General features: G+C 42.2%; 35 protein-coding genes, 1 pseudogene and 1 CRISPR repeat array. Of the genes and pseudogenes, 19 read left to right on the top strand and 17 right to left on the bottom strand.

Annotation, left to right across the window (positions count from 1 at the left end; translation table 11 throughout):
• Positions 1 to 47 precede the first annotated feature (47 nt).
• The 4 genes from BUB08_RS19165 (at position 48) to cas2 (ending at position 2,460) form a co-directional block, all read left to right on the top strand.
• Complete coding sequence (locus BUB08_RS19165; protein ID WP_073003538.1) at positions 48 to 371, top strand: hypothetical protein; 324 nt, start codon at positions 48 to 50, stop codon at positions 369 to 371.
• A 10-nt stretch (positions 372 to 381) separates the two neighbouring features.
• Positions 382 to 1,074 (top strand): hypothetical protein, encoded by a 693-nt coding sequence (locus BUB08_RS19160; RefSeq protein WP_073003537.1) that lies wholly within the window; start codon positions 382 to 384, stop codon positions 1,072 to 1,074.
• Between the two features lie 98 nt (positions 1,075 to 1,172).
• The gene (gene cas1, locus BUB08_RS19155) at positions 1,173 to 2,063 is read left to right on the top strand and encodes a type II CRISPR-associated endonuclease Cas1 (protein WP_073003536.1); all 891 of its coding nucleotides are present in this window, start codon (positions 1,173 to 1,175) and stop codon (positions 2,061 to 2,063) included.
• A 58-nt stretch (positions 2,064 to 2,121) separates the two neighbouring features.
• A complete protein-coding gene (gene cas2, locus BUB08_RS19150) occupies positions 2,122 to 2,460 on the top strand; it encodes a CRISPR-associated endonuclease Cas2 (protein WP_073003535.1) in 339 nt (112 codons plus the stop codon).
• 222 nt (positions 2,461 to 2,682) lie between these two features.
• Positions 2,683 to 9,567: a CRISPR direct-repeat array (repeat unit 36 nt; unit sequence GTTGTGGTTTGATGCAAAATTGAGACGACATTCAAC).
• A gap of 140 nt (positions 9,568 to 9,707) precedes the next feature.
• On the opposite strand, the gene BUB08_RS19145 is transcribed toward cas2, so the two are convergent.
• Positions 9,708 to 10,814 carry a gamma-glutamyl-gamma-aminobutyrate hydrolase family protein gene (locus tag BUB08_RS19145; RefSeq protein ID WP_073003534.1) on the bottom strand — a complete coding sequence of 369 codons (1,107 nt, stop codon included), beginning with the start codon at positions 10,812 to 10,814 and terminating at the stop codon, positions 9,708 to 9,710.
• A 142-nt stretch (positions 10,815 to 10,956) separates the two neighbouring features.
• Here BUB08_RS19145 and BUB08_RS19140 point away from each other — a divergent pair, with 142 nt between their 5' ends.
• Both BUB08_RS19140 and BUB08_RS19135 read left to right on the top strand, forming a co-directional pair.
• Positions 10,957 to 11,775, top strand: coding sequence for a prohibitin family protein (locus tag BUB08_RS19140; RefSeq protein ID WP_073003533.1), 819 nt, complete (start codon positions 10,957 to 10,959; stop codon positions 11,773 to 11,775).
• Between the two features lie 81 nt (positions 11,776 to 11,856).
• Positions 11,857 to 12,342, top strand: a complete 486-nt coding sequence (locus BUB08_RS19135) for a PaaI family thioesterase (protein ID WP_073003532.1) — start codon at positions 11,857 to 11,859, stop codon at positions 12,340 to 12,342.
• Between the two features lie 80 nt (positions 12,343 to 12,422).
• Here the strand turns inward: BUB08_RS19135 and BUB08_RS19130 are convergent, their stop codons facing one another.
• On the bottom strand, positions 12,423 to 12,608 hold the full coding sequence (locus tag BUB08_RS19130; protein WP_073003531.1) for a hypothetical protein: 186 nt from the start codon (positions 12,606 to 12,608) through the stop codon (positions 12,423 to 12,425).
• A 169-nt stretch (positions 12,609 to 12,777) separates the two neighbouring features.
• Here BUB08_RS19130 and BUB08_RS19125 point away from each other — a divergent pair, with 169 nt between their 5' ends.
• Positions 12,778 to 14,697 carry an OmpA family protein gene (locus tag BUB08_RS19125; protein WP_073003544.1) on the top strand — a complete coding sequence of 640 codons (1,920 nt, stop codon included), beginning with the start codon at positions 12,778 to 12,780 and terminating at the stop codon, positions 14,695 to 14,697.
• 3 nt (positions 14,698 to 14,700) lie between these two features.
• On the opposite strand, the gene BUB08_RS19120 is transcribed toward BUB08_RS19125, so the two are convergent.
• Positions 14,701 to 15,162 (bottom strand): c-type cytochrome, encoded by a 462-nt coding sequence (locus BUB08_RS19120; protein WP_217651665.1) that lies wholly within the window; start codon positions 15,160 to 15,162, stop codon positions 14,701 to 14,703.
• 141 nt (positions 15,163 to 15,303) lie between these two features.
• On the opposite strand from BUB08_RS19120, the gene BUB08_RS19115 reads away from it, so the two are divergent.
• Complete coding sequence (locus BUB08_RS19115) at positions 15,304 to 16,317, top strand: GntR family transcriptional regulator (protein WP_073003530.1); 1,014 nt, start codon at positions 15,304 to 15,306, stop codon at positions 16,315 to 16,317.
• 46 nt (positions 16,318 to 16,363) lie between these two features.
• Complete coding sequence (locus BUB08_RS19110) at positions 16,364 to 17,230, top strand: alpha/beta hydrolase (protein ID WP_073003529.1); 867 nt, start codon at positions 16,364 to 16,366, stop codon at positions 17,228 to 17,230.
• A 129-nt stretch (positions 17,231 to 17,359) separates the two neighbouring features.
• Here BUB08_RS19110 and BUB08_RS19105 read toward each other — a convergent pair whose 3' ends face one another.
• The 3 genes from BUB08_RS19105 to BUB08_RS19095 form a co-directional block, all read right to left on the bottom strand.
• On the bottom strand, positions 17,360 to 19,252 hold the full coding sequence (locus tag BUB08_RS19105; protein ID WP_073003528.1) for a S9 family peptidase: 1,893 nt from the start codon (positions 19,250 to 19,252) through the stop codon (positions 17,360 to 17,362).
• A 266-nt stretch (positions 19,253 to 19,518) separates the two neighbouring features.
• On the bottom strand, positions 19,519 to 20,202 hold the full coding sequence (locus BUB08_RS19100; RefSeq protein ID WP_073003527.1) for a hypothetical protein: 684 nt from the start codon (positions 20,200 to 20,202) through the stop codon (positions 19,519 to 19,521).
• A gap of 22 nt (positions 20,203 to 20,224) precedes the next feature.
• Positions 20,225 to 21,040 carry a hypothetical protein gene (locus tag BUB08_RS19095; protein WP_073003526.1) on the bottom strand — a complete coding sequence of 272 codons (816 nt, stop codon included), beginning with the start codon at positions 21,038 to 21,040 and terminating at the stop codon, positions 20,225 to 20,227.
• Between the two features lie 338 nt (positions 21,041 to 21,378).
• On the opposite strand from BUB08_RS19095, the gene BUB08_RS19090 reads away from it, so the two are divergent.
• From BUB08_RS19090 to BUB08_RS19040, 10 genes are all read left to right on the top strand, one after another.
• Positions 21,379 to 22,755: a hypothetical protein gene (locus tag BUB08_RS19090; protein WP_073003525.1), complete on the top strand. Its 1,377-nt coding sequence runs from the start codon at positions 21,379 to 21,381 to the stop codon at positions 22,753 to 22,755.
• Between the two features lie 60 nt (positions 22,756 to 22,815).
• A complete protein-coding gene (locus tag BUB08_RS19085; protein ID WP_083570877.1) occupies positions 22,816 to 24,183 on the top strand; it encodes a serine hydrolase domain-containing protein in 1,368 nt (455 codons plus the stop codon).
• Between the two features lie 89 nt (positions 24,184 to 24,272).
• On the top strand, positions 24,273 to 24,500 hold the full coding sequence (locus BUB08_RS19080) for a DUF6132 family protein (protein ID WP_073003524.1): 228 nt from the start codon (positions 24,273 to 24,275) through the stop codon (positions 24,498 to 24,500).
• Between the two features lie 11 nt (positions 24,501 to 24,511).
• Positions 24,512 to 24,802 (top strand): thioredoxin, encoded by a 291-nt coding sequence (gene trxA / locus BUB08_RS19075; protein ID WP_217651664.1) that lies wholly within the window; start codon positions 24,512 to 24,514, stop codon positions 24,800 to 24,802.
• Between the two features lie 173 nt (positions 24,803 to 24,975).
• Positions 24,976 to 26,154 (top strand): alpha/beta hydrolase family protein, encoded by a 1,179-nt coding sequence (locus BUB08_RS19070; RefSeq protein WP_073003522.1) that lies wholly within the window; start codon positions 24,976 to 24,978, stop codon positions 26,152 to 26,154.
• 92 nt (positions 26,155 to 26,246) lie between these two features.
• Entirely contained in the window at positions 26,247 to 27,080 is an 834-nt protein-coding gene (locus tag BUB08_RS19065; protein WP_175550048.1) for an HAD-IIB family hydrolase, read from the top strand.
• 53 nt (positions 27,081 to 27,133) lie between these two features.
• Positions 27,134 to 29,935, top strand: coding sequence for a M16 family metallopeptidase (locus BUB08_RS19060; RefSeq protein WP_083570876.1), 2,802 nt, complete (start codon positions 27,134 to 27,136; stop codon positions 29,933 to 29,935).
• 30 nt (positions 29,936 to 29,965) lie between these two features.
• Complete coding sequence (locus BUB08_RS19055; RefSeq protein WP_073003520.1) at positions 29,966 to 30,577, top strand: hypothetical protein; 612 nt, start codon at positions 29,966 to 29,968, stop codon at positions 30,575 to 30,577.
• Positions 30,574 to 31,455, top strand: a complete 882-nt coding sequence (locus BUB08_RS19050) for a glycosyltransferase family protein (RefSeq protein ID WP_073003519.1) — start codon at positions 30,574 to 30,576, stop codon at positions 31,453 to 31,455. The genes BUB08_RS19055 and BUB08_RS19050 overlap by 4 nt, the downstream gene beginning before the upstream one ends.
• A gap of 180 nt (positions 31,456 to 31,635) precedes the next feature.
• Positions 31,636 to 32,526 carry a Fic family protein gene (locus BUB08_RS19040; protein ID WP_073003517.1) on the top strand — a complete coding sequence of 297 codons (891 nt, stop codon included), beginning with the start codon at positions 31,636 to 31,638 and terminating at the stop codon, positions 32,524 to 32,526.
• A gap of 167 nt (positions 32,527 to 32,693) precedes the next feature.
• On the opposite strand, the gene BUB08_RS19035 is transcribed toward BUB08_RS19040, so the two are convergent.
• From BUB08_RS19035 to BUB08_RS18990, 11 genes and pseudogenes are all read right to left on the bottom strand, one after another.
• Positions 32,694 to 34,415: an FAD-dependent oxidoreductase gene (locus BUB08_RS19035; protein ID WP_073003516.1), complete on the bottom strand. Its 1,722-nt coding sequence runs from the start codon at positions 34,413 to 34,415 to the stop codon at positions 32,694 to 32,696.
• Positions 34,416 to 34,417: 2 nt separating this feature from the next.
• The gene (locus tag BUB08_RS19030) at positions 34,418 to 35,554 is read right to left on the bottom strand and encodes an SGNH/GDSL hydrolase family protein (RefSeq protein ID WP_073003540.1); all 1,137 of its coding nucleotides are present in this window, start codon (positions 35,552 to 35,554) and stop codon (positions 34,418 to 34,420) included.
• Positions 35,551 to 36,738, bottom strand: a complete 1,188-nt coding sequence (locus BUB08_RS19025; RefSeq protein WP_073003515.1) for a n-acyl-d-glucosamine 2-epimerase — start codon at positions 36,736 to 36,738, stop codon at positions 35,551 to 35,553. Before BUB08_RS19025 ends, BUB08_RS19030 begins: the two co-directional genes overlap by 4 nt.
• A 5-nt stretch (positions 36,739 to 36,743) precedes the next feature.
• Positions 36,744 to 37,679, bottom strand: a complete 936-nt coding sequence (locus BUB08_RS19020) for a DUF4434 domain-containing protein (RefSeq protein ID WP_073003514.1) — start codon at positions 37,677 to 37,679, stop codon at positions 36,744 to 36,746.
• Between the two features lie 53 nt (positions 37,680 to 37,732).
• Positions 37,733 to 37,885: a hypothetical protein gene (locus BUB08_RS20535; RefSeq protein WP_217651663.1), complete on the bottom strand. Its 153-nt coding sequence runs from the start codon at positions 37,883 to 37,885 to the stop codon at positions 37,733 to 37,735.
• Positions 37,872 to 39,704 carry a sodium:solute symporter family protein gene (locus BUB08_RS19015; protein WP_073003513.1) on the bottom strand — a complete coding sequence of 611 codons (1,833 nt, stop codon included), beginning with the start codon at positions 39,702 to 39,704 and terminating at the stop codon, positions 37,872 to 37,874. Before BUB08_RS19015 ends, BUB08_RS20535 begins: the two co-directional genes overlap by 14 nt.
• 53 nt (positions 39,705 to 39,757) lie before the next feature.
• On the bottom strand, positions 39,758 to 41,200 hold the full coding sequence (locus tag BUB08_RS19010; RefSeq protein WP_073003512.1) for a calcineurin-like phosphoesterase C-terminal domain-containing protein: 1,443 nt from the start codon (positions 41,198 to 41,200) through the stop codon (positions 39,758 to 39,760).
• 21 nt (positions 41,201 to 41,221) lie between these two features.
• Positions 41,222 to 42,583 (bottom strand): alpha amylase family protein, encoded by a 1,362-nt coding sequence (locus BUB08_RS19005; protein WP_073003511.1) that lies wholly within the window; start codon positions 42,581 to 42,583, stop codon positions 41,222 to 41,224.
• A gap of 269 nt (positions 42,584 to 42,852) precedes the next feature.
• Complete coding sequence (locus tag BUB08_RS19000; protein ID WP_073003539.1) at positions 42,853 to 43,722, bottom strand: sugar phosphate isomerase/epimerase family protein; 870 nt, start codon at positions 43,720 to 43,722, stop codon at positions 42,853 to 42,855.
• Positions 43,723 to 43,729: 7 nt separating this feature from the next.
• Positions 43,730 to 44,530 carry a glycoside hydrolase family 16 protein gene (locus BUB08_RS18995; RefSeq protein WP_073003510.1) on the bottom strand — a complete coding sequence of 267 codons (801 nt, stop codon included), beginning with the start codon at positions 44,528 to 44,530 and terminating at the stop codon, positions 43,730 to 43,732.
• A 282-nt stretch (positions 44,531 to 44,812) separates the two neighbouring features.
• A pseudogene (locus tag BUB08_RS18990) lies at positions 44,813 to 45,592 on the bottom strand (gfo/Idh/MocA family oxidoreductase); the annotation flags it as partial.

The raw sequence follows: 45,592 nt of genomic DNA, 5'->3' as shown, positions 1-45,592 counted from the left end.
ACCCGAAAGCGTTTCCGAAAACATCGAACGTTTTTAAATGCAAATAAATGGGACCAGTATCACTCGAATACGGACAGTTTTATCATATCTATAACCGCGGAATCAATGGTTGTAACCTATTTCGGGAAAGTGAGAATTACGAGTATTTTCTTCATCTGTACGATAAATATGTTTCGCCAGTGGCCGATACATTTGCGTGGGTTTTGATGAGAAGTCATTTTCATTTCTTGGTAAGAATAAGAAAGGAGGAGGAAATATCTTTCATGGGAACTCAGACTCCCGAAGGTCGGAAAGACACTTCGGGGGCAGCGGCAAACCTTTCGGTGTCTTATATCCCCGAAAGCGTTTCCGAAAATCTCGAACGTTTTTAAATGCAAATAAATGGGACCAGTATCACTCGAATACGGACAGTTTTACCATATCTATAACCGGGGAATCAATGGTTGTAACCTATTTCGGGAAAATGAGAATTATGAATATTTTCTTCATCTGTACGATAAGTATGTTTCGCCAGTGGCCGATACATTTGCGTGGGTTTTGATGAGAAATCATTTTCATTTCTTGGTAAGAATAAGAAAGGAGGAGGAAATATCTTTCATGGGAACTCAGACTCCCGAAGGTCGGAAAGACACTTCGGGGTCAGCAACAAACCTTTCGGTGTCTTTTAGACCCGAAAGCGTTTCAAATACCCAAAACATTTCAAAAAGATATAACCCGACAAACCAATTTTCCCATTTATTTAATGCCTACACAAAAGCCATAAACAAACGCTTTCGCCGAACCGGCAGCCTGTTTGAACACCCATTCAGAAGAATAGAAATCCATTCGGAAATACACCTGAAGTACCTGGTTTATTACATTCATCATAACCCGATTCATCACGGTTTTTGCGAGCATTTCCTAGATTATCCGTGGAGTTCGTATTTGACTATGATTTCGCCGAAAACAACGAAGTTAAGTCGTGCCGAAGTAATGGAATGGTTCAACGATAAGAGTAACCTCGTTAAATATCATTCTGCAGAAAAGATTGAAAAGTATAACGAACTTAAAATTGATAGGGCGAATGATTCCTAGGAACAGAAACATCGAAGGTTAAAAAGACATTTCGGAATAAAATAATAGTTTTTCGGTGCCAGTAAAGCCCGAAAGTATTTCAAGAAAAACCAAAATCCATGCTAAAAAGAACCTTATTTATTTCCAGCCCCTGCCATTTATCGTTAAAGAACAAACAACTGGTGGCGTCAGAAAAATCCGGTGTTCCTTTAAAAACAGCCCCGGTTGAAGACCTCGGATTTATTGTGCTCGATCATCCCCAGATTTCATTTACCATGAAACTGGTGGAAGAGCTAGCAGAGTTTAATGTGGCCACTGTGCTTTGCGACAGTAAACATATGCCGTCGTCAATGCTGTTGCCGCTGGATGCACATCATATTCAAAGCGAACTGTTCAGGGCACAAATTGCGGCTTCAGAGCCACTTAAAAAGAACCTGTGGAAACAAACCATCGAGATGAAAATAAAAAACCAGGCACGCCTGCTCGAAAAGTTTGGGAAGCCGGCTTCGCAACTTAAAACCCTTGCCCGAGCCATTAAAAGTGGCGACAGTGACAACCGCGAAGGGTTTGCCTCGCGCATATACTGGACGGCTCTTTTTGGCAAAACGTTTATTCGCGACCGATATGGCGAACCGCCCAACCCGTTTCTTAACTACGGGTATATTCTGTTGCGGTCGGCTGTAGCCCGGGCGTTGTCCGGTTCGGGCCTCCTGGCTACCTTGGGTATCCACCACCGGAACCGGTACAATGCGTTTTGCCTGGCCGATGATATTATGGAACCTTATCGCCCCTGGGTTGATGAAATTGCTTTCAATCTGTACGAAAAATATCCTGATGCACTGATGCTCGAAAAGGAGCATAAAGCGGAACTGCTGCAGCTCATGGCCGCCGATGTATATATTGCCGAAAACAAAAGGCCATTAATGGTGGCGCTTTCGCAAACAACAGCATCGCTAAGCCGCTGCTATAGCGGGGAGACCCGTAAAATTATTTATCCTGAATTTGAATAGAAATCTTTTTCGAAATTTCAGACATTGGAAAGTTAGGAAAAGGTCTGATAAAAGAACTATGGAACTAACCCGTTTAAATGCTTACCATATTATGTGGCTGTTTGTGTTTTTCGACCTGCCGGTTACCACCAAAACCGAACGGCGGCAGGCCACCCGTTTCAGAAAAGACCTGATGAACGATGGTTTCAGTATGATGCAGTTTTCGGTGTACAACCGGCATTGTGCCAGTAAAGAGAGTGCAGAAGTACATATAAAAAGGGTGAAGGGATTTATTCCCCAGAAAGGGCAGGTGAGCATACTTGCGGTAACCGACAAGCAATATGGAAATATTGTAAATGTGTGGGGCAAAAAGTCATCGCCCTTGCCCGCCGGCCCCAAACAATTGGAAATGTTCTGAAGAGGGGAACACCAAGGAGTTTCAGCGCGTTAAAAACTTTGAGGATCTGTTAAAAATATCTACTTTTATGTTGTTCTTTGAAATACTGAAAAAAGAAAATTGATTTTGCCACTAGAAATAAAAAAATGGACGCATTAAACCACTTCTTTGTGCGGAAGCAGGAATTATTTGATTGTAAAATTGGAGAAAAAGCCAGTGTTTACAAGCTATTCCTCCCCCTTAGTTGTGGTTTGATGCAAAATTGAGACGACATTCAACCTCAGGGGTTTAACCGTGAAATTGAGATTGTTGTGGTTTGATGCAAAATTGAGACGACATTCAACACTCGCGGGTTTGTTAATGTCGGGCTAAGCGTTGTGGTTTGATGCAAAATTGAGACGACATTCAACCCTGTAATCGCGGGGGTTGACGAAAAAGAAGTTGTGGTTTGATGCAAAATTGAGACGACATTCAACCTCGTCCCCCTGGAGGGGGACAATTGAGGGTTGTGGTTTGATGCAAAATTGAGACGACATTCAACTCTTGAAATTTACAGGTTCATCCCTGTTATGTTGTGGTTTGATGCAAAATTGAGACGACATTCAACTAAAATTTGGAAGCAATGGAACGGATTGAAGTTGTGGTTTGATGCAAAATTGAGACGACATTCAACTGACAATGAATTTATACTACAAAAATTAGGGTTGTGGTTTGATGCAAAATTGAGACGACATTCAACACCAAAAATATTTTTATTTAGCGGGCAAAAGTTGTGGTTTGATGCAAAATTGAGACGACATTCAACTTGAAGCAGAAATACTAGATAAACAACTGGGTTGTGGTTTGATGCAAAATTGAGACGACATTCAACAACGGGCAAAGCATTGATTAATTGGATAAAGTTGTGGTTTGATGCAAAATTGAGACGACATTCAACATAGCCAAAGAGTTGGGCATGAGCGCCATGTTGTGGTTTGATGCAAAATTGAGACGACATTCAACAGGCGAGGTGTTGCCGTTGCCATCCGAGTGGTTGTGGTTTGATGCAAAATTGAGACGACATTCAACGAAGGGAAGCTTGCAAGTGTGGCCGGCCAAGTTGTGGTTTGATGCAAAATTGAGACGACATTCAACTTACAGGTAATACTTTAGAATTTACTCAGGGTTGTGGTTTGATGCAAAATTGAGACGACATTCAACGGTTAACCGTCCTTCCAGGCCTTCAGGGCGTTGTGGTTTGATGCAAAATTGAGACGACATTCAACAATAACGCACAACGTTCGCGAGCTATGTGGGTTGTGGTTTGATGCAAAATTGAGACGACATTCAACCGGGAAATGGATACACCTTCCCGTCGGTACGTTGTGGTTTGATGCAAAATTGAGACGACATTCAACTAATGAATTGTTCAGTCCATCGTCGTTAAAGTTGTGGTTTGATGCAAAATTGAGACGACATTCAACTAATTTTTTTTGTAAGTTGTCATGATATTAGTTGTGGTTTGATGCAAAATTGAGACGACATTCAACCGCAATTTATTGCAGAGTTGGACGACCTTTGTTGTGGTTTGATGCAAAATTGAGACGACATTCAACATCCCGCCAGATGGCTAACACGTGGCAAACGTTGTGGTTTGATGCAAAATTGAGACGACATTCAACTCGTATTTTCACAACGACAAAATAAAAAAAGTTGTGGTTTGATGCAAAATTGAGACGACATTCAACAGAACTAATGATTATTATGATTATCCTTGGGTTGTGGTTTGATGCAAAATTGAGACGACATTCAACCGGAACAATTACTATGCACAACTACCGGGAGTTGTGGTTTGATGCAAAATTGAGACGACATTCAACAACAACCATTACCGAAGACCACGGCAAACGGTTGTGGTTTGATGCAAAATTGAGACGACATTCAACGTTGATTTATTCAGCGAAGAAGAAAACAATGTTGTGGTTTGATGCAAAATTGAGACGACATTCAACAATGCCGGAAAGAAGCAACAACGAATTGCAGTTGTGGTTTGATGCAAAATTGAGACGACATTCAACAAAGCCGAATGGATTTCTACCTAGTTCTATGTTGTGGTTTGATGCAAAATTGAGACGACATTCAACAAACCTTGCATATTCCTACATGGTTGATAAAGTTGTGGTTTGATGCAAAATTGAGACGACATTCAACATTTTTCTGGAATTATATACCAAACTAGAAGTTGTGGTTTGATGCAAAATTGAGACGACATTCAACTTCGATCCGAATGTAAAACACCTGCCAGCGTTGTGGTTTGATGCAAAATTGAGACGACATTCAACCGGCTAACGAAACCACCGGAGACCAAACCGTTGTGGTTTGATGCAAAATTGAGACGACATTCAACGGTACTAGCCAACAAGCCAGACAAAAACGAGTTGTGGTTTGATGCAAAATTGAGACGACATTCAACAATCTGTTCACATGTATGTATCATATTTATGTTGTGGTTTGATGCAAAATTGAGACGACATTCAACTTGAATTGCACCCGTTACTACGTGCATTCCGTTGTGGTTTGATGCAAAATTGAGACGACATTCAACACAATGAGAAATTCTTCAAATGGTGTTTCGTTGTGGTTTGATGCAAAATTGAGACGACATTCAACCGCGAGGAGCGCGGAAGACTTAAGGAGTTAGTTGTGGTTTGATGCAAAATTGAGACGACATTCAACTCTTTTTGTGTGTTCGAACGGTTTCAATAGGTTGTGGTTTGATGCAAAATTGAGACGACATTCAACAGCACGCTTAAATCTGTAGGCAAGGTAGTGGTTGTGGTTTGATGCAAAATTGAGACGACATTCAACGCCCCAAATTTTTTATCTCCACCTTGCTAGTTGTGGTTTGATGCAAAATTGAGACGACATTCAACATAAAATCGGTTGACTCACATCTTTATCAAGTTGTGGTTTGATGCAAAATTGAGACGACATTCAACATTTGGCCGTGACATCACGTCGTGCGTCATGTTGTGGTTTGATGCAAAATTGAGACGACATTCAACAGCTTGTCATTCGAATCGAATCAAAAACTAGTTGTGGTTTGATGCAAAATTGAGACGACATTCAACCGGGTAACATAATTACAACCTGAAATCCCTGTTGTGGTTTGATGCAAAATTGAGACGACATTCAACGAAAAGTTCCTACAAGGGGGTTGCCGATAAGTTGTGGTTTGATGCAAAATTGAGACGACATTCAACTAAGAAAGTATTCAACGGCACAGGCGCACTGTTGTGGTTTGATGCAAAATTGAGACGACATTCAACGTAAATTATACCACCCAGCGCATAACAACAGTTGTGGTTTGATGCAAAATTGAGACGACATTCAACATCTGTTAATTTTTTACTCATGATCGTTAAGTTGTGGTTTGATGCAAAATTGAGACGACATTCAACCGCAGGACTTTCTATAACCTCATGGAGAAAGTTGTGGTTTGATGCAAAATTGAGACGACATTCAACATTATGAACTGCGTTTACTGTCAGGTGAAAGTTGTGGTTTGATGCAAAATTGAGACGACATTCAACTCGGCGATATTAGAGAGCTTACGAAGGGGAGTTGTGGTTTGATGCAAAATTGAGACGACATTCAACTAGCACAAACTTTCAATCGAAGTGCAATCGGTTGTGGTTTGATGCAAAATTGAGACGACATTCAACATCTGTTAATTTTTTACTCATGATCGTTAAGTTGTGGTTTGATGCAAAATTGAGACGACATTCAACCGCAGGACTTTCTATAACCTCATGGAGAAAGTTGTGGTTTGATGCAAAATTGAGACGACATTCAACTGTTGTGCTTTTATGGCAACTGACAGCATTGTTGTGGTTTGATGCAAAATTGAGACGACATTCAACTCATGTTCCTCGTCAACTTCATGCTCAACTGTTGTGGTTTGATGCAAAATTGAGACGACATTCAACAAGCAGAAGAGGCACTCAATGCCATGAGTGGTTGTGGTTTGATGCAAAATTGAGACGACATTCAACATTATGAACTGCGTTTACTGTCAGGTGAAAGTTGTGGTTTGATGCAAAATTGAGACGACATTCAACTCGGCGATATTAGAGAGCTTACGAAGGGGAGTTGTGGTTTGATGCAAAATTGAGACGACATTCAACTAGCACAAACTTTCAATCGAAGTGCAATCGGTTGTGGTTTGATGCAAAATTGAGACGACATTCAACTACCAGGGACTGGGTATTGCCCGTGGACTTGTTGTGGTTTGATGCAAAATTGAGACGACATTCAACTAGCACAAACTTTCAATCGAAGTGCAATCGGTTGTGGTTTGATGCAAAATTGAGACGACATTCAACTACCAGGGACTGGGTATTGCCCGTGGACTTGTTGTGGTTTGATGCAAAATTGAGACGACATTCAACTCTTTGCGCTGAAATTGAATTTCATTGGTGGTTGTGGTTTGATGCAAAATTGAGACGACATTCAACTCCTTTACCACATCTTTAGTGTCGTCAGGGTTGTGGTTTGATGCAAAATTGAGACGACATTCAACGTAAACACTTCCGTCTGTAGATTCCTGCCCGTTGTGGTTTGATGCAAAATTGAGACGACATTCAACTCAGGCAAAATTTTATACGCCGAATCTTCAGTTGTGGTTTGATGCAAAATTGAGACGACATTCAACTGAAAATATTTAATGGCAAAAAAACAAGGCGTTGTGGTTTGATGCAAAATTGAGACGACATTCAACTCCTCCCTGCTCTCTGCTCTCTGCCCTCCGGTTGTGGTTTGATGCAAAATTGAGACGACATTCAACAACAACGGCGTTAAAAGATGATAAATCCAGGTTGTGGTTTGATGCAAAATTGAGACGACATTCAACATTTCCAGACGGTCACATTGATATTATTAGTTGTGGTTTGATGCAAAATTGAGACGACATTCAACCGGCCTTATCCGCATCAAACCGCAGAAAGGTTGTGGTTTGATGCAAAATTGAGACGACATTCAACTAAATGTAGGCGAAGAAGTATACACTTTAGTTGTGGTTTGATGCAAAATTGAGACGACATTCAACAAACGTGGTATGAACGAGAGCGATTACCAGGTTGTGGTTTGATGCAAAATTGAGACGACATTCAACGCATCCATGGTGTATTTGCATCGCTACCCCGTTGTGGTTTGATGCAAAATTGAGACGACATTCAACACCTGTATAATTTCTTTGTCCTGCGCCAACGTTGTGGTTTGATGCAAAATTGAGACGACATTCAACATCCTGTTTGTACTTGTAGTTCCCGGAGTTGTTGTGGTTTGATGCAAAATTGAGACGACATTCAACTCGTAATCATGAAGTAAATAAGATTCCCAAGTTGTGGTTTGATGCAAAATTGAGACGACATTCAACTTTTTTGGATGGCTGGCGCCGATGTTTCTGAGTTGTGGTTTGATGCAAAATTGAGACGACATTCAACGTTGATACAGGCAGGAGCCCTCATAGCGTAGTTGTGGTTTGATGCAAAATTGAGACGACATTCAACTTTAGAAACAAAATATAAGAAGGGAGGGGGGTTGTGGTTTGATGCAAAATTGAGACGACATTCAACCGTGCAAGGGCAATGCCGCCTGCGGTGTAGTTGTGGTTTGATGCAAAATTGAGACGACATTCAACAAAACGATTTTTTATACAAATACGTTGAAGGTTGTGGTTTGATGCAAAATTGAGACGACATTCAACTGATCCCCTTCTTACCTGCTTTTAATACTGGTTGTGGTTTGATGCAAAATTGAGACGACATTCAACGTGACTATCAGCAGCTCGCGCTGCGACAGCGTTGTGGTTTGATGCAAAATTGAGACGACATTCAACCCCGCGTTTTATCAGGTCATCTGCCCGGTCGTTGTGGTTTGATGCAAAATTGAGACGACATTCAACTTCAAACAAATTTCCTTCGCCGTCCTGATAGTTGTGGTTTGATGCAAAATTGAGACGACATTTAACACCGTCATAATCACCCCATTCGACTGCCAAGTTGTGGTTTGATGCAAAATTGAGACGACATTCAACATGAGTTATTTGTGAAATAATATGCTGGTAGTTGTGGTTTGATGCAAAATTGAGACGACATTCAACAACTACGCAGAAAATTTAACCGTCCGCAAGTTGTGGTTTGATGCAAAATTGAGACGACATTCAACTTTTGGATAACAACTTCGATTGGCGACATGTTGTGGTTTGATGCAAAATTGAGACGACATTCAACCTCAAACAAATTCCCTTCTGAATCCTGATAGTTGTGGTTTGATGCAAAATTGAGACGACATTCAACAGAGTGTCCGAACAAATCTCTTATGTCCTTGTTGTGGTTTGATGCAAAATTGAGACGACATTCAACTCATACGAAATTGTTCCTGATATTCCCGAAGTTGTGGTTTGATGCAAAATTGAGACGACATTCAACGAAGTAAAAATAGGTTAATATGCTATTCTGGTTGTGGTTTGATGCAAAATTGAGACGACATTCAACTTAATGGAACTTTTTAAACCATTCATGTAAGTTGTGGTTTGATGCAAAATTGAGACGACATTCAACTGCTAAATTATGAAATAGACAGCTTAAAAAGTTGTGGTTTGATGCAAAATTGAGACGACATTCAACTAGTAATAGTCGAAGGGACACCACCCGAAAGTTGTGGTTTGATGCAAAATTGAGACGACATTCAACGCATCCAAAGCGGCATCCAATGCCCTGATAGTTGTGGTTTGATGCAAAATTGAGACGACATTCAACACTTACGAAGGTCAGGCCGGAAAGTTCGTTGTTGTGGTTTGATGCAAAATTGAGACGACATTCAACCATCTTACATTTCATAAAGTTATCGACGACGTTGTGGTTTGATGCAAAATTGAGACGACATTCAACCTTTTGAAATTCGACTTCGCTTATCATTTGGTTGTGGTTTGATGCAAAATTGAGACGACATTCAACCCTTTGCTATCAAGCTTTTCAATGGCTTTGTTGTGGTTTGATGCAAAATTGAGACGACATTCAACTAGCTTACATGAGCATCTTGGAGCGCGTAGTTGTGGTTAGATGCAAAATTGAGACGACATTCAACCTGATCTTCCTTGACAGTCTGATTTGTTCATGCTCTTGCACTTGTCAGCATGCGAAGTTCTTGACAACGTCACAAAAGAAGAATTTTATTAAAATACGAGGGAGAAATTTTTAATGTAAAACGCGATGCTAAAGGATGAATTATTTGCCTGCCTTCTTAAGTGCTTTTGAAATATACTTCCAGTATTTTTTATGGAATTTTAATCCCTTTTTACCGATGATTTGGTGGTAGGTTTGGGGCGCGTCGTCCGGGTGAAATTTTCTTTTTTCCTGGTTCTCATATAACGCCGGTACCTCGGGATGAAACTGTACAGCAAAAACATGCGGATAGGTGTCGTGGGCAAGGGCTTCTACAATTTTTCCATCGGACGACACCGCTGTTACTAACATACCTTTCCCCAATTTTTCTGCTGCTTGGTGGTGACTGCTTAAAACTAACGGGCTGCTGTCTTTTCCGGCTTTTACGCGTTTGGTGAAAAACGGGTGAGTAGTGAAACGTATCGGGTGAAAATTGATCCCCATAAGCTGGGTGTCATCAGAAATGTTTTGCCAGTAATTGCGGTGCAGGTTTTCTTTTGGGGTTTCCAAGGTAGCCTTGTCGGTTACAGCACCGTAAACTTCTGCCGGAATATCCTGGATGAGCGTGCCTCCGGTGGCAACATTCATGGTTTGCATCCCCAGGCAAAAACCGGTAATAAAGTAATCCGGGTTCTCTTGTAAAAAGGGAGTGAACTTTTCGTTGTGAAAGCTGCCTAGCAGGTGAAACAGAAAAGTGGTTTCGAAATAATGCCTCTCGGGATCGGTTACTACCGACAAGCTGTTTTTTTCGTTGTAAACTCCCGGCGGAATATCCGGCCCGCCAAAAAAGAAAATTCCCGCAGAATTTCGGAAGACATATTTTAGCTCTTCCGTTAAACTGTTGTTCGCAAACAATTTATTTTTGCTCAAATCTCCTCTGAATTCGTGCAGATCGAAGTGAGTGAGTTCTTGTTCGTGAATGTATTTTTTACTCTTCTTAAAATCATAATTCTGGTGTTCAAAATAAACGCCCACAAAATGGACCTTGCGCAGATCGACTTTTAACAAGCCTTGGTTTACAAGAAAGTTTATTGTTTCAATATTACCTGCAGTTGGGTTGGCCAACAGAATATATTTTTTGCCGTTGTCGAATTTTTCTCTGAAAAAATTTTGTGCCGGGAGCACTGTCGATAAGAACAGTAACAGGATTAGGTAACTGAGTTTCTTCATGATTGGCATTTTGATTTTCAATTCAAATATAGTGTTTATGCACCCGCTTATTGTGCCCTAAAAATGAAAAAAAAGAAAAAATAAGTAATTCTTACCAGACCCGCTAAACTTATTACATTTGTATAAACTTAAAATAATTGCGATGAAATTTAATCTGAAAACATCTTACATTGTTGCTATAGTGGTGGTTTTAATTGTTCTGCTTTTGTTTGGTGGCCGCATGTTTTTTATTGTGGAAGCCGGTGAACGCGGAATTATTTTTCGGCCATACACTTCAGGACTTGATACCGAAAACGTTTATGGAGAAGGCTTTCATGTTATTGCTCCCTGGAATGAATTGTACATATACAACGTAAGGGAACAACAACGCGAGGAAACAATGGACGTACTGGATAAGAATGGTCTATCTATCAATACCGACATTACAGTGCGTTTTAACCCGACTTTTAATTCAATCGGGCATCTTCATCAGCAATTTGGCAATAACTACATTAATGTATTGGTTATTCCCGAGGTTCGGTCAACTGTACGTCAGGTAGCCGGAAGGTATACTGCCGAAGAAATATACTCAACCAAAAGGGCAGAGGTAGAACAGACAATTAAGGATGAGACCCGTAGGATTTTGGGCGAAAATTATATTGAAATGAAAGCGCTTCTGATTCGGTCGATAAACCTGCCCGACCAAATAAAAGGTGCAATAGAAAGCAAATTGCAGCAGGAACAGGAAGCGTTGGCCTACGAGTTTAGGTTGCAGCGGGAAGAGTCGGAGGCCGAGCGCCGCAGAATTGAAGCCGAGGGGATTGCAAACTACAACCAAATTATTAGCGAGAGTTTGACAGACCGCATTTTGAAACAGCGCGGAATAGACGCTACAACCAGTTTAGCAGAATCTGCCAACAGCAAAGTTGTTGTAATTGGCAGTGGAAAAGACGGATTGCCGCTCATTTTAGGAGGAAATTAAACACTACTTTAATAGGAATTGAGGCTGGTAATTTTACCGGCCTTTTTCTTTTATAAATACTACCGAATAAAAAACAGAACGATGAGAAAAATTACTAATCCTTTTTCACACGCAGCAGATAACGGAGCCTACAACTGTTTTGGATGTTCTCCGGCAAACGAGCATGGTTTGCACTTGGAATTTTGGGAAGACGGTGACGAGCTGGTCGCCAAATGGCAGCCCCAAAACGAATATGAAGGCTGGATTGGTGTTTTGCATGGAGGAATTCAGGCAACACTAATGGATGAAGCCGCAGCCTGGTTGGTTTTTGTTAAAATGAAAACATCGGGCGTTACTTCGTTTCTGAATGTTTCTTACTCCAAACCGGTGCATATTTCAAAAGGAGAAATAACAATCAGAGCCAGGCTAATGGCAATAGAAAAACATATTGCCAGCATTGAATGCATTTTACAGGATGGCGATGGCAGAGCTTGTGCAAAAGCCGAAGCAGGTTATTTTTGCTTTCCCGAAAAAATTGCCAGGGCAAAATACAACTATCCCGGCGCAGATGCTTTTACGCCAGAGTAGTTAAAAAGATAACGTCCGGGTGTTTCGGACGGGGTTAATTACGAATATGTTAGTATGAATTTTTTCTTATAGTGCAGTGGTTAAAAATCATCACCTTCGTCCTCGTCAAAATTTGTTGAGTAATCAACGAGGTCTTCATCTTCGAATTCGTCATAAATGGTAAGTCTTCTTTTCGAGCTCCTGTCTTTTTTTCCAAGGTGCTTTTTTTGTTTCCGTTCGAAGTTGTCACCTTCAGGGTAATTTTTTTTGTTTACTTTCTGTTTCATTTTCAACGTTCATTCAAAAAATGAGATAATTAAAATTGATAAGGTTTTAAAAATTATAGAGCCAAAATAAAAAAAATACAAATACAAAATGCAAATAGGTTTTATTTTTAAATCGTTTTTGAATTTTGATGTAATAATTTATACGAAAATGAGACCAAATATGTTCGGAATGAAGAAGAAACGTCTGAAATATGGTGGGTTGATTTTAGCATTTTTGTTGATTGCAATTGCCTCCTCGGCGCAATCCGACAAAAAAATAAACAAGTGGTTTGACGAAGCCCGGGAACTCATGTCGCAACAAGAGTACGGTGCGGCAATCAAGAGCTGCGAGAGGATTCTCGATCGCAATTCTGATTATGTTGATGCCCACTTGCTGCTGGCCGATATTTATCACGAAACAAAAAATACCAGGGCCGAGATTAAGCATTTAAAAGAATCGCAAAAACAGTCTGAAATGCCACTAATAACATGGCGTTTGGGTAATGCTTTGTTTTCTGTTGGAGAATACTCCAAAGCACTGTCCTGTTTCCAAAATTACCTGGATGCCGGGCAGTTGAAAACAGAGCGGGAAGCCGAAGTAAAACGGAAAATTGAATGTTGCCATTTTGCTGTTACAGCTATGCAAAATCCGGTAAGTTTCTTGCCCGAAAGACTGCCCGATGAAGTCAACTCAACTAACGATGAATACTGGCCCAGCCTGAGCATTGACCAACAGAAACTGGTAATAACCCGTCTTATCAAAAAAGCGGGATATCAACCTCAGGAAGACTTTTACTTTTCAGAATTTGTTGATGGCGCATGGCAGCAGGCAGTTCCTATTTCCGATATTAATACCAGGGAAAATGAGGGCGCACAGAGCCTTTCTGCAAACGGAAAAATTCTGTTTTTTACAGCCTGCAACAGACCCGGAGGTATGGGAAGTTGTGATATTTATTATTCTTTTTATGAGAATGGTCACTGGAGTAAGCCTTATAACGCAGGGGCTCCTTTAAATACTTCCGGTTGGGAAGCTCAGCCTTCCGTTTCTTCTGATGGCAGGTTTCTTTATTTTTCGAGCAATCGTGTGGGAGGGCAGGGGAAAAAGGATATCTGGAGGGCGGAGTGCGTCGGCCCCGATAAAAGTGGCCGGCTAAAGTGGCGGAAGCCGGTTAATCTCGGAAGCAGAATCAATACTTCAGGAAACGAAACATCGCCATTTATACACGCAGGAAATTCACATTTTTATTTTGCTTCCGATGCCCATGTGGGTATGGGCGGGTTCGACCTGTACGTGTCACAGCTTGAAGGCGATTCTGTGTTTACCAGTCCCAAAAATCTGGGTTATCCGGTAAATACTTTTAACGACGAGCAGGGCTTGTATATTAGCGCCGACGGGCTGACCGCTTTTTTTTCTTCTGCGCGCGACAGTGCTCATGGCCTCGATATATATTCATTTAGTTTAGACGAGTCGTTAAGGCCCCGGCCTGCCACATACATTAAAGCCATTGTTTTTGATGCTGAAACGAAAAAACCGGTTGAAGCCGAGGTGGAACTACAAAACATGGTAGCCGCCGGAGAAGCGCCCCGTTACGAGCAGACAGACCACGAAGGCGAATTGATGATATGCATGCCAGCCGGTAAAAACTACCTGTTTTCCGTGTCGAAACCGGGATATTTGTTTTACTCCAATACTTTCGATTTGAGAGAACCGCGCCGGGTGTACAATCCCTACAATTTGGAAATTGCCCTGGTATCGGTTAAAGCAGGTGTGGAGATGAACCTGCACAACATTTATTTCGAAACAGATTCGTTCAGAATTTTGCCTGAATCGGAACCTGAGTTGACTCACCTGGTGAAATTTTTGAAAGACAATTATCGATTAGAGGTAGAAATTCAGGGACATACTGACGACACGGGTTCAAAAAGTAAAAACCTGGCTCTTTCAGAAAGAAGGGCTCGTTCTGTTGTTGATTTTCTTGTTGAGAAGGGAATCGAAAAAAGCAGACTTAACTGGAAAGGATATGGCGATAACCGCCCGGTTGCCGGGAACAACACCCCGGAAGGGCGTCGTTTAAACCGGCGTACAACCATAAAAATTCTGGGCGACTAAGTGCTATTTGTTCCTTACTTTTTGTACTTCTTCAACCGTTATTTCGCTGGCACTGTTGCCGAAACTCTGCCTGACGTAGGTTAAAACATCTGCAATTTGTTTGTCGCTAAGGTGGGAGTGAGGTGGCATCAGGCCGTTGTATGTTTGGCCATTTACTTCAATTTTTCCGCTCATCCCGTTTAGCGTGATTTCAATGAGCCGTTCTTTGTCGCCGTTGACCCAGTCGGTTTTAGCCAGCGGCGGGTGCATCCCCCTAATTCCCGCTCCATCGGCCATGTGGCAAACCAGGCAAACCGAATCGTACACTTTTTTCCCGGGGTGGTTGGCCATCGACGAAAGCTCTTTTGTATTTTCAGTAGATTGTATTTGCGATTGAGCTGACTGCTCCGATGAGTTTTGCTTTCGTCCGCTGCACGCGCCCAGAAAAATTGCCAGTAGTAAAAATAGAATTCCTTTATTTTTCATGATATTTTTGATTTTTTCTGATTTTCTGTTCGCTCATTGGAACGCTTTTGAAGTTGAAAAGTTCAGTCCTTATTTAAAAAGTGAAAAGCCGATTGTTTTCTGTCAAACACTTCCTTATTTTTGTGTTCAATACACCATAAAATGAAAGAATACTTACGAATTAATCATAACTCCGAAATTCCCAAATACAAACAGGTTGTAGATTTGATTGTGTCGGATATTGAAGCGGGCATTTTTAAGCAGGGACAGCGTATTCCGTCTATTAATGAAACCAGCGAAGATTTGTTGCTTTCACGCGATACCGTCGAAAAAGCTTATGTTTCTCTTCGTAAAAAGGGAATTTTGTCTTCGGTGCGGGGAAAAGGTTATTATGTTAATCAAGTTGATGTGTGCAAGCAACTTAAGGTGGCGCTTGTTTTTAATAAGTTGAGCAATTACAAAAGAAACATTTACTACTCTTTTATTGAAACGCTTGGCAACAAAGCAGCAACGGATGTTTTTATTTACAATTACGATTTGCAGCAATTTAAAAGTATTGTTGAAAATCATGCTTCGCTATACGATTATTTTGTAATTCTTCCTCATTTTAAAGATGAGAATGCCGATGTGGCTAGTGTTATTCGCACAATTCCCCGCAAAAAAGTAATGCTTGTTGACCGAAACCTGGAAAGCCTGAAAGATTATCCTATTGTTTACCAGGAATACGAAAAAGATATTCAGTCGGCATTGAGCGAAGGGATTGATTTTATTAGAAAATACAACAGCATCCATCTGATTTTTCCGGCGGATCAGTACTATCCGGTTTATATCAAACGGGGGTTTCAGATTTTTTGTCAGGTTCACGGGCTGGAGTTTTCAATAATTGACCAACTGTGCCGAAAAGATGTTGAAAAAGGCAGAGCCTATGTAATTATTTCGGACGATGATTTGTACCGCTTTATAAAAATTTGTCGGGCCGAAAACTGGGTTCCGGGCAAAGATGTAGGGATTGTTTCATATAACGAGAATCCGGTGAAAGAAATATTGGAAGACGGAATTACTACCATTTCTACCAATCATGACGAGATAGGACGTATTGCCGCCCAAATGATACTAACAAAAGATTTCAGGCGAATTAAAAGTCCGTTTCAGTTTATTAAAAGGAATTCGCTGTAGTTAAAGTATTTGAATGTCAAATTTTTAAAACAATAAACCAGTGAAAATGAAAAAAGCATTTTTGTTAATCACAGCGCTGATTTTATCTGTGAACCTGTTTGCACAAAACGGGAAAGTGTTGGAGTCGCTTGTCTTCGAAAGTGAAAAGGTAAGCTATCCTGTAAAATATTCCATTTACCTTCCGCCCGGCTACGAAACCTCTGAACGTAGTTATCCGGTGTTGTACCTGTTACATGGTTATTCCGACGACGAAACCGGCTGGGTGCAATTTGGAGAAGCCAACACCATTGCCGACAGGGGGATTGCCAATGGCGATTTTCCGCCTTGCATAATTGTTATGCCCGACGGAAAAGTGACCTGGTACATCAATAGTTTTGATGGCAAAGATCCGTGGGAGGATATGTTCATCGAAGAGTTCATCCCTTTTATCGAGGATAACTACCGGATCCGGAAAAAGAAAGAGTTTCGTGCTGTGTCGGGGCTTTCCATGGGAGGAAACGGTGCTTTACTGTTAGCGATGCGTCACACAGACCTTTTTTCGTCGTGTGTGGCCATGAGCGCAGGTACGTTTACCGATGATGAAATTCTTGCAAACGATGCGTACGACCACTACTTCGGGAATATTTACGGGCCAAAACCGGCCAACGGGCAGGTAAGCGAACACTGGAAATCGTACAGCCCGCTTCACTTACTCGATTCTGTAGAAAAAGAGAAACTTAAATCTGTGCGGTTTTATATTGATTGTGGCGATGACGACTTTCTCTACAAAGGAAATTCTGCATTGCACGTAAAAATGCGCGATTTGGGTATTCCGCACGAATACCGCGTTCGCAATGGCGGCCATCAGTGGGGATACTGGCGCACGGGATTGTTCGACGGCTTGAAGTTTATTTCAGAAAAATTCAGACGTTAAAAATCTTATCGTAATTATTGACCTTCCGAGTTGGGGAAATAATTAAGTAGCAAAAAAAATCGGATGGCGGAAAAGGAATTTTAATTCCAGACCTGCCATCCGATTAATATTTTTGAACGATAAAGAAATCTATTCTTCCACCGTTTTTAAGTGATTATCCAAAAATTTAATCATTGCACGGTAAAAATCAAACCGGTTTTCTTCGTTTCTGAAACCGTGCCCTTCGTTATCTTTTACCAAATACTCTACGTCAATTCCACGGGCTTTTAACGCATTAACAATCTGATCAGATTCGTCGATATTTACCCGTGGGTCGTTTGCTCCCTGCGCCACAAAAAGCGGTGCCTGAATTTTGTCCACATGGTAAACCGGAGAAACTTCTGCCAGCATCAGGCTGTCAGCAACCGGATTTCCAACCATTTCGTACAACATGTCCAGCATGGGTTTCCAGTACGGAGGAATGGTATTCATAAATGTAAAAAGGTTTGAAACCCCCACGTAATCTACTCCGGCTGCATACAGCTCAGGAGTTAGTGTGAGACCTGCCAGGGTTGCATAGCCGCCGTAGCTGCCGCCGTAAATAGCAACGCGTTCAGGATCTGCAATTCCCTGGTCAACCAGCCATTTTACTCCGTCGGAAATATCGTCTTGCATGGTGCGACCCCATTGTTTAAACGACGATTCCCAGAATTTTTTGCCAAACCCGGTAGAACCGCGGAAATTCATTTGCAACACAGCATATCCGTTGTTTGCCAGAAATTGTACTTCCGGATTGAATCCCCAATAGTCGCGGGCCCAGGGGCCTCCGTGCGGATTAATTACCACCGGCAGATTCTTGTGTTCGTATCCTTTGGGAAGTGTCAGGTATCCGGGGATGGTTAGCCCGTCGCGCGATGTGTAGGAAATGGGTTGCATTTCGCACAGGTCGTTTTCGTTTAACCACGGACTTAAATCAGCCAGCTTGGTCAGTTCTTTTGTTTGTTTGTCGTAAAAATGGTAGGCACCACGACTTCTGTCGCTATAAGTACGAACCATATATTTGTCTTCGGCTTTGTTGTGGCTGCCAACGCTTACCTGGTATCCGGGAAGTTGTTCTTCCAACGCTGCTTTCATTGCTTCGGCATCAGCATCGAAAAAATGTTCTTTTTCCAAATCGGTTGTCCACGATACGGAAAGCAGTTTTTTATCTTTTCTGGAGTAATTAATTCCGTCAATGTCGGCTTCGTCAGTTTCAAACAGAACTTCTGTTTCTTTGCCGTTTGCAACATCAAATTTAACCAATGCTGTTTTGTCGCGGTTGAGGTTGGAGAAGGCGTAAACCATTTTATTGTCAAATGTAAAAATCACCGGAGAAACAGTTTCTTTGAAACTGGTAGTGAGCACCGGCCTGAATTCTTCATCCTCAGTATCGCGGTACATAATGGTGTTATTTACGCCGTCGGTAGTAATGGCCAGCCTCAATTTCCCGTCGTGGTCGGTCATCCAGCCCATAATATTTCCGGGGTTTTCGGCCAGCATGGTCATTTCTCCCGTTAACACATTTAATCTGTACGGATCGAAAACGGTGGGATTGCGTTTGTTCAGGCCAACAATCACTTCGTCGTCGTCTTCTTTTAAATCATCAATAAAAGATGTGCGTACTTTTTCAAAAACAGTCAGTCCTTTCAGGTCGCTGCCATCGGCGCTGACGCTGTACAACTGAAAGTTTTCGTCTCCTCCTGTATCTTTCAGAAATAAAATTGTATTGTTTCCTTTCCAAAGATATCCGGAAATGTCGCGTTCGGTTTCAGCGGTTATTCGCATTGCCGAATCTGCACCAATTTTTTGTACAAAAACATTTAAACGAGATTCCCAGGGGGCGAGAAACGAAAAGTAGTTGCCGTCGGGAGAGAGTTTAAAAGACGTTTTTTCAGGATTCCTGAAGAAATCTTCAAGCGGCACCTGAGGGGCTTTTTGGGGTTCCTGTTTACAGGCGGTGAAAAGCACCGTTGCAATAAACAGGAGTGTTAAAAACTGTTTCATTTTTTTCTGATTTTAAAAATTTATATATGAAGTTCCGAAAATTTTTTCGTGCATGTACTATTTGACTGAAAAAAACTTCATCTATTACATTTACGTAAATAAAACATCAGCATCTGTAGATTGCTGCTGTTGGGGAAGAGTGGCTGTTGGGGTGTTTAGTTTTTGAAAATCAGGAGGAAAGAGTTTTTTAGTAAACTGATCGCAAAAGTGAGATTTGGGGGATAACATTTGAGCCGGTTCAGCTTGTTGCTTTGGCAGGTGAGTTTTTACAACTTTATATTGTGCAGGTCATTTCTGATTTTTTCAATCAGTTGTGTGTTAAAATCTTTAAGCATTTCGTTCATGTTCCAGTAGATGCACCAGCAGGCAGAATCGGCACTGTACTCGTCGTTGTACTCTTTGTAAAACGAACCGAAATCTTTCACCAGCGTCCCGTCTTTTTTGAACAGCTTCAGGTCTGAAATGTCGATAATAATTTTCCCGGGAGTTTTTATGCCCGAAGTAGCCAGTGCGCCAATCAGGCCAAATCCTGCGCCAATTGCGGCCCCGGTAGAAAATTCCTGCTCGCCGAAAAAACTGTTTAACGTGCCGGTTAAATAGTAATCGCTTTCGTTGCTGGTATTATAAAATACCTTTTGGAACAGCCTTTCCTGATTTAAATGGTCGACCAGCAAATGGGTAATCTGGGTAACAACAGTGTCTTTTGCATAATGCTTTTCGGAGTTTATGCACATTGTTTTCTTATCCACTCTAACCTGCCGCGGATTGTCAAACAATAAATTGTTCTCTTCAATATTTCTCCGGTTGTCTTCCAATATTCTTACTTCTACCTTTGCCGGAATTGTTTCCATCGGCTGATTGGTAGCTAAATCATCGGTTCTGTACACAATTTTCTGACTTATTGTGCACCCGATTAAAAAGAGCGGCCATAAAAAAAGTATCTTTTTCATTGTGAGTTTATTAAGTTGATTTTTAGAATTTTATACCTAATTCAAATTTTAGCCCGATGTCGCTTTTATATACTTTGGAAGTCATCAGTTTTTCGTATGCAGATATTCCAACAGTTACTCCGAATTTGGATTTTGGAATAAAGTAAATTCCCTGCGAAGGAGCAATCCCGAAAAAAGAGCGGTCGCTTTCCTGTCCGCGATAATCCTGAAGTTCTTCCTCTCCGAATATGATTTGTGCACCCAGGTTTAGATAAAAAACATCGTTTAGTTTATAAAACGGGCTGATTCCTGCGTTGAAGTAATTCATATTTAAATATTGGTATCCCGAACGGTCGAAATATTCCTGGTCAATTGTCATACTCTCAATCCCGAATACTATCGGAATGTACCATCTTAAAGAGCTTCTGAAGTGATACCCGTAATACTGAACAGACCAGCCCGTCGCATTCACTCCAAGTCGTTGAGAATAGGTAATCATGTTTATCCAGCGTTGGGTTTCCTTAACATAACGGGTAGTGTCCACAAAAACAGTTGTAGTTTCGCTTGCCGGCAGTGAGTCCCGGAAAGCCGGGGTAACATCGTCCGAAACTTTTTTGTCGTAGCTTTTAACGTCACTCATTGCAACATAGCTGGAGAGTTCGCGGTCACCTTTCATAAAAGTGTAGTGAATTACATCGTTGTCAACTTTTGTAATGGTGCATTGAATTCGTTTGCCATCGCGCAGAATAATCAAATCCTGTGCATTGCCCCAGAGCGACAAAGATATGAAAATCAGCACTAAAACAATTCTCCACTGACTATTTCTTCCACGGAACAGGCGGTTCAAAAAGATTGTCATAATTTTAAAAATTGAGTTGTAACTAAAATGGTTTGACGTTTTGCAGAATTTTATTTTCAGTAATTAATAACCCCTGCTTTTTGTGTTTTGTAAACACAACTTCTGCACAGAAAAGACGGCTTAGCTGTTCCAGCAGATGTGTTTAACCGTTTGTAATTTCCCGAAAATATGCATTATGTAAAACGTTGTTAGTAGAACGTTTTTTTGTTCAAATCTAATTATCTTTTTCGATAATGAAATTGTAGCAAAAGTGATTGTCGATTTTTTTTATCGTTTTTAACAGAGTTTTTCATTTTCAAAAAATCTGGTAGTTTTGTTTACTTAAAATCTGCATTATTTTGAAACAGAAAATCGCCATATTCTTTTTTCTGGTATCTCTTTTTTTTCAAGGAAAAGCGCAACAATCCGATGCCGCCGATTTTCGTTGGGGAAACGGTTTTTACTACAATTTAAGCATTGGCGAAAGTATTGTTTTTAACGGGGTTGAAGTGGAGCTCGTTGATGTGAAAAATCATTACAATCAATTGCGGATAGAAAATGATACACTTTGGATGAAGGTGGCTCGTCGCTCGGTGCCGTTTTCGCTCAAAAACCTCAGAATATTTGTTGCCGACAATAGTACAGTAAGTTCCCTGTCGCCCGATTCGTTGGTGCACGGGCTTTTAACAAAAAATGCACTGGTTTGTGTCAGCGATTCCCGGATTCCGCTTTTAGATCCGAATCAATTCAGTTTCCCGGTTAGTTTTAATGATGGCTTTTTGTGGGGTGTAGAAGAGGAGAGTTATCCGTTTTCGTTTTATAAAACAGAGGGAAACGAAAAGCATCCGCGTTATTTTAATTACGAAGGGATTGGCTTTGATTTGCACAAAACCCGGGGGCAGAAAAAACACTGGCTGGTTGCTATTGAGGAGAGCCGCGTGGTGTGGGTTGAGTCAAAAGGATTGGATGAAACCGGAAATCGGGCTGCTGTACTTTTGGAGAGCGAATCTCAGCCCGGAATTTATTATTACTACAGCGGATTGTATTCCCGAAATATTGCCGTAAAAAAAGGACAAAAGTTGCTGCGTGGAGATGCAGTGGGCACTGCCTGGGGGGACGAAGTTTGGGGGCATTTCCAGTTTTCTGTCCTTAACCCAACCACCGAACCAACACTGAACGATTGTTCTCATTATGTGGTAAATTGTTTTCCGCAATTGTTTGGTTTGTATTTTCAGCAAAGCGGAATTCAGTCCCGCTCTTTTACCCGGGGAAGAATTACTTTTGGGCAGCCACGCCGGGCAAACGGGAACCAGAAAAACAACATGGCCTTCGAAAATTTTTCGGGAAAAGGATGGGTGTTGGGAAATTGGAATCCTGCCGACAAGGTGGAGTGGGTGTCAAACGATAATAATGGAAATGTCAGGTTAAAAAAAGTATTGTTTGAAGGAACTCCCGCGCAATGCGAAAATCCGGAAAACTATTTTGAATACCAGTTGACAGTGCCCATTGGAACATACCGTATACGGGCAAAGGTTGGCGACCTGTTTTTGTCCACCTCTCAAAAAATAGAATTTGAGGGAACTGCCCCGGTTGTAAAATTGTTGGAAGCCGGAGAATACGATTGGACCGGGGAGCGGATTGTTAGTGTAAAAGATGGCACGCTGAATATTCGGATTTTTGTGGAGAAGGGAAATGTAGCGGGCATAAGCGAAATCGTTTTTCAGCGAACTTATTAAAGCCGGGGTCGGAAACAGACACCTGTTATTTTGTATTGGAGAAATTAAATTGATTTAATCATGAATAAAAAATTGTTACGAAGAATAATCTGGTTGGTAGTATTGGTAGTAGTTGCAGGTGGTACCTGGTTTGTTTGGGCACGACTACCGATAATTACGGCATTTGCTTCAAAAGGAATGTGCTCGAGTGTATTTTTGGCAAATAAAAATCCAGAAAGAATTCAGGCCGAAGACCTTTCATTTTTCCCAATCAATCTGGCAAAAACAAAACTGGATTACGAAGAAAAATCGGCTACTTCAACTGTTTTTGGCCTGGCCAGGCGCAAAGCAGTTTTTAGAGAAGGGAAAGGTGCTGTTATTGTATTGAAAACGCCGGCGGAAGAACTTAAAAAGGAAAGTTTCAAAATACCCGTTCCCGGATTCAGCCCCGATACCATTGCTTGGCCTAAAGGAAATATCATGGCCGACACCATGCCGTCCGGCGTTAACTACGCAAGGCTGCATCAATTTGTTGATACCTGTTTCGATGCTCCCGAAAGTGAAGCGTTCAAAAAAACATTGGGTATTGCCGTGGTTTACAAAAATCAGTTAATTGCGGAACAATATCTCAACGGATACGATAAAAATACCATGTTTCACGGTTGGTCGATGACTAAAAGTATTACTGGTGCCTGGGCCGGAATTTTGGCAGAAAACGGTTTGCTGCGCCTGGAAGAGCCTGTAGGAATTGATGCCTGGATGAACGATGAACGGCGTAAAATCAGCGTAAAAAATGTTGTCCAGATGTCGTCGGGGCTCGACTGGTTCGAAAATTACTTTACGGTTTCTGATGCCACAGTTATGCTAATGCAAAGCGAAGACATGCTTGCCTCGGTTACTGATAACAAGCTGGCGTATTCTCCCGGTAGTTTTTGGAATTACTCTTCGGGCGATGCAAATTTGCTCTCCGGAATAATTAAAAACAGGATTAACAACGACGAAAAATACCTTGCCGGCCTGTATCAGGATTTACTCTATCCGGCGGGAATGCTCAACACAAAAGTGGAAACCGATGCCAGCGGCTTGTTTGTGGCATCTTCGTACAGCTACGGTACTGTCAGGGATTGGGCCAGGTTTGGCCTGCTGTTTTTAAACAATGGCGTTTGCAATGGCGACACGGTTCTTACAAAAGAGTGGGTCGATTTTATGAAAGCGCCTGTTGAAGCGTCAGATGGCAAGTATGCCGGAACTTTCTGGCTAAAGGAACCGCAGCCTGAAAACGATCTGGTGGATGTTCCGGGCGACGTATTTTTCGCTGATGGTTTTTTGGGGCAGCGCATTTATGTTGTTCCGTCGAAAGAACTGGTGGTTGTTCGAATGGGTTTTGGGTTAGGCAATTTTAATCTGAATAATTTTCTGCGCGAAATTATAGCTGCTCTGCCTGAGTAGTTTCGATTTTGTCTATATCATATTGTAAAATTCGATGGTTTTTAAGGAACCAGAGCCGAATTGTTTTGTTTCAACCTGTAAACGTAATTATGAAAGCATTTCTAAAAGGAAAGAGCACTGCTCTCGCTTTTACCGCTGTTGGCGCTTTAGGCGGTTTTTTGTATTGGAAGTTTGTAGGCTGTACCAGTGGTACCTGTCCTATTAAATCTGTTTGGTATTGGAGTGTGTTATGGGGCGCTGCTATGGGCTACCTGGTTGGCGACTCAATAAATGATTTTGTCGAGAAGCGTAAAAAGAAGACAGAAGAGAAGAAATGAACCAACGGTTTTTGAATATAATCAAGTCATCGAAACCGGTTGTTGTAGATTTTTATGCCGACTGGTGCGGACCGTGCAAAGCGGTCCTGCCCATTTTAAAAAAAGTAAAAGAAGAAGTTAAAGGCGTCCGGATTGTCAAAGTTGATGTGGACAGAAATCCGATAATTGCCAGTCATTTTAAAGTTCACCGCATCCCAACGCTTATCGTATTTAAAAATGGAGAACCAATCTGGACACACGAAGGCGCTTTTTGTCTTGAAAAACTAAAGTCTGTTTTGCAGGAGACAAAAGTCGAAAAGTAGATTTTTCCCCTCAATACATCCTGTCGTAGAAATTAGCCACGCATTTTTTTTATTTGCATTTTTTGTTGAACTTTTTTTTGTGAAGCATTCAAAATTGGGAGTTACCCTATTATTCTGCTTCTGGTGAAATACTATCTTTAACCCATTGTAACATCAACTTAATCAACAAAAAAATGAAATGGCTCTGTTTTTTTATCGGATTTACTTTTTTGTTCGCAGGAACAAATCCTGCAGCTTCACAAAACAAGAACGCAACTAACCTTTGTGTGGGACATTATTATACCGAAGACCAGGCAAGGGAAGTGATAAATAATCTCAAAGCGGAGTACACCACAAAAGAAGAGTGGCAAAAACGTGCTGAGGTTATAAAATCAGGAATTTTGGAAGGTGTCGGGTTGGTTCCTTTTCCGGAAAAAACGCTATTAAAACCGCGTTATTCTGACGAACGAAAATACGAAGGATACTCGGTGAAAAACGTGGCTATAGAAAGCTTGCCCGGGGTTTTTGTAACTGGCAGTTTGTACCTGCCCGAAAAGAAATCCGGGAAAGTGCCCGGAATTTTGAGTACTCACGGACACTGGCCAAAGCCCGAAGATTACGGGCGTTTTCGTGATGATGCCCAAATCAGGTGTGCTGCGCTGGCAAAAATGGGGGCAGTAGTTTTTGCATACGATATGGTGGGGTACGGAGAAATGGCAGAGTGGGGGTGGAAACACCGTCATCCGCTGGCGCTGAAACAGCAATTATGGAACAGCATTCGCGCGCTGGATTTTCTATTGTCGTTGGAAAATATTGATCCTGAACGTGTAGCAATAACCGGGGCATCGGGCGGCGCAACCCAGGCGTTTTTCCTCACCGCGGTTGACAACCGTATAAAAGTGGCAGTTCCGGTGGTGCAGGTTTCGGCACACTTTTTTGGCGGGTGCGTGTGCGAAAGCGGAATGCCGGTTCACAAAAGTGATAAACACCAGACCAATAATGTGGAAATTGCAGCGCTGGCTGCTCCGCGTCCCATGTTGCTGGTTTCAGACGGGGCCGACTGGACCAAGAATACTCCCGAAGTTGAATTCCCGCATATTCAATATATCTACGAACTGATGGGTAAAAAGGAAAGGGTTGAAAACGTGCATCTTCCCGATGAAGGACATGGCTACGAGTTTCCCAAACGAAAGGCAGTTTATCCTTTTCTGGCAAAATATCTTGATCTGGATTTGGAGGCAATAACCGACAAAAACGGAGAAATAGCAGAAGCAGGAATTGTTATTGAACCGTATGAAAAACTGAAAGCGTTTTCTGTGGCTAATCCGCGTCCCGGTTACGCGGTGTTAACAAACGACGGGGTGAAATGGTAAAACGGGCAATTTTGTGTCTTTGGCGGAATGATTGCAGTGGTTCTGTATTTGTGTAATTTTCTTTCATTTTGTTAATTTTGGCCTCCATGAACATGAAAAACATAAAACTTGTGGCTACTGATTTGGACGGAACTTTTTTAAAGAACGACCGCTCAATCAGTCAGGGAAATTTGGAGGCGCTGCAATTGCTTGGAAAAATGGATGTTGTCAGGGTGGTGGCAACCGGAAGAAACCTGCGAAAAGTGATGGAGGTGATTCCGGAAGAAGTGCCGTTCGATTACATTGTTTATTCGTCGGGAGCCGGTATTTACAATTGGAAGCAAAAGAAACACATTTATCATAAAAACATCAGTTGCGAATCATCGAATCTGCTCGCGGACTATTTCAGAAAAAGAGATTACAATTTTTATGCGTTTAATGAGGCGCCGGAAAACCATCGTTTGTGGTATCATAAAGGCGGACAGGATTGTGAGGAGTTTGAAAGGTATTTCTCATTTCATAACTCGTTTGCCGAAAAGCTGACGTCCGACAGCCGCTTCAAAAAAGGGCTTTGCCAGTTTATGCTGATTATACCAGAGGATGAGGAAAAGTACGAGAATCTGAAAAACGAAATAGAGCGTCAGTCCGACGAGATTAGGGTAATTCGTTCATCTTCTCCGGTAACAAAAGGCTACATCTGGGCTGAAGTTTTTAACCGGGAGGTTTCAAAAGGACACGGCGTAAATCACCTGTGTGGTTTACTGGGCATTAATCAAAAAGATACAATTGGTGTGGGTAATGATTATAATGACCTGGATTTGTTGCACTACACAGCTTTTTCATTTTTGGCAGAAAATGCCCCTACTGATCTGAAAAACAGGTTTGATTCTGTGCCTTCAAACGAGAACGACGCGTTTGCTGTTGCCGTGAAACCCATTTTGAATTAATTTGTTGTAATAATTGATATTCTTTGTTTACAAATCTTGATAAAATTGATATCATGAGAAATATTTTTTTAGTTGTTTTTCTTTTTGGAAGTTTACTTTTAGGAGCTCAGCAGAATTATGATTTGAGCGACCCTATTCCGGTAGACCCAAAAGTATCCAAAGGTGTTCTGGAAAATGGCATGACTTACTATGTGCGTGCCAATAGTGAGCCACAAAATCGTGCTGAACTGATGCTGGTTGTTAAGGCCGGCTCAATTGATGAAGACGATGACCAACAGGGACTGGCGCATTTTGCTGAACACATGGCTTTTAACGGAACCAAGAATTTTCCAAAAAATGAATTGATCAATTATTTCGAATCAATCGGGATGGAGTTTGGCCCGGAAATTAACGCATACACCAGTTTCGACGAAACCGTTTATATGTTGAAAGTGCCGCTCGATTCTGCACTTTACATGGATAAAGGGCTGCAGGTTTTGTACGACTGGGCCTCCCAGATTACTGATTCTGATGAGGAAATTGAAAAAGAACGTGGCGTAATTCGTGAAGAATTGCGTGGCGGACGAAACGCAAATTTTAGAATGCAGCAGAAATGGCTGCCGGTCTTTTTGCACGATTCAAAATATGCCAACCGGCTTCCCATCGGAAAGCTTGAAATTATTCAGGATGCACCGCCGGCGGCTTTGCGGCGTTTTCGTAACGACTGGTATCGCCCCGATTTAATGGCAGTTGTTGTGGTTGGCGATTTCGATCAGGAAGAAATGGTTCAGACTGTGAAACAAAAATTTTCTGAAATACCTGCGGTTACCGAAGAACGGACAAAAGAGTTTTTCGATATTCCGCCCCACAAAGAAACGCTGGTAAGCATTGTAACCGACAAAGAGGCGCAATATCCCATGGCTTTTGTGTTGTACAAACACCCGCTTGAAAAAGCCAAAAAGCTGAAAGACTACCGGGCTTCAATAATTCACAGCCTCTACAACGGGATGATTAACGAGCGGCTGGCAGAAAAAACACAGTTGGCAGAACCTCCGTTTATTATCGGGCAGTCAACTTATTCTGGAATGTTCGGGCCGGTTAATGTTTACCAGTCGGTAGCTGTTTGCCACAATGGTAAAATCGAAGAGGGCTTAAAAGCTGTTTTGCTGGAAAACGAACGGGTGAAGAAATTCGGCTTTACTGAAACGGAACTGGAAAGGCAAAAGAAAGCGTTGCTTAACACTATTGAGAAAACATATAACGAGCGCGAAAAACAGAAATCGATTCGTTACGCTCAGGAATATACCCGTAACTTTTTAATGACAGAGGAAGCTATCCCCGGCATCGAAAATGAGTACGAATATTTTAATTCGTTTATGCCCGGCATTTCGTTGGAAGAGGTAAACGCACTGGCCGACAAATGGATAACCGAGGAAAACCGTGTGGTGGTTATTAGCGCTCCCGAAATTGAAGGTGTTAATGTTCCCGGTGAAGATGAGGTATTTGCATTGCTGAATGAGGTGGAAGAAACCGAAGTGGAACCTTATGAAGATGCAGTTACCGATGTGCCGCTGATAGCAGATGAACCCTGGCCGGCGAAAGTGGTCGATGAAAAGAAGCTGGAAAATGTGGATGCCGTGGAATGGAAACTCGAAAACGGCGCAACAGTGGTTGTGAAAACAACTGATTTTAAAGATGATGAAATTTTGTTCCGTGCCTGGAGCCCCGGAGGAACTTCGCTTTATAAAGCCGAAGACGATGTGTCTGCTGATTTTGCAGCAACAATTATGTCGATGAGCGGAATCGCCGGGTTCGACAAAATTACACTCGATAAAATGCTTTCCGATAAAGTATTCAGTGTTTCTCCTTACGTTTCGCAAATAAGGGAAGGTTTCAGCGGAAGCGCTGCCGTCAAAGATATTGAGTCGCTGTTGCAGATGGTTTACCTCTATTTTACACAGCCGCGATTCGACGAAACCAGCTTTCAGGCATACATGTCGCGCATGCAGGGAATTTTGGAAAACCGGTCGGCATCTCCCGAAGCGGTTTATCAGGACTCGGTAAGTGCGATTCTGGCCAATTACAGCGAACGCGCCCGGCCAATGTCTGCCGAATTGTTAAAGGAGGCAAATTTTGCAAGAATCAGGCAAATTGCCGTAGAGCGTTTTCGTAACGCCGCAGATTTTAAATTCTTTTTTGTGGGGAATATTGATACTGCGCTGCTGAAACCGATGGTGGAAAAATACATCGGCGGAATTCCATACCTGGACGAAAAGGAAGCATGGCGGAATCTTGATATTAATCCGCCGGCAGGAGTTGTTGAGAAAATAGTTAAAAGAGGACAGGAGGATAAAAGTATTCAGCGCATCGTTTTCCACGGCGATTTTGACTATTCTTCTGAAAATGCTGTTAAAATTGATGCGGTTGGCCGCATTCTCGGAACCCGGTTGCTTGAGGTAATTCGAGAAGATAAAAGTAGTGTTTACTCAATTGGTGCACGGCCTTCAACATCGAAATATCCGGATGAAGAATACACCATTTCAATTTATTACGGCACTGCTCCAGAAAAGCTGGATGAACTGAAACAAGCTGTTTTCGACGTAATAAAAGAGTTTATGGAAAAGGGTCCAAGCACAGATGATTTAGCAAAAGCAAAAGAAAAAATGCTGCGCGAGCGCGAAATTGCTTTGCGTGAAAATAACTTCTGGATGAGTATTCTGAGTAATACCTATTTCCTGAAAGACGGTGATTTTTCAAAATTCGGTTCTTACGATGATATTGTAAACAGCCTGACCGTTGAATCGGTAAAAGCAGCGTTTAATAAATATTTCGATTTTGAAAACTATGTGAGTGTGGCTTTGGAGCCGGCAGAATAAAATGCACCTTTGCGGTTTTAAGTACCGGTTATGAAAAGTTACACGCCGTTGAATATTGCTGTCAGGGTAATAGGTTACTCTCTGTTGTTTTTTGGTATTGCTGAAGCCATTCGTTTTGATGCGGTTCATCCGATGGAAGACGGGTATTTTGGTGAAATCAGCCTTACCGAAATTTTTCAGGAACTGTTTCTGTTATCCCTGGTGGTTTTTTATTTCCTGGTTGGCACCCGGCACAAACCGGTTCAGCCGGTTGCCAATCTGGTTGCGGCGTTTCTGCTGATTGCATTTATCCGGGAACTTAGTTTTATTATTGCATGGTGGTTCTGGCCGGCATTAACAGTGCTGATTTTGGCAATATGGCTGATGTGGCGCGATTTTGGAAAATTGAAAAGCGCAACACATGAGTTTTTTGCGCAGCCTGCTTCAGTCTGGTTTTTTGCAGGGTTTCTGGTTACTTTCATTTTTAGCCGGTTGTTCGGGCGGTCGAAATTCTGGCTCGAATTGTACGACGAAAACAGTTACCGGCTGGCCAAAGCAGCCACAGAGGAAGGACTCGAATTATTGGGCGATACACTAATGCTGATTTCCGCCTTTGAGTTTTACCTGGTTTTTTGGAAACGTAAAAAGTCAGGGAGAAAATGAAAGTCTGCGGTTTTACTTTTATACGAAATGCCGGAAAGTTTGATTTTCCGGTAGTGGAAGCCATTACATCGATTTTGCCGCTTTGCGACCATTTTGTTGTGGCAGTTGGTAACTCAGATGACAATACCCGGCAGATTATTGAGAATATCAATCCGGAAAAGATTTCTGTGGTTGATACGGTTTGGGACGAAACCCTGCAAAAGGGTGGTGCTGTTTACGCTGCTGAAACCGATAAGGCTTTTGATGCAATTTCTGCAGAATACGACTGGTGTTTCTACATTCAGGGAGATGAGGCTGTGCACGAGAAATACCTGCCTGCCATTCGCAAGGCAATGAGCGATAATCTGGGTAACCCTGAAGTAGAAGGATTGCTTTTTCGTTACAAACATTTTTATGGAACGTTTGATTATGTTGCCGATTCCAGAAAATGGTACCGCAACGAAATCCGCGTCATCCGCAACGAAAAATCCATCCGGTCGTACCGCGATGCACAGGGCTTTCGCAAATCAGGACGAAAACTGAATGTGGTGCCCGTTGATGCAGAAATTTACCATTACGGCTGGGTTAGGCATCCGCGGTTTATGCAGCAGAAAATTGACGAAGTGCGTAAGTTTTACAGTGGTATTTCGGCTGATGAGGCTGAACAAAAGGCCAGTGAGCAGGAATTCAATTACAGTGGAAAATACGATGCGCTTGCAGAATTTAACGGGACACACCCGGCTGTAATGAAGCAGCGAATTGAGCGTTTAAACTGGAAGGTGGAAGTGGATCTGAAGAAAGTGCACATGAAACCCAAATATCGGTTGCTCTATTTTATTGAAAAAACGTTTGGTGTCCGGCTATTCGAATACAAAAATTATAAATTACTGAAAAAGTAATGAAGCAATTTTCTTTCGAAAATAGGTTTGTGTAAGCTGTTTGTCAGCATCCATTTTGTGTAATTCATACTATCAATAAACAGATAATTCTTGCCGTTACCGGCAAGAATTATCTGTTTATTGATTATATTTGAGTGCGTTTTTGCCGGTAATGGCAATCTATGTGAGTAAATATGGGTTATGAAATACATTTCAGTTAGTGAATACGCAAAAAAATGGGATATACCGGAAAGAACTGCCCGTAACTATTGCGCTACAGATAAAATTAAAGGTGCCTTTTTAACGGGAAAAACGTGGAATATTCCTGAAGATGCACTTTTGCCCAAAAAGGGAAAGCAAAAGAAATTCAGCAATAACTCGCTGCTCAATATATTGAAAGAGCAGAAAGACATGAAGCTAAAAGGCGGAATTTATCACCGCACACAAATTGATTTAACTTATAACTCTAACCGTATTGAGGGCAGTAAGCTCACCCACGAGCAAACGCGCTTTATGTTTGAAACGAATACAATAGGTATTGCAGATCAAAGTGTGAATGTAGATGATATAATCGAGGCTACGAATCACTTTCGGTGTGTAGATTTAATTATTGAAAGAGCAAAGTACAAACTCTCAGAATCATTTATAAAGGAGCTGCACTATATTCTGAAATCCAGTACTTCGGATAGCCGTAAAGATTGGTTCAAGGTAGGTAATTATAAAAAAATGCCGAACGAAGTTGGTGGAAACGCGACTTGTTCTCCGGAAAAGGTTCATGCCGAAATGAAGGCCTTACTTGAAAATTACAATGCAAAAGACGAAAAAACGGTAGAAGACATTATTGAATTTCACTGGAAGTTTGAGTGTATTCACCCTTTTCAGGACGGAAACGGTAGAGTGGGAAGGCTTGTTATGTTTAAAGAATGTTTAGCCAATAATATTGTTCCATTTATTATTGACGAAGAATTAAAATTGTTCTATTATCGTGGTTTACAGGAATGGGAAAGTGTAAAAGGCTATTTAATGGATACTTGCTTAACCGCTCAGGACAACTATAAAGCTATTCTGAAATATTTTGAGATAGGCTTTTAAATTTTAATGCGATACAAATATTTGAAGGAGAAAAAAAGAAAGCCGTCGTACTTTGTTTTGCAGTTGCAAACGCTGGTACGACGGCTTTTTTATCGTTTGTGAACGGAGTTATTTCCTTTGAACTTTTTCCACACAATTGGGTAAATCCAAAAGGAAAAGTTATTCTTTTATTTCGGCCATTTAATTTCCACGCCTTGTTTCTGAATGAAATTTTGGAAATCACCCCGATTTTTCGGGCTTTCCCAGACCTGTCGCGGAGAAATGTTTCTTTTTTCTGAAAACTGAACAAGCATTCCAACCACTTCGCCAATGTTCCATTCAACCGGATGCAGTCGGTAGCAACCGTTGGTGATGTGCGTGGTTCCGATGTTTTTAGCAGCAGGCAGCAGGTTTTCCATTCTTTTTGGAATGAGTGACCCCAACGGTATTTCGAAAGGCAGCGAAGGCAAATCAATGTAATTATTGCCTTCGGTAGTAGGGTGCAGGTCGAGGTAGTAAGAACCTACTCCAATGCTGTCGTTAAAACTTTCAGCCTTGGCAGATGCAGCTTCTCCTTTTACAAGTTTTCTGTTTTCCACGCCCACATGCTCTTCCAGCACGGTAAACATGGCCTCAATTCTCCGGCCTTCTCTGATGTAAGGATATTTAGCCATTCCGTTTTCGGTGCCCATAATATCGCCGCGCAAACGTATACCCGGCCAACCAGCACCGCCGTCGGGGCGTTCTACTTCTGTTTGCAGCCAGTACAGCAACGAGAGGTTGAGCTGGCGTGCGCCTTCCACATGTTTTGCGAAATCCTTTTCATTTGCATCAATCAGGTTTCCGAGCAGATAGTCGTTTTGCGGCCAGTTTACTATTGTAATATCTCCCGGATAAAAACCTTGGGTAAAGTTGTGCCGGTTGATAATTTTTCGGTAGTTCCATAAATTCAGTACACTGCCGGTTGGACCTCCTTCCGGATGAAAGCCCAGCTTTTTGGGTTCCAGCGTTGACGGCGTAGAATAGGTTAAGTCGAGCAGGCGCCCGGGCCAGGGAGGTGTTAACTTTGGAGCATAATTTTTCCAGAAATCGTATTTCTCCGGTTTGTCGATAACGTGGTTTTCTCCGGGGCGGTAATCCATGGCAAAGCAAAGCGTAAAAGCCTGTTGGTTGTCAGGGCTACCAACTTCCGGTGCATGCAGTTCCCCGGTTTGTTTTTTCGATTCGGTGCCTTTTATCCATTCGGTTCCTGTTAACGGAAGCAAATCGCCCATTTCTGTGGCATCAGCAAAATAAGGAGCCGTCAGCCAAAGTTGGTGCCCGGTTACCTTGTTGGTTACTTCGAGAGCTGTTACTTTGTTGCCATTTACTTCTGCACCGGTTGCCTTGCTGTTCAGCAAAAGGGTGAGTTTCCCGGAGCTGACGTAGGGAGCAAGCATATCGTTAAGAACGGCCAAGGCCACAGGCGGTTCCACACACAAGCGCGAAACGGCACCGTCGCCCGGGTTTAGGTTTTCGCGGGCGGCTGCTTCTTTTGTGAGCGGATAGTTGCGCCGATAGTAATTCCGAAGTGCGGTACGATAATCGCGATAGAGTTTTGTCGCTCCGTGTGTCTCAATCCAGCGGTGCTCATCAAACGGAACTCCCTGCTGCGTCATTTGTCCGCCAATCCAGTTGGTTTCTTCGGTCATAATTACCGAAAGCCCGTTGCGCAAAGCTCCCAGAGCGCAAGCACAGCCTCCTGTTCCGCCACCGGCGATTACCAAATCTGCTGTCATCTCTGCGTTTCCGATACGTTTACTTTTGGTTCTCGGCCTGGCGTTTAACGTTTCGGGAATGGTAAGAAAAGGAGCCGCGGCGACTACGCCGCCCGAGGCTCCCAGCATTTCAATAAAATTTCGTCGTTTCATTTTTAGTTGTACAAGTTTTCAAGAATTTCATTTAGCGAAAATTTCCATCCGAGCATGTTTTCTAAAACAGGGATAATTACGTGTGCCGATTTTAACTGCCCGCGGTACGAAGGATGCCAGTCTGATCCCAGATCATCTTCTTTGTTAAGCAGATCATTGGGTATGCCGACAAAAACAATGTCTGTTGTGTTCAGATTTGCCCTTGATTGTTCCACAATTTTTTTTGTGCAGGAGAAACACGGTTCGTTTGTCATCGGACCGGTTACACAAATAATTTTTGCCTGAGGAAACTCTTTTTTCAGCGTTGTCAGCAGTTTCTTTCCGGCTACGATAAAATCCTCTTCGTCAGGAAAAGGCTGAGTGCTGAAATCGTTAGTTCCCAGGTTTACAACAATGGCATCCGGGATGTAATTTTGAAGATCGTATTTTAACGTGGAATCGTTGTCCATCAAATACTCCAGGCGGGCGGGCATTGGTTTTAACCTGGTGGAGATTTTGTCTTTGTCGCCATAATTACGAATTATTCCCAACCCCGAGTGCGCAATTAAATGAAACTGAGCATCGAAAGCGCGGGCGATTATCGGGGCATACGATTTTTCGCAGTTTTCAGTGGAAGGCTTAAAATCTTCCGACTTGTTTAACCCTTCGGTTCCGTAACCACAGGTAATTGAATTTCCAATAAACAGAATTTTACGATGGGAGAGGGGAGCCGGTTTTTGCAACTGCTCTTTTTTCCCAACAAAAACGCCCGAAAACTCTGCAATTCCCATATCGCCTTCGGTTCGCTTAACAATTTTTAAATGGTGCAAGCCCTTTGACAGTTTCTCTGGGTACCACCACACTGTATCGTTAACGGCGTGTAAAACTTGTTCCGGCCTGTCGTCAACCCAAACATTGAAATAGTTTCGGTCGCCACCTTTAATTTTTATTCCAAGTTCCTTTCCGGTAAAGTCAGTGGAAACAGTTACTCCCGGCCAGTTATATTTTACCGTTTCCCCGGTTTGATGAACGCGCCCCATGTAAACAAAAACATCGTTGGTTGCCGGATAGAAATTTTTGTCAGTTTGCGCAAACGCGGTGTTCCATAAAACCGAAATAAAGAAGATTGAAACTATTCTGATAATGCTGCTGTTTTTCATAATTGTCCTTTCTGATCGATTTTTTCGAGTGTTTGCCAGCATTGGTAAAGCCCTCTTGGTACGTGGAAGCAACCTTTCCATTTTCCGCCTTTTAACGGAAGTAAAACTTCGCCACGACGATTCAGGTAGCCAAACCATTCGGGATATTCTTCGTCTTTAAAGTGTGACCACACATAATCGTGTACTTTTTTAAACCATTCCAGGCTTTTTTCAGAGCCGGTTAACTGGTATCCTTTTAGCATGGTAATAAGCGTTTCTATGTGTACCCACCAAAGTTTCTGGTCCCATTCCAGCTGTTGTACCGGATGGCCTTTCCTGTCCATAAAATAGAAAATACCGCCGAACTCTTTATCCCAGCCGTGTTCTACCATTTTTAAGGCTATTTCGTTGGCTTTTGTAACCAGCTCGGGGCGGTGTAGCCGAACGCCAAGATCCATAATAAACCACATGGCTTCGATTGAGTGTCCGGGATTCAGCACCCTTCCTTCAAATGTGTCAGAAAGTGTTTCGTCTTCGTTCAGGTTTTCTACCACCAACCCCAGTTCCGGACGGTAAAATACATCCATTACTTCGTGAATGCATGCGTCCATTGTTTCCTTCAGAAATTCTTCGTCGAGCAGGTGTTCTATTTCCAGTGCAAGGTTGCACAAAATCATGGGCAAAGCAAAGCTTTTCAGGTTTCGGGTTCCCGGGAATGCTTTGTTCCATTTGCCTTTTGGATTCCCGGTTTTTGACAGAACAATGTTGAACGTGTCGCGTGCAATTTTTGCATATTCTTCGTTTCCGGTTGCTTTGCTGAGCTGCCCAAAAGCCATGCTGGCAAATGTGTAGGAGAAAATGTTATACGGTTCAACCAGCGGTTTTCCTTCGCGTGTGAGCGAAAAGTACCAGTTGAGGTTGCCGTCGTGTCCGTACTTTTTTAGAAATTCAGCGCCCTGGATAGCAGCATCAAGCCATTCCTGCCGTTTTTCAACCTGGTTATAAAGCATGGAAAATAACCATACTTCGCGCCCTTGCAACCAGATGAATTTATCGGTGTCGAAAACATCGCCTTTACGGTCGAGGCAGGTGAAATACCCGCCAAAATCTTTATCCTGAGACTGATTCAGCCAAAACGGAATTACATTGTTAAATAGTTCTGTTTTATATTGTTCTGCTAATTTTTTAAAATTTAAAGTTTCCATTGTTCTTATATTAATTGATTCAAGTATTCTTTGTAGCGGTTATACAGATGTCCTGCCTGTAAATATGCAGATTGCGGGCTCATGAAGTGCGAAAACTCGAAAGTAATTGCCTGCTCCATTCCAACACGTTCTGCGGCTTTTAACTTCATAAGCAGTTTTTCCCATTTTATGGGAAGAAATTTTATGGGCATATCCCGGTCAAAAGTTTCGGAGTTGGTCCAGCTTCTGATTCCGTATTTGTCGGCCATTTGTTTGTTAACCAACAGAAAATCATCCAGCTCGTCGAAACTGATGTGCCCGTCCTGAAAAGCTACAATGTCGATGGCGTTTTTTATTCCGTCAAAAATTTCAGACCAGTCCTGCTCGTGTTTTTTTAGGCTGACCCCAAGGTCGCGACTGGTTTCTTTCTGGTACTGACTGATGTTTTTTATTCCATCAATGTACGGAGAAATTAACGTGGTGAGGTTTCCTGACACGGCTTTGCAATGCTCTCCGAGTCCGCGGTACATGTCAATAATTGCACCGGTTTTTCTGCTGCATTCCTGCGAAATGTACCAGCCTTTAAACGCGCTCATCTTTCCATATTTCGACCACACTTCCTCGATAACGTGCTTGTTCAGGTCACTTTCCTGCTGAAAGTCACCGTTTACCCAGTAGCGCCCCGAATCGTAGAGTCCGAAGTAAAAATCCATTTGGTGTTTCTCGCTTAGTTCCAGGAACATTTGAACCAAGTCGACAGGGGGAGTGTATGCTTTTTCTTTGCTAATTAAAACATCCGACGGATAAGTAAGCCATTTGCGATATCCGCTTCGAATTAAGATGACCGTATTGATGCCAATCTGCTTCATATACGAAAAGTCACGATCCCATTCGACCCTTCCCCAATTCTGATGAGGGATGTCGTGACTTATTTCATCTAAAAAAGTCCCTTTGATTTTCATTAAAAAAATAATTAAACAGTTGAGTTTTTTATATTTTGATTTTCGATTTTTAATTAAATACTTCCCGTTATTTCAGGTATTCTGCTGTATCCAGAATGAATACCTTCCGACTTATACGCAGGAAATGGTTGTCCGTTTCCTTTGGCGGAAAATTGTATTGCCGATTCTGTCAATGACATAATATAATCAGTTTTAAATTTTTTCATAATCTTTAATTTTATCCAGCCAGTTAAATTTTAAAATCAAAGAAGTTATTACAAAAAGTACTGCCGAAATAATCAGTCCGTTGTAGTGGCGAACTACCAGGTAAATGGGAGCAACAATCAATGTCATTTGCCACACAATTCCAACTACAACATTAAAACCATCGCGAGCCAAATCTTTGTTTTTGGTAATGTTCGGATAAATTTTCTGAGCCTTTTTATGAATCGGTCCCCACCAGCCCCACGGCCGCACATTTTTGTAAAATTCAATAAGTATTTCGTCGTCTACCGGTTTTGTGAACAAACAGCCGAGGAAACTTCCGGCAGAAGCCATCAGCAAAATGATCGGGAACAGGTAAATGTCGGGCGTATGCGGGAAAAACAGAAATTTAATTGTTGATGCCAGCAATCCGGCCAGCATTCCCCAAAAGTATCCGTAACCGTTAAACCGCCACCAAATCCATTTCAGTACATTGGCTGCCACGTATCCTCCGTAAAGCGACGAGGTTATCCACAGCGTTAGAGAGTTGATCGAATCAGAAAAGAATCCGAAAATAATTCCGACAACCACAATGGCAATGGACGAAATGTAACTGATGTGGATGTATTTTTTACTGGGAGCGTTGGGGTTGATGTATTTCTTGTAGAGGTCATTTACAATGTATGCCGGAGCCGCGTTTACAAATGCTGAAAATGTTGACATAAATGCAGCCAGCAACCCTGCCATTATTATTCCTTTTAACCCAACCGGAAGCAGGTTGTTAATTACGTAAGGCAGAATTTTTTCGAAGTCGATTTCGCCGCCACCGGCTTTCATCATCGGGGCAACCAGCACAAGCCCGAGAATTCCGAGCCCGGCAACCATGAGGTAACGCGGAGGATACAGCACCAGCGAAGTGAGCCCGCTCATTTTTGCCGCATCGCGCGGGTTTTTGGTGGAAAGCACACGCTGCATATCGTACCCCGGAACAGGCCCTGCTAAACTTGAAAAAATGCCCTTGAAAAACATCATCATTACCAGAGCGCCCAGCATTCCGAATCCGTCTTCCGCAATTTTGTCGTTCACCTGGTCGAAAATCCCCGACCAGTCGAGGCTCGTTTTCCAAGTTGGCATCATGCTAAACCAGCCGTCTGGTACAGCCGCAGTAATCTGCTCGGCAGAAACTTTATGCATGGCAAACCACGCAACGGCAATACAGGCAATCGTCATTACAAAAAATTGCATTACTTCGGTGGCAACCACACTGTACATGCCGCCTTTTATGACATAAATTGTTGTTAACGATAAAAGAATGGTTGCATAAACATATTCGGAAATAAAGTGGATGGAGCCGATTTGAAAGGATAAATCCCAAGGGAAAATAGTTACTGCAAATTTTCCGATTCCCACAAAAAAATAGGCGATGAAACCAATTGCACTGATTATGGCAAAAACAACTACAATAATGTGAGATAATTTTCCTCCTTCTTTGTCGCCAAAACGGGTTGTAATCCATTCTGCACCGGTCATTACGTTGGAACGCCGCAGCCAGATTGCCATAAATATCATAATGAAAATCTGGTTCCAGACCGGCCAAAGCCAGGGAATCCAAACGCTTTTCAGCCCGTACACAAAAAAGATGGTTACGGTCCAGGTTGTTCCCGAAATATCGAACATCCCCGATCCGTTTGACAGCCCGAGAAAATACCACTTCAGTTTATTTCCTCCCAGAAAATAGTTTTGGAGGCTCTTGCTGGCTTTTTTTGATATCCAGAACCCGATGAGAATGCTCAGTAAAATATACCCGAAGATGATAGATATGTCGATTAGGTCAAAATTCATTATTTATCTCTTTTTTATTTGATGTTTTTTCCTTTCTATCGGGGGTCTGCTTTTTACAAATTTTGTTTGTACGAATTGCCAAACCTGTCGATTACTTCAATGGTTATTTTTGCTGAAGCAGAGCGGGGTTTGGTGCGAAACATATGGTTTGATGGTCTGGCTTCAATCCACTTGTAATCCAGTTTGTCTTTGTCGGCATATGCTTTGGCAGTTTCGGGGTCGGCACCTAAGTATGCTTCCATTTCGCCCATTTTTTTGCCGTTTTCGTACCAGAAAACCTGCCACGCCGGATCCCAGTTCCAGACGTTTGCAGTAATGTATTCTTTTTGTTCCGGGTTTTCGCCAACGTCGTATGCGCGAAACTGGTAGTTTTTATCGTGTCCGGCGCTTTTAAAATACCATGTCAATTCAGAGCCGTTTGCTTCAAAAACCGCATAACCGTTTGGAGTGCCGTCTTCGGCATAAGGTCCCTGCCACCATGCTCCGCAAACCGAAGAAACATTGTGTTCGAAAATTTTTGGCGAAATAACAATGTTGGAAGAAACGTGCATGTGCCCGGAAACGATATGCGTGGTGTAAGGTTCCAGAATTTTGTACAATGCCTGCTTGTTGCTTACCGACCGGGCAATTTCTGAGTATGCAAAGTGTTTTAAATCCTCTTCGTTTAAAGCTGTGGGAATGTGCAACGCAACAACAACTGTTGTTCCGGGGGCAACAACCGACAAGTCTTTTTCGAGCCAGCTCAGTTGCTGTTCGGTAATATACCCGATGTAAAAATAATCGCGTCCGAGATAGAAAACGTCGTTCAGTACCACGTAGTGAATTTTGCCCCGGTTGAAAGAGTAATAATCGGGTCCGAAATGGTTTTGATAAACTTCGGGCGCCAGGTCGTTAGAGCGATTGTTGTAATGCAAATCGTGATTGCCCGGGCTCTGATAAAAAGGGATATTCAGAACCGAAAGCATATTTTTTGTGCTGTCGTAAAGCGACGGATTATCGCCAACAATATCTCCGCCTCCCATCCCGTGAAAAGGAACATTTTTGTACTGTTCCAGAAGCGTTTTTAAATCGTTTACCACTCCTTTTGCTGGTTCTACTTCTTTAATGTGTTTTATCTGCGGATCTGCCCAAACAACAAACCCGTGTTTTGTATCGTCAACCGGTGTACGCAGCAATTGAAAATCGATGTTTTTTGTTTTGCTTTCAGGCTGAACTTTTTGAAAAAACTGCGGAACAGAATTGTTCAACGGCACCGTGTATCCGGCCGGAGATGAGATGTAAACAAACCGGCTATCGGGATTTCCAGTCAGCGAATATTTTCCTTTACTGTCAGTAAAACAGACCGAAATGCCATCGGTAACAGTTACGCCGGCAATTCCTTGTCCGTCACAGGTTACCGTTCCTTTGTAAATAATGGGTTTTGCTTTTTTTGCCGAAGCCTCGGTCAGAAATGCGAGGCTGATGAGTAAGATGGTATAAATCAGACTTTTTTTCATTGTATAACTGTTATTGCATTGTTACTTTTTATTGGCTTCCGTTTTAAAAAAGTCGGGATCGGCTGCCATTTTAAAGCCGTCTTCCACTTCCTTCCATAAATTTTTTTGGATAACGTGAACGATGTCGAACATCATTAGGCCATCGGAAGCCTGAAAATTCATGGCGATTGAACGTGATAACTGCTGTGGATTATCGTAAAACTGGTCAACCAAAATTCCACCATAGAAAGGATGGCCGTTTAAAATTTCTTTTATTTTTTCGCAAGAGCCTTCAACGCAGTACCAGGTGCCGCGGGCAGCTTTGCTGTCGGTTTCGTTTTTAACCAGGTTGTTGTTTTGCAGGTATTCATCCATGGTTATATCGGTGTAGTAGTTGCCAACAGTAAACAGATCGAGCACCTCTGCATATCCGTAATTTTTGTATTCGGGAGTAGCCCAGTCAAAATCTTTTGAAACATCGTACTGGTTGCTGGCCCAGTTTACACCAACTTCAAAATAGGATGGGTACCAGGCTCCGGTGTATGTACCGAAAGAAATTTCGGGGTTTACTTCCTTAACCGTTTTTGCTGCCAGCGACATAAAGTTGTAAATATTCATGGCTCTCCATTCAATCCATTTTTTGAAATATTTTCCCGGGACGTAATTGCTTTTCCCGTTTTCGTCGGTTTTCCATTCATAAATGTCTTCCGGGAAATTTTGGATTTTTTCACCCAGATATTCTTCAAATTTGTGCCTGGTAAAATCAGAAAAATCAGCCATAATTCCGTCGTACCTCACACGGTCCAGAATAATTCCGTCGAGGTCAGGATATTTGGAAACGACTTCCCTGAATACATTCAGAATATGTTTTTGGAAGTCGGTATTAATGGGATTAATCATGGCCGAGTACTTTTTCTTCTGGCTCATAATGGAAACAATTCCTTCGGTTGGGGTATAAACCATGGTTGCCCACTCAGGATGATTGGCATAAACCTGTCCGCGGTCGAAATAGTTGTGCCCGCCAACAAACGTATTCATGGACGCATGAACCCTGAGTCCCAGCTCGTGGGCTTTTTTGATGAAATGCCCCAGGTAATCAAAGTCTGTGCGTTCAAAACCTTTCCATTCAGTCATCTGTGGCGCGTAATCACTTTTGTACAATACTTCTCCGGTAATCGGGCGGATATCTATAATTGCATCGGTAAAACCAATATTTTTTATTTTTTCCAGGTAATAGTCAATGGAATCGGGATAACTGAAGCGTTGGAAGTTTGCTTCAGCATCAAACCAAATCATCGATGGTTTATCGATTGACGCCGGAGTTTTTGTCTCTTCTGTTTTATGCATGCAGCCTGAGAATAGTGCAATTGAGATTAACAGTACAAATGTAGCCGAATTTTTCATCTGTTTTTAATTGTTTTCTATCTGCGGTAACAAATGAAACTTTCCATAATCATTCTCTTTTGTAGCAAAGTTATGTATGGTCGTTTCATCGCTATTAAAAGTTGAGCCTTTATTTCAACAGATGGAATTCACTCGTGAGATTTTATTGCCTTTTTTGAGTGAATTCCATTCCATTATTTTCGATATTTTCTGTTTGAAGTGAAACAAGTTTCCTTTCAGAAATTCAACTTGAAAGAGTCATCTTCGTTTCAACAACAAATTGATTTTTATTACTTAATAGCTACTTCATTAAAATAAGAAACACATTTTTTGATGTCGGGAACCGAGTTGTCCCAGTTGTATTCGTATTCAATGGAGAATACACCTTTGAAATTTTGTTTTTTCAGTTCAGATAGCATTCCTTCCATATCCAGCGAACCGGTTCCCCAGATTACATCGTGTCGTTCTGACACCCCGGGTTTTTCTCCCATGATGTCTTTATAGTGGAGCGACTTTACGCGACCTGAGATTTTCTGCAGGCATTTTACAGGGTCAAGTCCCATGCGAGCCCAGTGGCCAACATCGGCACATGCGCCAATGCGGCTGCTCAGCCCGTCAACGGCTTCCATAAACATGTCGGGATTCCAGTAGTTCGACGGCTTAGGGTGGTTGTGAATGGCCACATCAATTTTGTATTTGTTGGCCAGCTCATCCACGTATTTCAGGTGTTTGTACTCCGGTTCGCAGGTAATAATTTCAATTCCCATTGCATCGGCAAACTCAAACAACTGTTTCCACTCTGCTTCATCTTTGCAAATGATAACACCGCTGGCAATAATTTTTACATTTTTCGATTTGGCATATTTCAACACCTTTTTTTGTGTCTCTTTATCCATGCGAAAATCCATGGTACCTTCCATGTCGCCTCCCAGCTTCTGCCCGTAATACACTTCGATGTATTTCAGGCCCAGCTCATTTGTTTTATCAACGGCTTCGGTAAATGTAAATTTGTGGAACGAGTAGCTTTGTATTCCCAGTTTCCATCCCGCTTTTTCCAGCTTGTCTTTTTTTGCAAAAGCGCTGAACGAAATAATAACAGCCACCAGCAGCAGTCCTGTTTTAGTCAGAATCCTTTTTCCTGTTTCTTTTTTATTTAACATGTTTACTTTATTTTTTATACACTTTGACATAATCAACCTTGAAGGTATCCGGGGCACAGGCATTTTTTATTCCTTCGAGGGTAGCCGGAATCTCCATGCTCAGGATCATGTACTGATCAATGTGGGATAACCCTTCGTTTAATTCGTGAAATTTGAGTCCATCAATATAAAAGGCGTATTTTTCCGGAGTCCACTCCAGCGAAAATGTATGAAATCCTTCAGAAAGGCCTTCCATTGTACTTTCCTGCTGGCCTACTGATTTCTGGTTCGGACCATAAGCCCAGTGAACACAATGTGTCATCAGGTCTTTGCCCAGTCCGTTAAAGTATTCAAAAATATCAATTTCAGCACCGTAAACTGCGGGGTCTTCTCCGTTTGATATTTCCGGAGATTGCATCCAGAATGCAGCCCACGGGCCAACTCCTTTTTGCAACTGGCCGCGGCACTCAAAATACCCGTAGGTGGTGTTAAACGTTTCGTAGGTTCCAACCGCGCTTCCCATAATGCTGTCTTTTTTGATGTCGTACATCAGGTTTAAACAGCCATCGCTTACGCTTACCATCGACGGATCGTTGTACCCGATACGACGCGGGCCGGTGCCTCGTATTTTCCACTTGGTTGTATCCAGCTCTGAGCCGTCAAAGTTGTCTTCCCATACCAGTTTGTAGCCTGAAGCAGCCGGGTCGAATACTTCCTGCGAAAGGGCTGTGTTTTTGGGCGCACTTTCTGTTTTTGCTTTTTTTTCTGATACTTGACAGGAGAACAATAAACCTGTGGATAATGCCAAAATTGCAAATGTATTTTTCATGTGATTAAAATTGTTTATTTTCAATATTACGATATGAACCCCGCATCTAAATTATCAACTTTCGTCTCAAAAAATGACGCGCTCGTTGCATATTTGTTAATCCTTACTTTTAACTTAAAAAATAATTGGAAAGTGTTCTTTTTGAGTTAAAACATTTTCCTGGTTACCTGTTATTATATTGATTTTTATGTACAAACTATTACAAATAGTTCCGGCAGATTGAAGCGGACAGAAACATCAAAAGCATCTGCCCGCTTTCAAACAGCTTTGTTGCCTTTGTGATTAATCTTCAGGCATTGGGGGCAACTCCCACCCGTTGTGGTAGGTGTGTTTTATCCACTCCTCTGCCATGTCTTTTGCGTTGAACTCGGCATAGTCCCGCATGAATTTCGGGTCGCCGTCAATCACTTCAAACTTGTCGTTGGTGACTACCTTAATTTGGTCTGACGCAGAAATGTTGGTAAAACGCATGTTCTCTCCGTCCCAGTCGAGAATGCGGTTCAGTCCCTGCAGGCGAACTGCCAGCACACCCATTACTACCATTTCGTTGAATGGTCCGGCGTAGGCAAAGTTGGCACTGGTTTCAACACGACTGTCTGCCGGCTCTTTGCAGGCACGAATCCAGTCGCGTTCGTGTGCACCCGACCATGGCGTGTCCACAGAGCCCGGCACACGGCGTATCACCGGTTCCGGTTCTTTAAAGTCTTTCATTTTTGAATAGGGCAGCAATGTAGGTTTCATCCCGTAGTAGCTGGTCATTATTTTTCCTTTGGTACCCACAAACAGCAACCCGCCGCCGCTGTCTTTACCCAATATTTCGCCATCGGCAAGTTCAATGGGCCGGCGTGGCAGAAGTCCTCCGTCGTACCAGGTAACTTTTACTTCGGGCATGCCTACGTCAGGAAGGTTTTTTCTTGCAGGGAAAGTGTATTCCACGATTTCGGCATGAGGAGCACTTTCGGTATTTACCAATGTGGATGAAGCCTGTACTTTGGTCGGGTATTTCAGGTTCAGTGCCCAGAATACCGGGTCGAGCACATGGCAGGCCATGTCGCCCAGTGC

This window comes from Mariniphaga anaerophila, from assembly GCF_900129025.1.
Classification (GTDB): Bacteria; Bacteroidota; Bacteroidia; order Bacteroidales; family Prolixibacteraceae; genus Mariniphaga; species Mariniphaga anaerophila.
The sequence above is the reverse complement of the archived record's forward strand: the minus strand, read 5'-3'. Positions and strand labels throughout refer to the sequence as shown.

Excerpts from the sequence above, each read along its gene's own strand:
- BUB08_RS19095 (WP_073003526.1), bottom strand. The coding sequence starts at position 21,040 with ATGACAATCTTTTTGAACCGCCTGTTCCGTGGAAGAAATAGTCAGTGG.
- BUB08_RS19005 (WP_073003511.1), bottom strand. The coding sequence starts at position 42,583 with ATGAAAAATTCGGCTACATTTGTACTGTTAATCTCAATTGCACTATTC.
- BUB08_RS18995 (WP_073003510.1), bottom strand. The coding sequence starts at position 44,530 with ATGAAAAATACATTTGCAATTTTGGCATTATCCACAGGTTTATTGTTC.
- BUB08_RS19125 (WP_073003544.1), top strand. The coding sequence starts at position 12,778 with ATGAAGAAGAAACGTCTGAAATATGGTGGGTTGATTTTAGCATTTTTG.
- BUB08_RS19035 (WP_073003516.1), bottom strand. The coding sequence starts at position 34,415 with ATGAAACGACGAAATTTTATTGAAATGCTGGGAGCCTCGGGCGGCGTA.
- BUB08_RS19110 (WP_073003529.1), top strand. The coding sequence starts at position 16,364 with ATGAAAAAAGCATTTTTGTTAATCACAGCGCTGATTTTATCTGTGAAC.
- BUB08_RS19145 (WP_073003534.1), bottom strand. The coding sequence starts at position 10,814 with ATGAAGAAACTCAGTTACCTAATCCTGTTACTGTTCTTATCGACAGTG.
- BUB08_RS19135 (WP_073003532.1), top strand. The coding sequence starts at position 11,857 with ATGAGAAAAATTACTAATCCTTTTTCACACGCAGCAGATAACGGAGCC.
- BUB08_RS19060 (WP_083570876.1), top strand. The coding sequence starts at position 27,134 with ATGAGAAATATTTTTTTAGTTGTTTTTCTTTTTGGAAGTTTACTTTTA.
- BUB08_RS19065 (WP_175550048.1), top strand. The coding sequence starts at position 26,247 with ATGAAAAACATAAAACTTGTGGCTACTGATTTGGACGGAACTTTTTTA.
- BUB08_RS19080 (WP_073003524.1), top strand. The coding sequence starts at position 24,273 with ATGAAAGCATTTCTAAAAGGAAAGAGCACTGCTCTCGCTTTTACCGCT.
- BUB08_RS19165 (WP_073003538.1), top strand. The coding sequence starts at position 48 with ATGGGACCAGTATCACTCGAATACGGACAGTTTTATCATATCTATAAC.
- BUB08_RS19040 (WP_073003517.1), top strand. The coding sequence starts at position 31,636 with ATGAAATACATTTCAGTTAGTGAATACGCAAAAAAATGGGATATACCG.
- BUB08_RS19140 (WP_073003533.1), top strand. The coding sequence starts at position 10,957 with ATGAAATTTAATCTGAAAACATCTTACATTGTTGCTATAGTGGTGGTT.
- BUB08_RS19010 (WP_073003512.1), bottom strand. The coding sequence starts at position 41,200 with ATGAAAAAAAGTCTGATTTATACCATCTTACTCATCAGCCTCGCATTT.
- cas2 (WP_073003535.1), top strand. The coding sequence starts at position 2,122 with ATGGAACTAACCCGTTTAAATGCTTACCATATTATGTGGCTGTTTGTG.
- BUB08_RS20535 (WP_217651663.1), bottom strand. The coding sequence starts at position 37,885 with ATGAAAAAATTTAAAACTGATTATATTATGTCATTGACAGAATCGGCA.
- BUB08_RS19055 (WP_073003520.1), top strand. The coding sequence starts at position 29,966 with ATGAAAAGTTACACGCCGTTGAATATTGCTGTCAGGGTAATAGGTTAC.
- BUB08_RS19030 (WP_073003540.1), bottom strand. The coding sequence starts at position 35,554 with ATGAAAAACAGCAGCATTATCAGAATAGTTTCAATCTTCTTTATTTCG.
- BUB08_RS19160 (WP_073003537.1), top strand. The coding sequence starts at position 382 with ATGGGACCAGTATCACTCGAATACGGACAGTTTTACCATATCTATAAC.
- BUB08_RS19100 (WP_073003527.1), bottom strand. The coding sequence starts at position 20,202 with ATGAAAAAGATACTTTTTTTATGGCCGCTCTTTTTAATCGGGTGCACA.
- BUB08_RS19070 (WP_073003522.1), top strand. The coding sequence starts at position 24,976 with ATGAAATGGCTCTGTTTTTTTATCGGATTTACTTTTTTGTTCGCAGGA.
- cas1 (WP_073003536.1), top strand. The coding sequence starts at position 1,173 with ATGCTAAAAAGAACCTTATTTATTTCCAGCCCCTGCCATTTATCGTTA.
- BUB08_RS19085 (WP_083570877.1), top strand. The coding sequence starts at position 22,816 with ATGAATAAAAAATTGTTACGAAGAATAATCTGGTTGGTAGTATTGGTA.
- BUB08_RS19115 (WP_073003530.1), top strand. The coding sequence starts at position 15,304 with ATGAAAGAATACTTACGAATTAATCATAACTCCGAAATTCCCAAATAC.
- BUB08_RS19050 (WP_073003519.1), top strand. The coding sequence starts at position 30,574 with ATGAAAGTCTGCGGTTTTACTTTTATACGAAATGCCGGAAAGTTTGAT.
- BUB08_RS19130 (WP_073003531.1), bottom strand. The coding sequence starts at position 12,608 with ATGAAACAGAAAGTAAACAAAAAAAATTACCCTGAAGGTGACAACTTC.
- BUB08_RS19000 (WP_073003539.1), bottom strand. The coding sequence starts at position 43,722 with ATGTTAAATAAAAAAGAAACAGGAAAAAGGATTCTGACTAAAACAGGA.
- BUB08_RS19015 (WP_073003513.1), bottom strand. The coding sequence starts at position 39,704 with ATGAATTTTGACCTAATCGACATATCTATCATCTTCGGGTATATTTTA.
- BUB08_RS19105 (WP_073003528.1), bottom strand. The coding sequence starts at position 19,252 with ATGAAACAGTTTTTAACACTCCTGTTTATTGCAACGGTGCTTTTCACC.
- BUB08_RS19020 (WP_073003514.1), bottom strand. The coding sequence starts at position 37,679 with ATGAAAATCAAAGGGACTTTTTTAGATGAAATAAGTCACGACATCCCT.
- BUB08_RS19025 (WP_073003515.1), bottom strand. The coding sequence starts at position 36,738 with ATGGAAACTTTAAATTTTAAAAAATTAGCAGAACAATATAAAACAGAA.
- BUB08_RS19120 (WP_217651665.1), bottom strand. The coding sequence starts at position 15,162 with ATGAAAAATAAAGGAATTCTATTTTTACTACTGGCAATTTTTCTGGGC.